Below are 56,287 nucleotides of genomic sequence, written 5' to 3'. Positions count from 1 at the left end.
TGATGGAAGGACCCAAGGCCTCCGGTTCCCTCGCGGGAGCCGGGGGCCTTCGTGCGTTCAGGCGGTCGCGACGGTGGCGGCGCGCGAGGGGGGCCCTTACTCTGGGGAACAGGAAGAAGGAGGGAGTCCCCCATGAAGCCCGTGAAAATCTATACGACGAACTATTGCGGCTTTTGCCTCCGGGCCAAGGACCTGCTCAAGCGCAAGGGCGTGGACTACGAAGAGGTGGACGTCACCGGCGACGATGACGAGCGCGCCCGGCTGGTGGAGCGCAGCGGTGGCCAGCGCACCGTGCCGCAGATCTTCATCGGCGATGACCACGTGGGTGGCTACTCGGACCTGGCCCGCCTGGACAACGAGGGCAAGCTGGACCCGATGCTCCAGGCCTGAAGGGGCCGGGCGAACAGCCGCCCCGCGCCTCCGCGTGCCCCTGTCTCGTGCATAGCTTTGCTGACAGAGGCACCCAACGCTCGGGAGGAGCACCATGGCAGGCAACGCGCGGCAGGCGGGCACCCACGACGAGACCTCCGCCCTCGTGGGGGCGGTGTACCACCTCACGAAGGGCGTGGCGGCCTGCGAGCGGGCCCTGGCGGACGCGGGCCCCTCGGGCGACCCGGCCCACCGGCAGCTCTTCCAGGACTGGCGCGAGGAGCAGCAGCACCTGCTGGAGCGCGCGAAGAACCTGCTCGCGGCCCGGCTGGGAGCGCGCCCCGAGGACGCGCGGCGGGCTCGAGGGGGCGCGGCGAAGAAGGCGGGCGCCCGGGGCGCGAGCGTGCGGACGCAGGTGAGCGAGGGCGTGAAGTCGGGCGGGAATGCCTGGGACGACATCGTGGACCTGCAGTCCAAGGAGTCCTTCCCCGCCAGCGACTCGCCCGCGACGTACTAGCGAAAACTGGCCCCGGACTGGATTCCCGAGGGGGTCTTCGTCTTCACTTCGGGGGGTGAACCCCCTCGGCCCCTCGTCCCGTTCGCGCGCCGCCGTGGCCCTCGTCGCGCTCGCGTGCCTCAGCGCCGCGTGCCAGGGCAGCCGCGGCCCCCAGGTGCGGCGCTCCGATGCCGCGCCGGCGCGCCTCGCCGCGTCCGCCATCATCGTCTACCCGTTCGGCTTCCGGTGGAGCTCGCCCGCGTGGCGCTCGGTGGAGCTGTCGCAGCGGCTGGTCTCCGTGGGCGTGGCCGAGGCCGGTGACACGGCCTTGTTCTTCGGCCCCACCGAGGTGCGGGTCTACCGCCCCGACGACGACAACGCCTGGGCCGCCAGCGACGCCGTGGCCGTGCTGGCCCCCTATGGCGTCCGCCCCGACGCCGCGCTGGTGCTGCGCCCCTGGGCTGAGAAGCGCACGCAGTCCGGCTCGCACGAGTTGGAGGACGCCAAGGGCCGCACGGTGGGCCATGCCGCCTCGGAGGACGTCACCTACGTGGGCCACGTGGAGGTGGTGCACCCGGCCTCCCAGCAGCTCGTGCTGGAGGTCTCCGCCGAGGCCGCCGTGAACCCCTTCGCCGAGCGCGCGGACGAGGGCGCCGATCCCGCCCCCGAGCTCACCGCGATGATGGAGCTGCTCACCCGCGAGGCCCTGCGCGCCTTGGGCGGCTCGCTGCAACAGCCCCGCGTGCCCGCCCCCGCCATGGGCCGGGTGGCCTGGGTGCCCTGGGAGGCCTTGGACCTGACCGAGGAGCTGTCCCAGCGCGACGCGCTGGACGCCGAGGTGCTGCGCCACCAGCGCCTGCGCTTCGCCAACCCCGGTGAGGAGGACACCCTGCTCAACGCCCTGCAGAGCGCGCCCCCGGGCCTGCTCGTGCGCGAGGGCCCCGCGAGTGGAAAGCTGGTGCCCGGGGACATCGTGCTCACGCTGGATGGGCGCCCCGCCCTGCCCCAGGCCCTGGCCCGCGCGCGGCTGGCACCTGTGCCCGTGGAGGCGCGTGTCAAGCGGGCATCCGGCGCCACGCTGCCCGTGTTGTTGCCCTGACTGACATCTGGGGCGGATCATTCCGGGGGGACTTGTTTGTCTTGCCCGTCATGTCCTCTCCCTCCTAAACAGGGCGTACCCAGGCCGGATGGGAGCCTCCGCCCCTCGCGGCCCCGAGAGGAAGGGCGAGCGCCCATGATCGAATCCAGGCCCGAGGTCACCGAGACCGTCCAGACCGAGCAGGAAGGACGCGCCACCCGCATCCCCATCCACGAGTGGACCGTGGAGGTGGTGTCCGGCCCGGACAAGGGCAAGAAGGTCGTCACCCGGGATGCGCTCGTGCGCGTGGGCTCGGACCCCGCAAGCGATTTGGTGCTGGGCGACGCCACGGTGAGCCGCCGCCACCTGGAAATCGAGCGCACCACGCACGGGCTGATGCTGCGCGACACCGGCAGCCGCAACGGCACGTTCCTGGATGGCCGGCAGGTCGTCCAGGCCTACCTGTCCAGCGGCGACAAGGTGGAGCTGGGCAAGACGAAGCTCGCCGTGCGCCTGGCCCCGCGCCCCACCGAGGTGGAGGTGGCGGGCGCCGAGTCCTTCGGGCAGCTCGTGGGCAGCTCGGAGAAGATGCGCTGGGTCTTCACGGAGCTGCGCCGCATCGCCCGCGAGGACATGAACCTGCTGCTGGAAGGCGAGACGGGCACCGGCAAGGAGCTGGCGGCCCGCGCGGTGCACCAGCACTCGGTGCGGCGCCACGGCGCCTTCAAGGTCGTCGACTGCAACCTCATCTCCGAGGAGAAGGCCGAGCGCGAGCTGTTCGGCGGCCTGCGCGCCAACGAGGGCGAGGACAAGGCCGCGCGCGGCGTCTTCGAGGCGGCACGCGGCGGCACCCTCTTCCTGGACGAAGTCGGGGAGCTGCCCCTGTCCGTGCAGGGCAAGCTCTTGCGCGTGCTGGACACGCGCGAGGTGCCCTCGCTCGACGGCCAGCCCGTGGCGGTGGACGTGCGCGTCATCGCCTCCACGCACCGCAACCTGGAGGAGGACGTGCGGCAGGGCCGCTTCCGCGCCGACCTCTACTTCCGACTGGCGGTGGCGCGCGTGCGCCTGCCGCCGTTGCGCACCCGCCGCGACGACATCCCGGCGCTGGCCCAGGCGCTCTCGCGCGGCCTCAAGAGCACGGTGGAGCTGACGCCGCAGACGCTCGCCCTCTTCGATGGCTACGACTGGCCCGGCAACGTGCGCGAGCTGCGCAACGTGCTGGAGCGCGGGGCCCTCATGCAGGAGACGGGCAACAGCAGCTGGCTGGACTTCCTGGCGCAGTCGGCCGTGCGCCCCGAGGGAGCCGCGCCCCAGACGAGCGTGTCCGCGCTGGTGTCAGGCATGCCGTACCACGAGGCCAAGGACCGCGTGCTGGCCGACTTCGAGCGCCTGTACTTCGCCGAGGTCATGCGCTCGGTGGGCTTCGACATGAAGGCCGCCGAGCAGCGCACCGGCCTGTCCATGCAGAGCCTCTATCGACTGTTGAAGAAGAACGGGCTGCGACTCAAGGACCTCAAGAACGCCGAGGGCCTGGAGAAGTGAGTGCCCCCCGCTGTCCCCAACCGAGGGAGAACCCCACGTCATGATGCGCCGTCTTGCGATCGCCTCCATCGTCCTTACCACCGCCTGTGCCGGTCAGCAGAAGACCGAGGGCGGTGAGCAGAAGAAGCTGTCCACCGAGGAGAAGCTGCGCATCACCAACCAGCCTCCGTTCGACCTCGTCTCGTGCTTCCCGCGCGAGGTGACGCTGCCCCAGCCGGTCAACGACAGCGCGCTCCTGGGCGCCATCCTCGCCACCCGTCCGGAGGTGATGGAGTGCCTGGTGGACCCGAAGCACCGCGGGCCCGCGGCCACCACCAAGCTCACGGTGAAGTCGACCGTGTCCCCGGAGAGCGCCACCAACACCGTCGAGGGTGAGAACCTCACCCCCGAGGGCAAGCAGTGCATCCAGCAGGTGGTGGACGCGCGCGTGAAGGCCGCCCCGCTGCCCGCCGGCGCCAAGCCCGTCACGGCCAGCATCCCGTTCGAGCTGACCGCCTCCGGCAACAACTCCGTCACCTACGGCATCAACGACGGCTCGGACTTCGCCGGTGCGGTGCGACTGGCCCAGAAGTCGTGGTGCGAGTGCTACGCGCCCTTCAAGACGCAGACGCCCCCCGTGCTGCAGGCGCACGTCACGCTCGCCAAGGGCCAGCCGACGGCCACGGAAATCACCTTCGACCCCGCGGGCAGCACCGAGGGTGAGCAGCTCGCCTCGTGCCTCAAGCTGAAGCTGGCCGCGGTGCCGGCGAAGCTCTCCGTGGACACGCTGAAGGTCCCGTACCGCTTCGTCACGTACAACTCCGAGGCCGCGACGGACATGGCCACCGCGCTCCCGCCCGAGCTGCGCTTCTTCCAGCTGGAGCTCGTGCGCACCCAGCGCGCCGCGGACGTGGCCGTCGCCAGCGGCACGCGTGGCTCCGCCGCCGAGGCGTACGCCGCGGTGGTGGACCGCTACAAGAAGACCAAGGACTACAAGCTCTTCGACGAGCTCGAGACCAAGTGCAACACGCTGGTGAAGGCCTCCAGCAGCACCGCGGACGCCATCCAGGCGCAGCAGGACGTGGAGCAGGCGCAGCTGACGCTCGTGCAGCAGGACCTCAAGCCGAAGGACCCGGCCTGGGCGGAGGCCGAGACGGCCACGCAGACCTCGCTCACCGAGACGCAGAAGGCGCTGACCGCCGCGAAGCAGGGCGTCGAGGCCGACAAGGCCGTGTGCCCCAAGAAGACGTACAGCCCGGCCCCGGCCAAGAAGAAGTAGTCCGCCGGAGCCTCGCTCCGACCTGACATGACGAAGGCGCGGGACCCGACCTGGGACCCGCGCCTTTTGTCTGTCCAAACGTCGCCGAGCCATCCGGAAAGGGCCCTCGCGCGGGCCCCGGACGCCGCTTCCGCGCGCTACGCGGCGGAGACCTTGTCGTCGTTGTGCGCGGAGGCCTCGCGCATCTTCACGCTGACCAGCTTGGAGATGCCGGGCTCCTCCATGGTGACGCCGTACAGCGTATCGGCGATCTCCATGGTGCGCTTGTTGTGGGTGATGAGGATGAACTGCGACTGACGGCTCATCTCCTTCACCATGTCGTTGTAGCGGCCCACGTTGCCCTCATCCAGCGGCGCGTCGACCTCGTCCAGGAGGCAGAAGGGCGTGGGCTTGATGAGGAAGATGCCGAAGATGAGCGCCACGGCCGTGAGCGCCTTCTCGCCACCGGAGAGCAGGTTGACGCTCTGGAGCTTCTTGCCCGGCGGCTGCGCGACAATCTCCACGCCCGGCTCGCCGTTGGGGCCCTCCTGCGTCAACACCAGGCTGGCCCGGCCACCGCCGAACAGGCGCGGGAAGATGGCCTGGAACTTGTCGTTCACCACGTCGAACGTCTGCTTGAAGCGCTCGCGGCTGGTGGCGTCGATGCGAACGATGGCCTCCTTGAGCTGGCTGATGGAGTCCGTCAGGTCGCGGCGCTGCGCCGAGAGGAAGTCGAAGCGCTTGGACAGCTCCGCGTGCTCGTCGATGGCCGTGAGGTTGATCTCCCCCATCTTCTCTACCTGGGCGCGCAGGTCCTTCAGCTCGCCCTCGACCTCGGGCGACAGGGGCGCCAGCAGGTGGTAGCGGTGCAGCTCGGTGGCCAACTCCACCTGGTGGCGCTCGCGGATGCCCGCGCCCAGGTGCTCCAGCTCCAAGGCAATCTCCCGCTCGCGCAGGCTGATGGTGGAGAGCCCCTGCATCAGCTCCTCCACCCGGCCGCGCAGCTCGCGGAACTGGGTGTCCTGCTCACGCACCTCCGTCGAGGCGGTGGTGTGCGCGGCGCGGCGCGTCTCCAACAGCTCGGCGGAGACCCGGTGCTCGCCGGCGCGCTTCTCCCGGGCGGCCTCCAGCTCCTCGGTGCGGCGCTCCAACTCGGAGGCCTTCGCGCGGCCATCGGCCACCACGGACTGCAACCGGCCCGTGCGCGACTCCATGTCCTTGCGCTGGGTGATGAGGCTCTCCAGCTCCTTGCGGGCCGCCTCGCCGCGCTCGCTGCCGGCGGCGACCTTGATGCGCAGCCCGGTCAGCTCCGCCGAGGCCGCGTCCGCGCGCTGGCGCAGGCTCTCCATCTCGCCGGCGAGCTGACGCACCCGCTCCTCGCGGGCCTCGCGGTCCGCCTGTCCGTGGGCCACCTCGCCGCGGCTGGTCTCCTCCTCGTTCACGAGCGCCGTGTGGCTCTGCGCGAACTGGGACTCCTCCGTCTCCAGCGAGCGCAGGCGCTCGCGCACCCGGGCCAGGTCCTCGCTCGCCTTGTGCAGGTCCTTCTCCTGGCTGGCGAGGTTGACCTCCTCGGCGTGCTGCTCCTTGCCCAGGCCCTTGAGGACCCCCTCGGTGTGCCCCATCTGCTTCTGGAGCGAGTAGTGGCGCGTGAGGATCTCGTTGTAGCGCTCCTCCACCCGGGCCACTTCGGCGGCCAGCTCGGCGATCTCCCGCTTCTTCTGGAGCGCGCCCACCGCCGCGCCCTCGCGCTCACCGCCGATGATGGTGCCGTCGGCGCGGAACACCTCGCCCTCCAGCGTCACCAGCGTGCAGGCCGGGCCGCTGGACTCCGCGTACGCGCGCGCCACCGCCACGTCCTGCACGATGACCACGTCACCCAGGAGCAGCCGCACCACCGGCTGGAGCGCCTCTTCGCACGTCACCTCGCCCAGCGCGTGCGCGAGCACGCCCGCGCGGTTGAAATCCGGCGTCACCGGCGGAGGCAGGGACTCGCTCATGGGCACCGGCAGGAAGCTGCCGCGTCCCTCCGAGTGCCCCTTGAGGTACTCCACCAACTCCACGCCCTTGTCGCGGCTCTCGACGATGACGTGCTGGAGCCGCTCGCCCAGGGCCGCCTCGATGGCGCGCTCGTACCGCGGCGCGACGTTCAGCACGTCCGCCACCAGGCCGAAGATTCCCTGCTCCCGCGCCGCCTCGGCCGCGCGCACCATGACGGCGCGCACGCCGCGGTCGAAGCCGTCGTAGTTCTTCTGGATGTCCTGAAGCGAGCCCAGGCGGCTGCGCTTGTCGCTCAGCTCCTCGCGCAGCGCGATGACCTGGATTTCGTTCTCCGCGAAGTCCGCGCGGGTCCGGTTGAGCGCCTCCTCCTCCTGGCCCTTTCGCTCCGCCAGCTCGTGCGCCAGGTGCCGCGTGTCCTCCACGCGCTTGGCCGCGTCGGTGCGCACCTGATCCAGCGACTGCTCCTGGGCGCGCAGGGCATCCAGCTCGCCCTGGAGCTTGGCCCGCCGCGACTCCAGGTCCCCGCGCTGCCGGGCCAGGTTGACGAGGTTACTCTCGTGGTTGGCCAGTCGCGCCGCCACGGCGACCAGTCCCGCGCGCTCCTGCTCCAGCCGCAGGGCCACTTCCGTCTGCAGGTGCGTGACGCGGCGCTGCTCCTCCTGCGCCACCTGCATCGCGACCTCGTCCTCCTTCCACGCCCCCGCGATGCCCGACAGCTCCGCCTCGCGGGCCGCCATGGTGTCCGCCATCTCGGCCTGACGCGCCAGGAGCCCGTCCAGCTCCGCCTGGGACTGGGCCACGCGCGCGCCCGTCTCCTCCAGGTCGCGGCGGCCGTAGGCCAGGTCCTGCGCATCGCGCTGCACGGCGCTCTCGAGCGAGTGCACTTCGCTGGCGAGCTGCTGCAGCGCCGCGCCCTCGGCCTCCAGCTCCGCGCGGCGACGCGTGATCGCCTCTTCCAGCTCCTTCACGCGGTCGAGGCTCTCGCGCTCCTCGGTGCCCAGGTTCTCCAGCCGGAACTGGAGGACCTTCTTCTCGCCCACCAGCTCCAGGTAGCGGTGGCTGGCCGCGTGCAGGTCGATGTCCCGCATGCGCGCCTTGAGCTTCTTGTACTTCTCCGCCTTCTTGGACTGGCGCGACAGCACCTCGAGCCGCTTCTCCAGTTCGTTGGTGATGTCCGCGACGCGCAGGAGGTTGGCCTCGGTGGCCTCCAGCTTGCGCTCGGCGGCCTTGCGGCGGGCCTTGTACTTGGTGACGCCCGCGGCCTCCTCCAAGAGGTGCCGGCGGTCCTCCGGCTTGCTGGAGACGATGAGGCCCACGCGGCCCTGCTCGATGATGGAGTAGGCCTTGGTGCCCACGCCCGTGCCGAGGAACAACTCGGTGATGTCGAGCAGGCGGCACAGCGTCTTGTTGATGAGGTACTCCGAGTCACCGTTGCGGAACAGGCGCCGCGTGACGGTGATCTCCGAGAACCCCTGGTACTGCGGCGACAGCGTGTCCGTGTCGTCCACCAGGAAGGTGAGCGACACCTCGGCCATGTTGAGCGGCTGCTTGGACTCGGAGCCGTTGAAGATGACGTCTTCCATCCCGCGGCCGCGCAAGTTCTTCGCGCTCTGCTCGCCCATCACCCAGCGGATGGCATCCACGACGTTCGACTTGCCGCAGCCGTTGGGACCCACGACGCCCGTGACGCCGTCGTCGAAGGTGAAGACGCTCCGCTCCATGAAGGATTTGAAGCCGGTGATGTCCAGGCGCTTGATTCGCATGCCAGCGGACTCCTGATGGAGGGACGGTGAGGCGGGTTGAAAGTGAGCGCGAGGCCGAAAAATCGGCTCCGCAGCGATCGGCAGGAGTACCAGTCGCACTCCGGACGATCAAGCGTGACCATGCCACGCATGACCCTACGTTCGGCTGCTTGCCGCGCCGCGGACACCCAACGCGCGGGGGCTTGCCTCGTCGGCGCGCCACCCTACCTTCTCGTGAACCGGTTCGGAGGCGACCTACGTTCCACCCCCTGCTTGCTCTGTCGCTTCTCGTGGGAACCTCTCCGACTCCGGACGTAGCACCCCGGTCCGACATGCCTGTAGCGGCCTGTCCCAACCCGTGGTTCCCGCTCGAGGAGGGGCTGCGGTTGACCTACCGGGCGGGGCGCTCGTCGCGGATGGTGCTCGCCACGAAGGACGTCGCGCCGGTGCCGGAAGGACTCCGCGGGACGCTCGCGGTGAGCCTCAAGGGACGCGATGGACAGACGGAGGTCACCTGCTCCGCGGAAGGCGTCAGCACGGCGCTCGGCGGGCTGGAGGGCACGCTGCTGTCCGCGTCCGGGATGAACGTGGAGGTGGTGCACGCCGAGGGCGTGGCGGTGCCCGCGCCGTCCGTCATGGTCCCGGGCGGCACGTGGAAGAACAGCCTCTCGGTCAAGCTTCAGCCGCCGCCCGGCAAGGGCGGGCCGCATGGGCTGCGCCCCATCATCGCCACCACGTTCGACAAGGAAGCCACCGTGGTGGGCGAGGAAGAGGTGACGGTGGGCGCGGGCCGCTTCAAGGCCCTCAAGGTGCGCAACCTCACCACCGCGCGCGCCAGCCGTCCGGGCGCGGAGGGCCGCACGCTGGAGAGCTTCATCTGGTTCGCGCCGGGCGTGGGCATCGTGAAGATCTCCACCGCCGGAAACACGGACCTGGAGCTGCTTCAGGTTGAGCGCCCCGAGCCCAAGGTCGAGCCCGCGAACCGCAAGGGCGCCCCCCGCAAGAAGGCGGCGACCAAGGGCTGAGTCGCGGCTACGAGGTCGACTCGCCGGAGGTCGGCGGAACCTCGGAAGCGCGCGCGGCGGGCGGCGTGGAGGCCTTGGCCTGCGGCCCCACCGTCACGCGCACCACGCGAGGCCCCTCCACCTCCTCCACCTGGATGCGCCACATGTCCAGCTTGAGGCTGTCGCCCTTCTCCGGGACGCGGCCCAGCTTGGCCATCAGGTAGCCCGCGATGGTCGTCACCTCGCCCTTCTCGTCCTCGCTCAGGTCGAAGGTGACGTCGAGCTGCTCCTCCAGATCGTCGAGCTGCGCGGTGCCTGGCAACTCGAAGCGGCCCCCTGGCAGCGCGCGCACTTCCTCCACGCGCCGGCCCAGCTCCGCCACGTCGCCCACCACCTCCGCCACCACGTCCGCGATGGTGACGAGGCCCGAGGTGCCGCCGTGCTCGTCCACCACCAGCGCCGTCTGCCGCTTGCGCCGACGGAACTCGGCGAGCAGCTGCTCCAGCGTGACGTTCTCCGGAACGAAGAGCACGGGGCGCTGCGCCTGCGACAGGCTGCGCAGCTCGCCGCGGGACAGGAGGAAGAACAGGTCCTTCACGTTCACCACGCCCTCGACCTCGTCGAGGTTGCCCCGACACACCGGAAGCCACGTGTGGCCCGCGGCGCGCGCGTCCGCGATGTTGCGCTCCAGGGGCTCCTCCACGTCGAGGAACTTCACCTGATTGCGCGGCACCATCACCTGACGCGCCGTCTTCTCCGCCATCTCCAGCGCGCGCTCCAAGAGCTCCGCGCGCGCCGTGGTGATGGCGCCCGCCTGCGCCGAGCTGTGCAGGATGACGCGCAGCTCATCCTCGTTGTGGGCGTCGTGGGACTCGCTGGCCGAGTGCAGACCGAACACCCGCAGCACCCACGCCGCCAGCCCGTTGAGCAGCGAGATGGCCGGGTAGAAGAGGAAGTAGAACGCCCGCATCGGCAGGGCCACCGCGAGCGTGGTGGACTCCGCGCGCTGGATGGCCAGGCTCTTGGGCGCAAGCTCCCCCAGCACGATGTGCAGGAACGTGATGATGCTGAAGGCGATGACCACCGCCGCCGAGTGGGCCAGCGTCTCTCGCGCGCCCTCCGGCACGAGCGGCACCAGCAAGGGCTCCAGCAACTTGGCGAAGGCGGGCTCGCCCAACCAGCCCAGGCCGAGCGACGCGAGCGTGATGCCGAACTGGGTGGCGGACAGGTACCTGTCCAGCTCCTGCACCATCCGCAGCGCCGTGGCGGCGCCGGGCGTGCCCTCATCCACCAAGGACTGAAGCCGCGTGGCGCGGACCTTCACGATGGCGAACTCGGTCGCCACGAAGAAACCATTGGCGAATACCAGGAGGATCGCCAGCCCGAGGAATACCCATTCCATAGGAATCGCCCTTTAGAAGAGGGCTTCGAAGTCGGGATCGCCCTTGAGCACATCGAACATGGGGTCCGTCGCCAGCCACCCCATGACCTTCTGCCGGTCCGCCGCGAGCGCCTTCTGCAGGTACTGCACGGCGTCCTTGGGCCGACCCCACAGCGCGTACAGCGCCGACAGGTTGTAGTTGAGCAAGAGGTCGTCCGCGTTGAGCGCGCGGGCGCGCTCGTAGGCCCGCTCGGCCTCCGCGTAGAAGCCCTTCTGCGCGTAGCAGATGCCCAGGTCCAGCTGCGCCTCGAAGTTGTCCGGCTCCAGCCGCACCACGTCCTTGAGCTGGGTGATGGCCGAGCGGTAGTCCCCCTCGTCCATCATCAGCGCCGCCAGCTCGTGCCGCGGGAAGGCGTCCTGGGGATCCAACTCGATGGCCGCCTGCAGCTCGCGCAGCGCGTCCTCCACCCGGCCCTGGTCCGCGTAGGTGAGCCCCAGGTTGAGGTGGGCGTCCGGGTACTCCGGATCCAACTCGATGGCTTCCTTGTACTCCTCCACCGCCATCTCGGCCGCATGGGTGGAGAGGAAGCAGGCCAGGTTGTAATGGGCCGTGGCGCTGTCGGGCTCGAGCTTCAGCGCGGTGAGGTACTCGGCGAGCGCCTCGCGGAACTGCTTCTTCTCCGCGTAGACGGTCGCCAGGTTGTCGTGCGCGTGAGCCGAGTTCGGATCCAGGTCGATGGCCTTGCGGAACTCCTTCACGGCCTCATCGAGCCACCCACGGTCCGCCAGCTCGATTCCGCGGGAGTTGTGCTCGTCCGACAGAGCGATGTTGTCCTTGTCCCGGGCCATGAGAGCGCCGGGCAATCTACGCGCCGCGCAATCGCCGGTGCAAGGTAGAGTTTCCCTCCGCCCATGCGCTACGCCGCCCTGCTCCTCGTGCTCGTCACGGCCTGCCACTCCCGGCCCCCACCGCCGACCGAGCTTCCGCCCGCGCCGCCCTCCTCCCTGTCGCCGGACGCCGGCGTGGACTCGGGGGGCGAGGCGCCGGGTGGGTCCAGTACCGGACAGCCCGACGCGGGGGCGGCCGTCCACCCCGTGACGTTGGTGGTGGGCGGCGACGTGACGGTGGGCCACCACTACGAAACGTACTTCGACGAACAGGTGGCCAAGGGCCGCACGCGCGAGGACATGTTCGCCTACGGCTTCCACGAGGTGAAGCCGCTCGCGGACTCGGGCGACCTGTTCGTGGTGAACCTCGAGTGCCCGTACACCACCAGCGAGGACAAGTTGGCCAAGAACTTCAACTTCCGGGCGCGCCCGGAGCTGGTCAACGTGCTCATCGCTGGCGGCGTGGACGCGGTGAGCCTGGCCAACAACCACATGATGGACTACGGCCCGCAAGGGCTGGTGGACACCCTGATGACGCTGGAGGCCGCGGGCATCCCGCACTTCGGCGCGGGGCGCACCCTGGCCGAGGCGCGCAAGCCCGCCCTCCTCACCGTCCACGGGGTGCGCTTCGCCTTCCTGGGCTACTTCTTCCTCGGGGACCGCAACATCGAGCCCGCCCAGGTCTACGCCACCGACACGAGCCCCGGCGTCGCGGGGACGTTCTCGGACGAGGCCGCCATGGAGCGCATGCTGCGCGAGGACATCCTCGCGGCGCGCGCCCAGGCCGACGTCGTCCTCCCCTTCTTCCACTGGGGCCGCGAGGGCAACTACACACCCGAGCCCTATCAGGTGCGCCTCGCCCACGCCGCCATCGACGCGGGCGCCGCGGGCGTGCTCGGCAGCCACCCCCACGTGCTCCAGGCGATGGAGTCCCACCGGGGCGCTCCGGTCATCTACTCCCTGGGCAACTTCGTCTTCGGGGGGAACTGGAACCCGCGGGACAAGCGCAGTGCCCTGTGGCGGGCGCGCTTCTCTCCTGGCGGTTATCTGTCCAGCGAGGTGCTGCCACTGCGCACGGACCGCTACCCGGAGTTCCCGGTGCAGCCGGTGCCCGTCAGCGGGGCGGACGCGGAGGAGGTGCTGCGACTCCTGGCTCGAAGCTCGACGGGGCTGGAGAAGATGCTCCCGGAGCTGGAGCCGTGGGCCCGGCCGCTTCCCTCCCCCTGAGCCGAACGCGCCCGAGGGAGGGAGGAGCCGGAGGGCTAGAACTTGTTGTTGCGCTGCCCACGCTTCGCGCGAACGCGGCGGCGCTTGAGCTGCGACTTCCGGCTCTTGGCGCGGTTGGCCAGCTTCTTCTTGGAACGATTTCCCTTCTGGGCAGGCATGTGGAAGGACTCCGTGTTGGGCGTGAATCTGGCCGCACGAGGCGGCGACGGGGCATCTTCTTTCATGCCCCTGGCCGAGCGGCCAAGAAGTTTCTTGACGGCCTCCACCCTTGCCAGCAGGCGGACAAAGGGGCAATACCCCCCCGGGACTGACGATGATTGACAAACTGGAAGAGGTCGAGAGGCGCTTCGACCGCCTCACCGCCGACCTGTCGAACCCCGACATCCTCGCTGACACCTCGAAGCTCCAGAAGGTCTCCAAGGAGCGCGCGGGGTTGGAGAAGCTCGTCGAGGCGTTCCGCGCCTACCGCAAGGTCCTCGCGGACCTCGGCGAGGTGGAGGCCTGGCTGGGCAGCTCCGACCCGGACGAGAAGGCCTATGCGCGCGAGGCCCTGCCGGGCCTGAAGCAGCAGCGCGAGGAGATGGAGGCCTCCCTCAAGATCCTCCTGCTGCCCAAGGACCCCAATGACGAGAAGAACGTCATCCTGGAGATCCGCGCCGGCGCGGGCGGCGATGAGGCCGCGCTCTTCGCCGAGGAAGTGATGCAGATGTATCTGCGTTACGCGGACCGCAAGGGCTGGAAGGCGGACATCATCGACATGAGCGCGGGCAACGCGGGCGGCGTGAAGGACGCCACGCTCACGCTGTCCGGCGACGCGGTGTTCAGCCACCTCAAATACGAGTCCGGGGTGCACCGCGTGCAGCGCGTGCCCGCCACCGAGACCCAGGGCCGCATCCACACCTCCACCATCACCGTGTCGGTGATGCCCGAGGCCGAGGAAGTGGACGTGCAGGTGAACCCGGCCGACATCGAGATGCAGGTGATGCGCTCGACGGGCTCCGGCGGCCAGAGCGTCAACACGACGGACTCGGCGGTGCGCCTCATCCACAAGCCCTCGGGCATCGTGGTGAAGTGCCAGCAGGAGAAGAGCCAGGGGAAGAACCGCGCCATGGCCATGCGCATGCTGCGGGCCAAGCTCTATGAAATCGAGCAGGAGCGCATCCGCAACGAGCGCGACTCCACGCGCCGCGCGCAGGTGGGCACCGGCGACCGCAGCGAGAAGATCCGCACCTACAACTTCCCGCAGGACCGGCTCACCGACCACCGCATCGCGCTGACGGTGCACAACCTGCCGGCCATCATGGCGGGCTCGGTCGAGGACATCATCACGGCCTGTCGGACGCACTATCAGGCCGAGGCCCTCAAGGCCCAGACCGGTGGCGGGCGGCCCGGCAGCGAAGCATGAGCGGCGGCGAGACCTGGACCATCCGCAGGGTCCTCACCTGGACGACGCAGCACTTCGAGAAGCGGCAGGTGGATGCCCCGCGCCTCACGGCGGAGATCCTCCTGGCGCACGTGCTGCAAACGGGCCGGGTGCGGCTGTACGTGGACCTGGACCGGCCGCTCTCCAAGGAAGAGCTGGCCACGTTCCGCGCGCTCATCGAGCGGCGGCTGGCGGGTGAGCCCACGCAGTACCTCACGGGCGTGAAGGAGTTCTACAACCGCCCCTTCCGGGTGGACTCGCGCGTGCTCATCCCGCGCCCGGAGACGGAGCTGCTCGTGGAGGCCATCCTCCAGGTGCTCCCCAAGGACGCGCCCTCGCGGGCCCTGGACGTGTGCACGGGCTCGGGCTGCATCGCCATCAGCCTCGCGGCCGAGCGGCCCCAGGCCACCGTCCTCGCCACGGACCTGTCCCCGGGCGCGGCCACCGTCGCGCGCGCCAACGCCGAGGCCCTCAAGGTGGCGGACCGGGTGACGGTGCTGGAGGGCGACCTGCTCGCTCCCGTCCCGGCCGAGGCCCGCTTCCACGTGGTGGTGTCCAACCCTCCCTACGTGGACGCGGGCGACATCCCAGGGCTCTCCCCCGAGGTGCGGCATGAGCCCCACATGGCGCTCGACGGCGGCCCGGACGGCCTGCGGCTCATCCGCCGCGTGGTGACGGACGCCCGGCGGTTCCTGGAGCCTGGCGGCCTCCTTGCAATGGAGATTGGCGAGACGCAAGGCCCCGCGGTCCTGGAGCTGCTGCGCGCTGCGGGCTACTCGGACGCGCGCGTGGAGAAGGACCTGGAGCGGCGCGAGCGCATGGCTTTTGGGACACAGCCCGTGGCCAGCGGGCCACAAGGCTGAGGACGGCGGACAGCATGGACATGATCATCGTGAAGGGCGGGCAGCCGCTGCATGGCGAAGTGGCGGCCTCGGGTGCGAAGAACGCCGCGCTCCCCATCCTCGCCTCCGCGCTGCTGGCGGACGGCACGCACACCTTCCGCAACGTCCCGGACCTGGCGGACGTGGCCACCATGCTCGAGGTGCTGCGCACCATGGGCTGCGAGGCCGCGCGCCTCACCGGCCGCAAGAAGGACGTGTGCGAGGTCGCCCTCTCGGGCCCCATCACCCCCGAGGCCCCGTACGAGTTGGTGAAGACGATGCGCGCGAGCGTCCTGGTGCTGGGGCCGCTGGTGGCCCGCTTCGGGCGGGCGCGGGTGTCCATGCCGGGCGGATGCGCCATTGGCGCGCGGCCCATTGATCAGCACCTCAAGGGCCTCAAGGCGCTGGGCGCGGAGATCCACCTGACGGAGGGCTACGTCGAGGCGCGGGCGAAGCAGCTGCGCGGCGGCACGGTCAACTTCGACGTCATCACCGTCACCGGCACGGAGAACGTGATGATGGCGGCGGCGCTGGCCAAGGGCCACACCGTCATGGAGAACTGCGCGCGCGAGCCCGAGGTGGAGGAGCTGGCGCGGGTGCTCAACAAGATGGGCGCGCGCATCGAGGGCGCGGGCACGTCCGTCATCACCATCGAGGGCGTGGACAGCCTCAAGCCCGTGGACCACGCCATCCTCCCGGACCGCATCGAGGCGGGCACGCTGCTGGTCGCGGCCGCCATCAGCGGCGGCAACGTGCTGGTGAAGCACGCGCAGGTCGAGCACCTGGAGGCCGTGGTGGACAAGCTGCGCGAGGCCGGCTGCACCATCACCGTCGAGGCGGGCGGCCTGCGGTGCAAGGCCCCTCGCACGCCCACCGCGGTGAACATCACCACGACCGAGCATCCAGGCTTTCCCACGGACATGCAGGCCCAGCTCATGGCGCTGATGTCCGTGAGCAACGGGACGTCGGTCATCTCGGAGAACATCTTCGAGAACCGCTTCATGCACGTGCCGGAGCTGCACCGGCTGGGCGCGGACATCACCATCCAGGGGCACACCGCGGTGGTGAAGGGCGTGAAGGGCCTGAGCGGAGCCCAGGTGATGGCCACGGACCTGCGCGCGAGCGCGTCCCTCATCCTCGCCGGCCTGAGGGCCGAGGGACCGACCGAGGTCAGCCGCGTCTACCACCTCGACCGAGGTTACGAGCGGCTGGAGCGCAAGCTGCGCAGCCTGGGCGCGGACATCCGCCGGGTGAAGGCCCGGGGCTGAAAGGGTGCAAAAGGTCTCGGACGCGACGTTGAGAACAGAACCCCTCACACGGGTTGCATCCCAATTTTCGCGCGACCTATCATTCTCCATCTACTCGGGAGCACTGCTCCCCCCTTCAGGAGAATGAGCCGCCCCATGAATTGCCCCGGTTGCAACGTCGAGATGGCCGATCTCGAGGGGGACGATCAGACGTTGCGGAAGTGTGGAGAGTGCGGCGGGCTGTGGATTGACGTCGCGGACCTGAACCGGGTCCTGCTCCACAACAACCTCCCCGGGCTGGACAGCCAGGGCGGCAAGATGGATGCCGAGGCCCTCACGGGCCAGTGCCCCGAATGCCATGTCGACCTGGTGCGCGTGGATGGAGGGGACCGGCAGCATCCCCTGCACTACGACACGTGCGAGTCCTGCGGCGGCATCTTCCTGGAGTCTGAGTTCCAAGACGCCCAGGACATCCAGGTGGCGATGCAGGAGATCGTCGAGTTCTTCCGGCACTTCAGCGCCAAGAAGAAGCTGGCGGCCCTGTAAGGCAGGAGTCGCTCAGGGCTGATTGCGGAAGGCGCGCCCCCACTCCTCGGGGAGCGCGCCGTCCAGCGCGATCCGCCCTCCCGTGTTGGCCTCGTCGCGAGGCTCCAGCCGCACCACGACCTTGCCCTTCTTGGGCACGTCGAGCGTGAGCCGTCCGCCCGAGGCGATGTAGGTCCCCGTCACCACGGTGTGCTCGCCGCCCTCCAGGGGCTCCAGCGAGAAGCGCCAGGTGCCGTCGGCGAAGATGGACAGGAAGCGCTCGGGCGCGCCCTCCATGCCCCCGAACCAGGTGCCGAGGAATGGCGTCACGGCGGGGTCGTACTTGAGGCGCGGCGCCAGGAAGGTGCCATTCAGCGGCTTGCCTCCGGAGTAGAGCACCAGGTCCGTCACGCACACGGGCGCGCCGTCCTCCGCGCCACGAAAGCGCTCCGCCACTTCCAGCGTGAAGCGCGACCCGACGAGCGGCGGGTTGAAGGGAACGGGCTGGAGCCCCCGCTTGTCCTCCACGGTGAGGCTCCGCGAGTCCTCCGTGGTGGTGAGGACGAGCTTCTTCGCGCGGGCGTGGGCCTTGAAGGCCTCGCGGCTCGTGCCGTCCCCCGTGTACACGCGGACCTCTTCCACGGAAACGGGCTCCTTGAAGCCGATGGTGATGGGGGCGGCCGTGGACCCGCCGGGCGAGCACCACGCGGTGGTGTCTCGCCCATCCAGCAGGTTGGCGGGGGCGTAGCGCTCGGGGTGCTGCTCCCGCTCCAGGTAGTCCTCTGCCCGCGCGTACCCCGGCGCGGGCGCGGCGGCGAGCGAGGGGGAGGCAAGCAGCAGGCACACCCAGGGGAGGCTTCGCATGGGCCGCATCTTGGATCGCCCCCGGCGCGGGGATCCAATCCGGGGCCCCCGCGCCCCGCAGGGAGGGATGAAAGCGCCCGGCCCCGGGTTGGGGGTGCTTGACACCCGGTCACCCCAGGGAAAAGAAGGCGAACCGTGCGGAGGAGAACCTGATGAGACGTTGGGGCTGGGTCTGCGTGTTGGCCGCAACCATGGTCGGCTGCAAGAAGGACGCGGCAACCGTACCCGATGCCGGCGTCCTGGAGACGGGTCCCGCGCAACTCACCGAGCAGGAGCCCAACGAGCGGCCGGAGCAGGCCCTCACCCTCACCCGCGACAGCCAGGTGACCGCGGGCCTCACCGCCGAGCCCAACAAGGCCGACGAGGACTGGTACCGGCTGGCGCCCTCCGCGCCACGCATCGCGGATGTGTCCGTGTCGGGTCTGCCCGGCGGAGACATCACGCTGGAGGTCTACGACCGCGACCGCAACCGGCTCGCCAGCGTCAACAGCGAGGGCGACGGCAAGGGCGAGCGCTTCCCCAACCTCTACGTGGACGGCGAGCGGTGGGTGCGCATCGCGCCCTCGCGCAAGGGCGTGGGAGGGGCCTACACGCTTCAGGTGAAGTTCCGCGCGCCCAATGACGGCGAGGAGCACGAGCCGAACGATAGGGCCGTGGACGCGGTCGCCCTCTCGTTGGGCCAGCCGGTCACGGCCTTCATCGGCCACGCGGGCGACGAGGACTGGTACCGCGTGGAGATTCCCGGGCCGCCCGGCGCCACCGAGCCGCCGCCCGCGCTCGACAGCGGCGCCGCGCCGACGACGCCCGATGTCGCGCCCACCGAGGCGGCTCCCGCCCCAACCACCGAAGGCACCTTCGCGGGAGGCGAGCCCCCTGCCCCCGCGCCCGAGGGCACGCCCGGCGAGGACGCGGGAGCCGTGGCGGAGGCCGTGGACGCGGGCCCGGCGGTGGAGCCGGAGATTCCGTCGGTCGCGCTGAAGATCGAACTGTCCGCCATCGAGGGCGTGCGCCCCGAGCTGTCGGTGCTCTCCGCGGCGGAGGCGACGCTGTTCAGCCTGCGCGGCAAGGAAGGCGAGGCGCTCGCGCTGCGCAACATCGGGGTGCGCGCCACGGACCGCGTCGTCTACGTGGTGGTGAAGAGCGGCTGGGTGGGCACGGGCAAGGAGGCGCGCCGCACGTTCAACGCGGAGCGCCCCTACACGCTCACCGTGTCCCAGGAAGAGGCGGGCGCGCACGCGGAGCTGGAGCCCAACGACGAGCTGCTCAAGGCCACGCCGCTGGGCGGCTCGGGCTACCGCGAGGGCTTCCTGTCGCCCAAGGGTGACGTGGACAACTTCGTGCTGCGCACCCGCGAGCCCGTGCTCGCCAAGGTCGAAGTCACGGGCGTGGACCGGCTGGACCTCGTGCTGTCCATGGTGGAGCCGCCCCAGGGCGACGGCAAGGCGGAGACGGTGCTGCTGCGCGCCAACGACGGCGCGGTGAAGGAGCCCGAGCGCCTCAACAACGTGGCCTGCCACGACACCTGCTACTTCCGGGTGGAAGGCGCGTCGCGCAAGGTGGACGGCAAGTGGGTGAAGGACTTCGAGAACCCGGATCAGCCCTACCGCATCACCGTCACCACCGTGCCGGACAACGGCAGCGAGGAGCGCGAGCCCAACAACACCCCGGACCGCGCGCAGGACCTCACGCCTGGCAAGGCCGTGCGCGGCACCGTGTATCCCGTGAAGGACGTGGACTACTTCCGGCTGGACCTGTCGGACCGGCCGGTGCGCACGTCGCTGAAGGCCACGCTGCTGGGCATCCTCAAGGTGGACGTGGGCCTGTACCTGCACCGCATGGGGCCGGACGGGAAGCTGTCGCTGGTGCAGACGGCGGACCGCGCCAAGGGAGATCAGCCCGAGGTCATCCGCTACAGCGCCGAGCCCGGCGTCTACATCCTGGAGGTCCGCGACGCGAAGAACCGCGAGGCCAATTTCCAGGACTCGTACCAGCTCACCGTCGAAGAGGCGGAGTAGCACGGGAGCCCCGCGCCCCGGACTTCCACCCGGGGCGCGAGGCACGGTGGCCACTCAGAGCGGCTCGGCCGTCGCGCAGCTGGGCGAAGCGCTCTCCGCCGTCACACGCGTGAGCGACTTCGGGCTCGCGTCCGTGAACGTGGAGACGCCGAGCACCAGACACGTCCGTGACGTCAGGAGCTTCGACGCCGGGAACGCGGCGATGGGGGTGCTGAAGTCGGAGCTCAAGTAGACCGTGGAGAGCGAGGAGCCGTAGAACGGGCTCGTTCCCCACGCGAACTTCTTCCCCGTGGCGGGAGACGCGGTGGTCAGGCCGCTGTACTGCGCGGATTGATACGACCACTCGCCCTCGGAGAAGCCCGCGCTGAGCAGCGCGTGACCGGACGCGGCCTTCGTCGTGCCGTTGTTGTCGCTGTACACGCCATGGACCAGCCCCGTGTCCGCGCCGAGCTTCATCTCCACGAGGCCGATTTCATAGAGCACTCCGGTGCTCGAATGGCGCGCGAGCAGCGCGTGGTACTTGCGCACGGTGCCAATGGGCTCGTTCCAGGTCCAGTTCGCCTGCGTGGTGAGTGAGCCCGCGGCGGGCGCGAGCGTGGTGAAGTGGCCGCGCGCATCGCCCCACTGCACATTGTTGAGCGGCGCGTTGACGTCCGAGTCCGCGAACTCGACGACCCCGTAGGGCCCGCGCATGTCGAAGGAGAGCTGTCCCGCGGTCGCCTCGCTCAAGTCCACCCGCGTGTCGATGCGCGGGAAGTCCATCCCCTTCTGGAAGACCCAGCGGATGCTCACCGGCACCAGGAACTTCTGGTGCGCGCTCGCGGCCGCTGGAGTCGTCGCGGTCACATCCGCCATGGCCACGCGCGTGCCCCACTTCGGATAGCGCTGGGTGAAGGTATGGCTGATGGAGGTCGAGCCCGCGCTGATGGCCGAGTGCGTCCCCTGCACCGCGAAGCCCACGCCCAGCGGCGAGTCGTCCTCGCCATGCAGCCCCGCGAGGGTCCCCGACGAGCCATTGTCGAAGCTCCGATACAGCTCATGGGCCACGAAGTAACCGTACCCACGCTCGCCCCCGGTGGTGCCATCCACCGTCACGGTGCGCCAGCTCGCGCCGGACTTCACTTGATAGGTCAGCTGAACGGCATAGCCGCCGTGGCTCGACGCCGACTCGCGCTTCAGCGAGACGGTGCGCGGACGCCCCTGCGCGTCCGTCCACGTGTACCGGTCCACCGAGACTCCGCCCACCGTGGCGGTCTCACGCGAGACGCCGTCCCCTTGTTCAAGTGCGGGGTCGACGGTCGTACCTCCGTCCGTCCCCCCATCGCTTCCGCCCGTGCTTCCAGCGTCCACGCCGCTGTCGGCTCCGCCTGTGTTTCCGGCATCGATGCCGCTGTCACCCCCTCCAGGACCGCCCGAGACGCCCGCATCCGTGCCGCCATCCGGGAGTGAGCCCGCGCCGGGCGAGGGCGCATCCGAACCACAGGCGCCCCACCCCAGCGCCATTCCCAAGAACGCCACCGCGAGCCATCGCCTGTTCATTCGCATGCGTCGCCAATATCACGCACCCCAGACAGCGAGGAACGCCGGGGTTCCTGCCATTGCAGCCTGTGAGAGTCTTTTCAAAGCCATGGCAAGACATGCGGATGAGCCATGTATCGGGACCCATGCGGTTCACACGCGCCCCGGACTCCGCTGACGACGGCGGCGAGACCGCACGAGGTTCGGTCCGCCAGCGGACACCCGCGCTGGATGACGTGCCACCCTGGGGCCAAGGCGCGGAGCAGGCCGCGGGTCCAGGGCCCGTGGATTCTGAGAGTCGCGCCTCGGGAGGGCCGCAACGTCCTTGACGGTCCAGGAGGGCTGCGGTACACCCGGCCCACTTCTGCGGTGGTAGCTCAGTTGGTAGAGCACGAGCTTCCCAAGCTCGGGGTCGAGGGTTCGAATCCCTTCCGCCGCTCACGAATGGAAGGCCGGTGGTTCCTTTCCAAAGGACCACCGGCCTTTTTTCGTTCTGGGAACTCCACTTCGCGCGGGTCCGCGGATGCCCCCACACCCATCGGCGACCCCGAGCTTCCCAAGCTTGGGATCGCGGGTTCGCGTTCCTTCCCCGCACATCGTGACAACGACGGCACGCCGAAATGTCAGGCAAACAACGTAAGGTGCGCGCCTCTCCCCGCAGTCCCGCTGAGGAACGCATGCGTCTCCTGTCGATGTGTGTTGGTGCTCTCCCCCTCGTTGTCGCCACCGCCGCCCAGGCCCAGGTCATCACCCCGGTGCAGGGCAGCCGCTCGGTCTCCGCCGGCATCTCCGCCGTGGATGCCACCACGAACGTCGTCCACTCGGACTCCCACGGCACCCATGGCTTCGCGCCGTTCAGCGACAGCATCGTGCTGAAGGCCAACACCCAGTATGAGGACTCGAAGAGCCGCGTGGACGCGGATGGCTCCGGCACGGGCCAGTCCACCATCGGCGCCTCGCGCATCACCGCGTCCGTCTCCGCCACCGCTCGCGGCGTCGCCATGGATCCGTCCGCGCGGGGCCAGGGACAGGGCAACGCGGACTTCTACCTGACCTTCAACGTGAACCGCATCTCGCGCTACGTGGTGTGGGGCAGCGCGCAGGCGGACTCGGACGCGTACATCGGCGCGTACCAGTTCGGTGGCTCCACCGCCCTGCTCTACGTCGCCGACATCACCGCGACCCACCCCATCCTCTCGCTCGACATCGGCAACCTCGACGGCGAGGACTCCTCCACGCGCACCGGCTGGATTCCCGCGGGCCAGTACACCCTCCAGGGTGACGTCTCCGCGCTGGTGGACGCCCAGGGCCAGGGCAACGGCTCGGCCTCCGCGTCGTGGTCGCTCGACCTGCAGCTCTTCTGCCCCTCCGACTACGACGTGAACGGCACCGTGAACGTCGCGGACCGCACCGCCTTCCTCAACGCGTGGCAGGCCGGCCAGCTGGCCGCGGACGTGGACGGCAACGGCACCGTGGACGCCACGGACCGCACGCTCTTCCTGTCCGCCTACAACACGGGCTGCTAAGCGCTTGACTGAACGGGCTTTCAGCCACACCGTAGGGGCGTGAAAGCCCGTCCCATCGACAACCCGCCCAACCCCTGGGCGAGCACCGCGGTGGAGTACCTCGACGAGATTCCTCCTTCACGGTTGGAGGTGTGGGAGGACCACAGTCGCTCCGTGCTGTCGCACAACGACAGCCCGGACGTCGGCTTCGATTGGAGCGCCAATCCCTATCGGGGCTGCCTCCATGCCTGCGCGTACTGCTACGCGCGCCCCACGCACCAGTACCTGGACCTGGGCGCGGGCACGGACTTCGAGACGCGCATCGTGGTGAAGCCCCGCGCGCCGGAGCTCCTGCGCGAGGCGTTCGAGCGCCCGTCCTGGAAGGGAGAGACGGTCGTCTTCAGCGGCGTCACGGACTGCTACCAGCCGCTGGAGGCGTCCCTGCGCCTCACCCGCCAATGTCTGGAGGTCTGCGCCGAGTACCGCAACCCCGTGGGCATCATCACCAAGGGCGTGCTCATCGAGCGGGACCTGGACGTGCTCCAGCGCCTGGCGCGCGAGGCGCGACTCTGGGTCAGCATCAGCCTGCCCTTCCATCAGCCGGACCTGGCGCGCGCGATGGAGCCCTACGCGGCCTCGCCCCAGCGCCGGCTGCGCACCATCGAGCGGCTCAGCCAGGCGGGCATCGACGTGGCGGTCTCCGTGGCGCCCATCATCCCGGGCCTCAATGACGAGGACATCGCCCGCGTGCTCGCCGCGGCGCGCGAGGCCGGCGTCTCGCGGGCGCACTACACGCTCCTGCGGCTGCCCGGTCCCGTGAAGGAGGTCTTCGAGGAGCGCCTGCGCGCGAAGCTGCCGCTCCGGGCCGCCCGCGTCCTGCACCGCATCCGCGAGACGCGCGGGGGCGAGCTGAATGACTCGCGCTTCCGGCACCGCATGCGCGGAGAGGGGCTCTACGCCCAGAGCATCCACCAGCTCTTCCACACGACGGCGCGCCGGCTGGGCATCCGCGGGTCCGCCATCACCGAGGCGGCCCCGGACACCTTCCTGCGTCCGGAGCGCAAGCCTCCCGCCTCTCCGCAGCTCAGCCTGTTCTGAGCCGAGCTACTTGGAGATGGCCTTCAACAACGTCAGCAGGAGGAAGGCCCCCGCCGTGGCGACGCCCAGCGAGTAGAGGTTGAACCCCGTCACGCCTCGGCCGCCGAGCAGGTTGAACACCCAGCCGCCGACCATGGCGCCCACGATGCCGGTGAAGATGTTGGCGAACAGCCCCATCCGGGCGTCAGTGCCCTTGATGATGCTGGCCAGCCATCCCGCGATACCGCCCAACACCAGCCATGACAAGATTCCCATGCCGTCCTCCCTTGGATGGTCCGGGACCTACCAGACCTCGCAGCGGTTCGCAGCGGGGGCGACCATCTTCGCGCCAGCCTGGCACGAGAAGGCCTGCTGGAACTGCTGGAGGTTCGTCACCGGCCCGTTGACGCGCAGGAACGCGGGCGAGTGCGAGTCCGTCAGCGCCCGCTGACGCGCGGCGGCGTCGCGAATCTTCGAGCACCACGACTGCGCGTAGCCCAGGAAGAACTGCTGCGCCGGGGAGAAGCGGTACGCCTGGGCCTCCGAGGCCTTCTCCGGGTGTGCCGCCAGGTACGCCTGCATGGCCGCGAAGGACAGCTTGAGGCCGCCCAGGTCCGCCACGTTCTCGCCCAGGGTGAGCTTGCCGTTCACCTTCACGTCGTCCACGGCGGTGTAGCCGTCGTACTGGCGCTGCACGCACGCCACGCGCTCACGGAACGCCTTGTCCGAGGCGTCCGTCCACCACTGCTTCAGGTTGCCATCCGCGTCGAAGAGGCGGCCCTCGTCGTCGAAGCCGTGGGTGATTTCATGCCCCACCACCATGCCCATGGCGCCGAAGTTCACCGGGGCCGAGGCCTCGCGATTGAAGAACGGCGGCTGGAGGATGCCCGCGGGAAAGACAATCTCGTTGGTGGCCGGGTTGTAGTAGGCGTTCACCGTCGGCGGTGACATCAGCCACTCGGCGCGGTCCACCGGCTTGCCCGCCTTGCGCAGCTGCCGGGCCTGCTCGAAGGCCTCGGTGGCCAGGTACGACTGGAGGAACGAGGCGCGGTCCAGCTTCAGCCCCTCGTAGCTGCGCCACACGTCCGGGTAGCCAATCTTGTTGGTGATCTTCTGGACCTTCTCCAGCGCCTTGGCCTTCGTCTCCGCGTCCATCCACGACAGCGTGTCCAGGTTGCGCTCGAAGGACTTCTCGATCTGCCCCACCATGTCGCTGGTGGTGGCCTTGCCGTCCGCGCCAAACGTGCGCGCGATGAACGGCTGCGCCAGCACGTGCGGCAGCGCCGCGTCCGTGGAGCGCACGCACTTCTTCCACCGCGCGATGTCCTCCTTGGCGCCCGTCAGCACCGAGGACTCGAAGCGGAAGAACTCCTCCTGGAGCTTCTTGGGCAGCGTGTCCCGCACGGAGTCCACGAAGTGGTACGCGAGGTAGGGACCCCAGTCGCCCGGGCGCTGCTCGCGCACCATGGCGGACACCGTCTGGAAGAACGCCGGGTGCGCGACGTTGAGCGCGTCACCCTCGGGCAGCCCCACCTGCTTGAAGTACACGTCCCAGCCGAAGGCCGGCGCCGTCGTCTGCAGGCCCTTGCGCTCCAGCCGGTGGTAGGTCTTCTCGGGGTCGCGGCGCTCCACCTTGGACAGCGAGGCGCCCGCGAGCCGGGTCTCGATGGCCAGGATGCCCTGCGCCTTGCGCGTGGCCATCTCCGGCTTGTCCCCGAGCAAGAGGAACACGTTCTTCACGTGCTCCTGGTAGGCGACGCGCGCCTCCTTCATCTTCGCGTCGTCCTTCAGGTAGTAGTCCCGGTCCGGCATGCCAAGACCGCCCTGGTCCACCACGCCGATGACGAGCGTGGCGTCCTTCAGGTCCTGATCCGAGGTGATCCGGAAGAGCGAGTCCACGCCGCGCGCGTGCAGCCACGCCACCGTCTTCGCCAGGTCATTGGCGCTCTTGAGCGAGGTCAGCTTCGCGAGCTGCGCCTTGAGCGCGGGCATGGACTGCTCCAGCGCCGCCTCGTCCATACAGGCGCCGTAGTAGTCCCCGAGCATCTCGGTGGCGCGGTCCGCGGACTTGGTGGCCGCGGCGCTGGTGAGGATGTCGCGCAGCACCTGCTCATTGCGCTCGGCCACCGTCTCGAAGCCGCGCGACCAGCGCGAGCGGTCCGCCGGGATCTCCGTCGTCTTCAGCCAGCCACCGCACGCGTAGGCATAGAAGTCGTCACAGGGGTTCACCGAGGTGTCCATCACCGCCAGGTCCAGGCCCGGCGGCACCGGCCTGGTCGCATCGGCCATCGCCACCTCGGCGGAGGGCGGAGACGCCGGCGCGGTGGCCACCGGGGTGGCGCGCGGGGGCTCGGGGGCGGGCTCCGCCGTCTTGCAGGCGGTGCCGAGGACACAGGAGGCGGCGAGCAGTGCCAGTCTCTTCAAAGCAATCTCCAGGAAGCAGGGACAGGGGCCGGGGGGGTGGTCCACGTCTGACGGGCGTCAACGACCGACCGGGTCCTTCATTCCAGAAGTCTGCCGCGGCCGGCAAGCACCCCGGCTCGCTCCTCCTCCACGAGGCACGACGCGGCGCGACACCTCCGGACAGCACGACGCCCCGCGTCTCCTCTGGGAGTCGCGGGGCGTCTTCACTTCCAGGGCTGGGCGCGAGGCTCAGTCGTCCTTGCCGAGCATCCCTTCCTTGAGGCTCGAGTCCACCGGCTCCTTGCCCAGCCACACGGAAAAGAGGGCGTCGGCGAAGTCCTTGCCCTCGACGTCGATCTCCTGGCCGGACTTGCTCGTCACGCGCGTGCCGCGGCCGGGGGTGTACGTGAGGATGAGCTCATCGCCCTTCTTCAGGTCCGGGATGGCCGAGGCGAACGTGTCCAGCCGCGCCTTGAGGGCCGGGAAGCCCGCGCCCGCGTTCTTCTTGAAGCCGTCGGTGATGGCATCGACGATGGTCTTCTTCTCCAGGTCGCGCAGCATGGTCATCCGCACGCGCTTGACCTGATCCGAGCTGATGACCTGCGCGGCGTCCTGCGACGGGGTCTCCAGGTAGAGGCCCGCCGTGTAGACCTTGAAGATCATCTTCTTGCGCAGCCCCGCGCCGTTGAACTTCAGGGCCTTGCCATCCACCTGGACGGTGTCGGGAAAGCTCACCCCCGCGACCTCCTTGGCCAGGGCGGGAACCGCGAGCGTCAGGGACAGCAACAGGGCGGACAGGGTCGCTCTCTTCATGGACTCCTCCAGGGTGGGGCTGTTTCGCGTGTTGGACGCAGCCTACCCGTGAGTCTTCACGAAATGGTCCATGAAGGACACCAGGGCGCGCACGTCCTCCACCGAAACCGCGTTGTAGAGCGACGCCCGGATGCCGCCCACGCTGCGGTGGCCCTTGAGTCCGGCCATGCCCGCCTTCAGCGCCTCGGCGGCGAAGGTCGCGTCGAGCGCCTCGGTGGGCAGGTAGAACACCGCGTTCATCGCCGAGCGGGAGTCGCGCTCCACCGGCGCGCGGTAGAACCCCGCGTGCCGGTCCAGCGCGGCGTACAGCAGGGCGGCCTTCTCGCGGTTGCGGCGCTCCACCGCGTCCAGCCCGCCCAGGTCGCGGATCCACGCGAGGACGTTGCGGGCCAGGTAGATGGCCAGGGTGGGCGGCGTGTTGTACAGCGAGTTGTTCTCCGCGTGGACCGAGTAGCGGAACACCTTGGGGATGTCCTGGCGGCCCCGCGCCATGAACTCCTTGGACGCGACCACCACCGTGACGCCCGAGGGTCCCAGGTTCTTCTGCGCGCCCGCGTAGAGCAGCGCGAAGCGGCTCACGTCGAACTTCCGCCAGAGGAAGTCCGAGCACATGTCCGCCACCAGCGGCACGTCACCGACCTCCGGGAAGGTGTGCCACTGCGTGCCGAAGAGCGTGTTGTTGGACGTGAAGTGGACGTAGGCCGCGCTGGGGTCCACCCGCAGCTCGGCCTGGGTGGGCACGCGCGTGTAGCGCTTGTCCGGGCCTTGCGTGGTGATGGCCACGCGCGGCGTCCCGTAGAACCTCGCCTCCTCGAGGGCCTTCTCACTCCACCCGCCCGTCAGGAAGTAATCCGCGGAGGGATGGGCTGGGGTGAGGAAGTTCATCGGCACCTGCGCGAACTGCTGGTGCGCGCCCCCGGTGAGGAAGACGACCTGGTGGGTCGCGGGGATGTCCAGCATCTGCGTCAGCAGGGCGATGGCCTCGTCGTGGACGGCCTCGTAGACCTTGCCCCGGTGGCTGTGCTCCATGATGGACATGCCGGAGCCCTGGAAATCGAGCAGCTCGTCTCGGGCGCGCTCGAGCGCCGGCAGGGGCATGGCGGCGGGGCCGGGGTTGAAGTTGATGACGCGCATGGCAAGGTCCTCGGGCGGGTGTCAGCGAGGCCCCCATTCTTCCCCCCGAGGCCCCCCTGGGGGCCAGCACGAAGAAGCGAGCGCTCGGACTGCTTCCCCGCAGCCCCGCCGGCGTATATCGGGGGAGCGTGGCCGGCGTTCGGTCACGAGGGTCTGGAGGTCAGGTGGGTTCCTCGGAGGGTCTGGCGGAACACGTGCGAAGGGCTGCCCGTGGGGAAGCGTCCGCCTTCAGCGAGCTGTACCGGTACACCCGGCCCATGGTGGCACGGCTGGTGGCCGGCTTCGCCACCCTGGACCCGGACGAGGTGGAGGACATCATCCAGGAGACGTATGTCCGGGCCTTCCGGGCGCTGCCCCGCCTGAAGGAGGTGGGCGCCTTCGAGGCGTGGCTGTTGAGCATCGCGCGCAATCGCGCCCGGACGCGGCTGGAGCGCAAGGCCCACGCCCGACGGGTGGAGGATGATGCCGCCGAGCCTGGACCCGAGTCCGTGCCCGCCATGCCCGAGGCGCTCCAGGTGGAACGGGACATCGCGGTGGTGCGTCAGCTCATCGACGAGCTGCCCGAGGGTGAGGAGAAGAAGACGGTGCGGCTGTTCTACATCGAGGGCGAGCTGTCCGCGCGGGAGATCGCCGAGCAGCTCGGCGTGGGCAAGAGCGCCGTGACGATGCGGCTGGAGCGCTTCCGCTCCCGCGTCAAGCGCGAGCTGCTGCGGCGCGTGCTCGCGGGCCGGAGGGAGTGACGTCATGAGACACCTGGACACCCAAGCGCTTCGCGACCTGGAGGCGGGGGAGCCGCAGGCCGTGGCGCACTTTCGCGAGCACCTGGCCGCGCCCTGTGACACCTGTGAGGACTTCCTCGCCACCCACGACGGCCCCGGCCTGCTCGACGGGCTCGCGGACGCGGCGTTGCTCGGACAGGGACCGAAGCCCCCCGCGCCCGCGCTGGACGAAGTGGGGCTGGCGCGGATCCGCCGGGCGCTGCGCGGGCCCTCCTCCGCGCTGGGCCGCTGGAGCGTGGCGCTGGGGGCGATCGCCGCCTGCGTGCTGGCGCTGGTGCTCGTTCCCCGCGCGAAGGGGCCCGGGCCGGAGACGGGCGTGAAGGGCCCCGGGGGGCGCATCGCGCTGGAATTGGCCGTGGTGGCGCGCGGCTCCGACGGACACCTGCGGCGCGTGGACCCGGGCGCGGTGGTGCCCGAAGGGGACGTGCTGCTCTTGCGCTACCACGCGACCGAGGCGGGCAGCGCCCTGCTCTTCCAGCAGCGAGCGGGCCAGCCTCCGGAGCTGATGGGCCGCTTCGCGCTGGAGTCCGGCACGCACGACCTGGAGGGCCCCGAGGGGCTCACGGGCGTGAGCCTGGAGGGCGAGGCGGGCGGGCTGACCCTGTGGCTGGTGGGCGCCCCCGGCGAGGAGCCGCTGTCCCCCGAGGAGGTGGGCACGGCGCTCAGGACCGGGGCACCGCCGCGGGAGGGGCCCCTGTCGGTGGAGCGGTTCGACGTCCGCATCCAGAACGGTCAGAATCCCCGCTGACCCGTGAAGCGCCTCGTCCCCATCCTGCTCGCGGCGCTCGCCGCGTGCGCGGGCCCGCAGGCCGCCCTGGACAAGGGCGGCCTCGTGCCCCTGCGGCTCGACGAGGCGACGCTGACCGAGGCCTACACTCCGCGCCGGCTGGCGCTGCTGGTGGGCATCTCCGAGTTCGACGACCCGCAGTGGCACAACCTGCGCTACTCCTCGAAGGACGCGCACGACCTGGGCGAGGCGCTGCGAGATCCCCGCCGAGGCCGGTTCGACCAGGTCCGGGTGCTGTCGAAGCCCGAGGAGACGACGCGAGCCTCCATCCTCGCGGCGGTGCGGCGGCTGCGCCAGGAGGCGAACCGGCCGGACGACGTGGTGGTGGTCTACTTCTCCGCACATGGCACGCTGGCCCGCGACAACCAGGGGGAGCTGCGGCGCTACCTCGTCACCCGCGACGCGTCGTACCGCAACATCCCGCAGACGGCGCTGTCCATGGACGTGCTGAAGGCGGAGTTCGATCAGCTCCCCAGCCGCAGGCGCCTGCTGGTGCTGGCCACCTGTCACAGCGGCAGCGGCAAGTCGCTCTTGCCCAAGGAGCTGGAGGCGGAGCTGGCCGGAATCAAGTCCGGCTTCTACGCGCGGCCGATGGAGGAGTCCTCGCGCGCGTCCATGGTCTTCGCCGCCTGCGACTGGGGCGAGACGGCCCGCGAGGACGAGGGCCTGCGCAACGACATCTACACGCACTTCCTCATCGAGGGCCTCACGGGAGGCGCGGACCGCAACGCCGACGGCGCCGTCACCGCCTCGGAGGCCCATGACTACGCGCGTCGCCGCACGTTCGCCTTCACCGAGGGGCGCCAGCGGCCCTCCGCCGAAATCCTGGAAGTGGGCGCGGATCCGGTGGTGCTGTCGGGAAGCATCGCCCGGACGGGCAGGCCGGAGCTGTTCTCGTACAACCCCCGACTGGATGGCTTCACCCTGAAGGTGGACGGCGAGGCGCGCACCGACCTGCCGGGGGGCACGGCAGTGGTGCCGGGCCGCCGCACCGTGGAGTTGACCAAGGGCGACGAGCTGCTGGTGCGCCGCGAGGTGGACCTGCGCGAGGGGGAGCGGCTGCCCCTGGAGCGGCTGCTCGCGGAGACGTTCCCCCACCGCTCGCTGGCGCTGCTCGGCGGAATGTTCAGCTTCGTGGATGGCCGCAGCCGCCGGGACCTGCTCCCCGCCGCGCCGGAGGCCATGGTGTCGCTGCGGCTGGAGGACCGTCCGCTCGACAACTTCGGGCTGCTCGCGGACGTGGCCTTCAGTCGGGGGCGGCGGCGGCTCCTGCTGGAGCCGGGCGGCGAGGTGCCCTTTGGCTACACCACGTTCACCCTGGGCCTGGCGGTGCCCTATCTCTGGCGATGGGAGCGACTCACCCTCTTCGCCGGCCCGCGTGTGGCCGCCTTGTACTTGAGCCGGTCCTTCGAGGTGGAGTCCTTCGCCGGAGGCCAGCATTACTTCACCGTCAGTCCCGGGCTCGTCGGTGGCGTGGCGTGGCGCCTGGGTGAGCGCTTGGAGCTGATGCTCCAGACGCAGCTCATGCTCACCTACGTCGTCGTGGACGGCCAGGGGCAGGCGGTGGGGTTCACCAGCGGCCATGCGGGAGTGGGGTATCGGTTCTGATGCGCGCGCCCGTTCACATCGCCGCGGTCTTCGCGTTCGTGGTGGCCGCGCTGGCATGCGGCAACCTGGAGAACGCGCCATTCCGCACGGGCACCATTCGGGGCCAGTTGACGGAGTGGGACTCGCAGCTCGCCTGGGTCTCGCTGGTGGGCGACCCTTCCGTGCGCGGTGAGGTGGACGCGGAGGGCGCGTTCGTCCTGGAGCGCGTCCCGGCCGGCCCCGCGGAGCTGTTCGTCGTGGCCACCTCGGAGAAGGCGACGCGCGTGAAGGTGAACGTGCCGGGCGGCCAGTCCGTGACGGTGGAGAAGCTGACGCCTCGGCTCGCGGGCTTCTTCGACCTGCGGGTGAAGGCGACTCGCGGAGGCTCGGTGGACGCGGCGCGCGTCACCGTGGAGGGCACGCCCTTCCAGTTGCTCAGCCTGGACAGCCAGGGACGGCTGCGGCTGGGCCCCCTGCCCGACGGCTGCTACACCCTCAGCGTCCTGGCGCCAGACCTGCCCGCGGCGACCACCGAGGCGTGCGTGGGCATGGGCGAGAAGAAGGAAGTGAAGGTCGACCTCAAGCTGGGTGACCCCGCGCCCGGTCCGGACTGCCGCGCGACGGGCTGCGCGTCCGGCCTCGTGTGCGACGCTTCCGGCGAGTGCGTGGAGTGCCACGAAGATGCCCAGTGCGGCAACGGGCTCACGTGCCATGACGCGCGCTGCGAAGCCCCCAGCGCGACGTGCGCGCCGTGCAAGGGCGACTGGCAATGCCGCGACGACGCGCGCTGCCTGCCGCAGCCCGAGGGCGGCACGGCGTGCGTGGCCGCCTGCGACAACGAGAACACCTGCGCGCAGGGCTTCGCGTGCCAGGAGGGCCAGTGCCGCCCGGACACGTCGCAGTTCGCGAGCTGCCACGCCTTCCTCCTCCTGGGCTCGGGCTGCGACGGGGACGCGCGCTGCCGAGAGCAGGGCCTCCTCAACGGGCTCTGCGTCGAGGGCTCCTGCACCGTGCCTTGCACCGCGAATCGCGACTGCCCCGCTCCCCTCAAGTGCGGACGCTCCGCCGCCGGACGCGTCTGCCGGCCCGCTGACTGAGGCCCCGTGAAGGCTCTCCCCCCTGCCCACCGTCCTCCCCCCCTGCTCCTGCTCGCCCTCCTGGGCCTCGGGGCTTGTGAGTCGCATCCCCCACCGGGTCCGCCCACCAACCACGCGCCCACGGTGCACATCGTCCAGCCCCAGGTGGACACGCTCGTGCGCGCGGGAAGGCCGGTGGAGCTGACGGCCACGGTCTCGGACGCGGAGGACGGCGACACGGTGGAGGCGCGCGTGTTGTGGGTGTCCTCCGTGTCAGGCCAGCTCGCGAGCGGCGCGCACGCCTCCGCGACCTTGATGGCGCCCGGCGAGCACACCCTGACCGCCACCGTGGTGGACTCCGGTGGGCTGTCCTCCAGCGACGCCATCACCGTCCGCGTGCTGGAGCACGAGGCGCCCAGCGTGACGGTCCACGCCCCGGCCGCAGGGAGCGCGTTCAACCTGGGCGAGTCCTTCGCGCTGGAGTGCGAGGCCCGCTCCGCGAGTGGCGAGCGACTGGGCCCGAGCGAGGTGCGCTGGACGTCCGAGCTGTCGGGCCCGCTGGCCTCGGCGGATGTGGCGCGCGCGGCGCTGACCGTGCCCGGAGAGGACACGCTCACCTGCGTGGCCACGGATCCGGCCACGGGAGAGAGCGCCTCGGCCACCGTGTCGGTCACGGTGCGCTCGAACAAAGCGCCCGCGGTGCTCATCACCCGCCCGGAGCGCACCGAGGTCTTCGTGAAGAGCGGCGCGCCGCCCCCGCTCGATGCGACGGTCTCCTTCCGCGCCACCGCGCAGGACTTCGACACCCCGGGGGGCCCGGGCAACCTGGACGCCGCCATCACCTGGACGCTGGAGCCGGGAGACGTGACGCTGGGCAAGGGCCCCACGCTGGTGCACCTCTTCTCGACGCCCGGCGAGTTCACCGTCGTCGCACGGGTGGTGGACGGAAGCGGGCATGCGGCCACGGACAGCGTGCGCGTGCGGCTCGTCACCAACCTGCCGCCTCAGTGCGACATCGCCCTGCCTCGCGAGGACGGCGCTCGGCTGTCGCCGGGAAGCAAGCTGGAGTTGATGGGGCGCTGTGTGGATCCGGAGACCGGCGCCGCGCTGGCGCCCACGTGGACGACCAGCGCCTCCCTGGCGCCGCTGGGCACGGACTTCGAGCTGAACGCCGTGCTGGACGTGACGGGCGCGCAGGTGCTTACCGCCTGCGCGGTGGATCCCGAAGACGCCACGCTCCGAGGCTGCGCGGAGCGGCCCGTGCGCGTCGTGCCCAACACCGCGCCCAGCGCGTGCGCCATCGAAGCGCCCGTGTCCGGGGCGGTGTTGAACGCGGGCGTGCCTGTCCCGCTGGAAGGGACCGCCCTGGACGCGGAGGACCCCCGGGGCGAGCTGCGCTTCGTGTGGAGTTCCACGCGCGACGGGATGCTTGCCGGTGGGTCCAGCGCCCTGACGCGCCGGCTCGTCTCTCCGGGGCCCCATACCCTCACGCTCACGGTGACGGATCCGCGCGGGCTCTCGTGCTCCGCCACCGTGGCCGTCACGGTGAACGGCGCGCCCGAGGTGAACATCAGCATGGTCCGTCAGGGTGGGCTCAACTGCCTGGACACGCCATGCCGGGTGGGCAGCGACATCACCGCCGTGGGCGGCGCGAAGGACGTCGACGAGCCCGGCGTCCTCGCCGAGCTGGCATGGTTGGACAACCTGGGCGATGCGCTGGTGTTCAAGGGCGCGACCGCGACGCTGCCCCAGCCCTCGCCGGGCAAACACACCGTGGTGCTCCGCGCGACGGATCAGGCCGGCGCGGTGGGCCGGGGCGCGGCCTCGTTCACGGTGCTAGGGGCCTCGGGCGCGAAGCTGGTGGAGACGGTGGTGACCACGGACAAGCCCGTGGCCGCGCTCACCCAAAGTCCCGAGGGACTCCGCTACGTGGACGGCGCCGCGGCCACGGTCTTCCGCGTGAGCGCGCCCGCCACGGCCACGCCCCTGGATGCGCCCGCTCGCGCGCTGACGGTGCTGCCCACGGACTCGGGCGAGGTGCTCTTCGTGGGCACGGAGGCAGGCGTGGCGCGGTGCGCGGGGAACACCTGCACGCGCCACAGCGAGGGCCCCCTGCTCTTCTCCGGAAAGAAGGTCCTCGCGGTGGCCGCGCTGGCCACGCCGGACCTGCTGCTGTTGGGCACCGAGGCCGGACTCATTCTCACGCGAGCAAGCAACCCATCCATGGGCGGCGCGCCGGGTCTGCTCGTGGGACGCCGCGCGCTCCAGGGCTTCTCGGTGCGTCAGCTCGCGCTGTCGCCCGCCACGTCCGCTCCGTTCGTGAAGGCCTGGGCCGCCACCCCCGAGGGGCTGGCCGAGGTGACGGTGCACGTGGAGCAGCCGTTCGAGCCCGCGCTGGCCTCCGTCTCGGTGGTGATGCACGTGCCCCCGGAGGTGCCGGATGTTGACGTCCTGTCCGTCGCGGTGGGCCCGGAGGGACAGGTCTACGTGGGTACACGGCGCGGCTTCGGGGCCCTGGGCCAGGAAGGTCCCGCGCTGCGCGCCTCGCCGTGGAACCTCCCCGACGAACAGGTGCAGGCGCTCCTCTTCGAGCGCCATCCCGTCACCGGAGCCTCTCCGGTCGACGTGCTGTGGGCAGGCACGCGCAATGGACTCGTGCGCTACGACCTCGCCCGAGACATCGTCACGCCGTTGGGCACGCAGGATGGGCTGCTCGACGCGGACGTGCGCGCGCTCGCGCCGCGGCCCGAAGGTGGGCGGTACATCGGCACCGCGCGCGGCATCTCCCGTTACGAAGGCAACTGAGGCTTCGCCCGGCAGGGCCAGGCTCGCGCGGAGCGGGGATGACTGGCGGACGCTGCGTGTCGGCAGGCAGGCTGCCGAGGCCCCATGCGTTTCGCGCTGGCGCGCGCGTCTGCCAGACTGAGCGGGCCTTGGTCTTCTGGAGCCCTCTCTCACCATGATGTCCGGCGGCGCGCTGCTGGCCCTTCTCGCCGCACTGCTCCTCGCCACCGCCGCGCTCGCGACGGAGGCGCCGCCCTACAACGAGGTGCGGCAGAAGTCCTCGCACAACGCCTATCAGCGAGACGAGGCGCTGCTCGAGCAGCTCGTGTTCCACGGCATCCGCTCCATCGAACTGGACGTGCACAACGGCAAGGGCGGGCGGCCTCGGACCCCGGGCGACTGGTTCGTCTATCACGACAGCTCCGCGCCGGGGACGTCGTGCGATCGACTGTCGGACTGCCTCGACGTCCTGCGGGCCTTCCACCTCGCCCATCCTCGCCATGAGGTCGTCACGGTGTGGCTGGACCTCAAGGACAACTTCGAGCGCACGCGGCGGCCCGAGGACCTGGACGCGCGCATCCTCCAGCACCTCGATCCCGCCTGGGTCGTCACACCCGCCCATTTGATGGCGGCCTGTCCGGGCGCGACCGCGCTCCAGCGTGCGGTGACGGGCGCATGCCACTGGCCCTCGCTGGATGCGATGCGCGGGCGATTCCTCATCGTCCTCACCGGAGGCTCGCTCTCCTCGGCGGGGGGGCGCCTCGACACCTACGTGGCCGGCGGCTCCGAGGCCGTGGAGCGGCTGGCGTTCATCGCGCCGGACCTCGCTGACGCGACGCGCTTGGGCGCGCGCGCGGACGTGGTGTTCTTCAACCTGAAGCTCTCCCGCGTGAAGCTGGCGGAGCGCGTCCACGCCGAGGGCTTCGTCAGTCGCGTCTGGGGGGTGAACTCGGCCGAAGCCTGGTTCGCCGCGCTGCGGGCGCAGGCCCATCACCTCGCCACGGACAAGGTGAACGCGGGGCCCTCGCCCTGGGCCTCCCTGCGGCACCATCCCGCGTGGCCCTTCGACTGCCTCGGCGACCTTCCATGCGCGGGCAATCGCGAGCCGCTGGACCTGCTCGGCGCGGAGACCACCTCGGGAGATCTCTGGAGCACGCGCGACAGCTTCGCGTTCGCCTGGGAGCCACGCGGCGATGCGGACACTCACACGTGGACCGCGCAGGTACATGCCGCGGACAGCCATGTGAACGCCTGGGCCAAGGGCTGCCTGATGGCCCGCGACGGCACCGAGCCGGAAGCGCGTTACTTCGCGGTGTGCCGCCCCGCGAACAAGCACCCGCTGCGCGTCCAGTACCGCGACGCGACGGGAGGCCCGACGCGCTCCGTTGAGCCCGCGCGCGGGCCTCGGACGGCGGCCACGATGCGGGGGCTCGCCTTCCTCCGGATGACGGTCACCCACGACGGTGAGCGCACCTGCGCCACAGGGGCTGGCTCGTCGGATGGCGCGACCTGGAACGACATCGCGCGCCACTGCTTCCATGGGCGCTTGGACGCGCAGGGGCTCGCGCTGAGCGCGCATGGGACAGACCCGGTGAAGATGCTGTTCGGCAACGTTCGCCGCGACGGCGTGCTCTATCGCCGGGAGTCATTCCCGAACATGAACCCCATCGGAGCGGGGGTCCGGCAAGGGACGTTCTTCGATGGACCGGCCCCAGAGGAGGCACCGGTGCTGAGCGCCTCGCGAACCCACGAGGCCCCCGCGTCACACTGAGCGCTCAAGCCCCTGGGCCGACGTGCGAACACCGGCGCTGCGCGCGGGCGACCTACTTGGACTCGGGCGGCAGCAGCACCAGGCCGTCGCGCGCGAAGCGGACCACGTCCGCGCGCACTTGGGCCTCACTCATTCCCGTGGCCGCCGCCACATGCTCGGCCGTGAGTCCCTCCACCGCCATCTTCAACACCAGGAGCGCGGACGGAGTCGCCTCCATGTAGAACGTCGCGAGTTGCCCGGGGTGACGCCAGAGGAGCGCGAGTTCCTCGCCGGCGTCGGGCACCTTGCGCGCGTCGCCGGCTCGCACGTGCGCGCAGATCCGGAACGCGTGCTCCAACACCGTCAGGGTCGGGTTCGCCGTCAGCCGCTCCACGACCTCCGGCGCGACCTCCTCCGAGGCGAACACGGCGAAGTCCGCCCACTCGAACCGCGCGAGCGCGGGCACATGCGGCGCAAGCCCCAGTGCCTCCACGCGGTCCGCGACGTGGGCGGGAAACGCCTCACCCAGCCGATTGATTTCGTAGTGCCGAGCCGGGCGCGTGCGCGTGTACTCCTCCACCAGCGCGTCCCACGCCGCCTCACCCACGGCGTGGCGGCTCAGCGGAAAGAGCTTCTCCAGCGCGCCTCGGACGTGCCCTCGCACGAAGCCGCCATAGAGGGCCGTGCGCGTGCGCGGCGTCTGCCAACCTGGGTGCGCGGCATAGAGGCGCTCCAGGCCCACGCCCTCGGGCACACCCTCGAAGTAAGCCCCCATCGAGTCGAAGAAGTGCTTCAGCTCCGGCGTCATCGGCGCAGCTCCTCGCGCAGCACCCCGCGGGCCCGGTCCGCCTCGTCCAACACCGCGTCGAGCGAGGGAATGTCCTGGTCCCACTCAATCAAGGTGGACACCGCACCCGTGCGCGCAATCGTGTAGCGATACAGCGCCCACACCTCATCGCAGACCGACGCGCCATGCGTGTCGATGAGCACGTCCGGCCGCACCTCGTGCCCCGCGAGGTGGATCTGCACCACGCGCTCCAGCGGCAGCGCGTCCACGAAGGCGCGCGCGTCATAGCCGTGGTTCATCGCGTTGACGTACACGTTGTTCACGTCGAGCAGCAGTCCACAGTCCGCCTGCTCCACCACGTGGCGCAGGAAGTCGGCCTCGGCCAGCGTGCCGCCCGGCATCTTCGCGTAGTAGCTGGGGTTCTCCAGGAGGAAGGGCCGCCCCACCCGCGCCATGACCTCGCGCACGCGCGGCACCACGTGCTCCACCGCGGCCTCCGTGAACGGCAACGGCAACAAGTCGTGCAGGTGCACGCCGCCCAACCGCGAATAACAAAGGTGATCCGAGAAGAACGGCGCGTCCACGCGCCGCACCAGCGCGGACAAGCGGGACACATAGTCCTCGTCCAGCGCGTCCGGCCCACCGATGTTGAGGCCCACGCCATGCGGCAGCACCGACCAGCGTTCGCGGCACGCATCCAGGGCGCGCTGCGTCCGTCCGCCGAGCGTGAGGAAGTTCTCGGGGATGATCTCCACCCAGTCGAGCGCGCGCTCCGTGCGCGGCAGCGCTTCATAGAAGTCGCGGCGCAGCCCGATGCCCGCGCCGAGTGCTCTCAGCCCATGTCTGTGCGCATAGCTCGCGGGCACGTGACACTCTCCATCCCAGGTGGCGTGGAACAACACGGGCGGCGGGAAGCTTCCTTCCCACCGCCCGGAGTGCAGCGCGCGGGCCCGTGAAGGCCCAGCGCCTTACTTCTTCTGGCCGCAGGAGCCGTTGCCGCAGCTGCCCTGCGCGCCCTTCTCCGGGGTGGCCGCCGGAGTGGCCTCGTGCTTGGCGTTGCAGCTCGCCTCGGAGCCCTTCGCCTCGGTGGCCTTCGCGCCGCAGCTGCCCTCGGCGCCCTTCTCGGAGGAGGCCGCCTGCGGGCCTTCCGCGGACTTCGTGGACGCACAGCCGGAGGCCAGCGCGCCGAGGGACAGGGTGCCGACGATTGCCGCAAGAGCCTTGACGTTCATGGAGCTTCGCTTCCTTTCGTACTGCGTTGGGGGGAACTACAGCTTGAATTGCGTGGAGCCCCAGGCATCGATGGAGACCTCCGCGGTCTCCCCGACCTTGAGCACCAACGCTTCGGTCCGCTTGACGCCATAGGCCTCCAGCGGAATCTGGAATTTTGCGCGGACTCGTAACAATTCACCTGCCGCGCGATTCCGGGTCTCAGCCGTTTCTTGAAAAAACGTCGCGGTGACCTCGACAGGTTCCTCGCGCGTCACGCCGTGGACCGTGAATTGTCCCTTCGCCTTCACCTTCAAGGGCTTGCCCACCTCGGGGGCCGCGGGGAGAACCACGTCCTTGAACTCGAACACGATGTCTGGATACTTCTGCGCGTCCAGCCAGCGGTCATTTTGCAAGTGCCCGTCGCGGGTGTCATTGCCCGTCTTCAGGGAACGAACCGGCACCTGGAACTTTCCACTCACCTTGGTGCCCTGGACGTCCACCCGTCCGTGGATGTCATTGGACAGGCCGTTGATCACCTCGAGCGGTGCATCAAGGACGAACATCACCGTGTCGCGGTGATTCGGGTCATTGAAGATGAAGGAGCGCGCGGCGGGGGTGGGCTCGGCCGCGTTCGCGGTCAGGGCCCAAACGGCGGCGAGCGCCAGGATGGTTCGCGTCATGGTGGACCTCCACTACGGATGCCGTGTTTCCACGGATGCATCCGTTACGCAGGTCCGACATGGCGGGTTACAAATCCGGGCGCTCCCCATCGAGCGCCTGTCGCATGGCGCCCGCGGGTCCCGGCGCGAGCGTGACGCCCTGGGGGCCCTGTCGAACCCCCAAGGATTCCAACAGCCCTTCCAGTTCGGCGAAGGCAGGCCGCGGGAGGTGCCGCGCCAGCAGGGAGTCGAACAGGGGCTGTCCCGCCACGGCATCCACCGCGACGCCGAACGCGCCCAACGTGGAGGTCTGCCCCTGCCGCCCGAGGGACTCGAGCACGTCCTCCAAGCGCCGAGTGCCATGGCTGACGCGCCGCAGCTCTACATCCAGATGCAGCGCGAACAGCGCGCCAAGCCAGTACGTGGACATGTAGTCGCCATGCGCTACCACCTCCGCCATGGTCCGCGTGCCGGCGGATTCACGGCCTCGCTCGAAGCCCGCCACCAGTTCCTCCCAGGCCCGCTGCGCCGTCTGCCGTCCCGAGCGCGCCCGCGCCAGCTCCGTGTAGTAGGTGGCCAATCCCTCGGTGAGCCAGGGGACGTGAGGAAGCATCGCGGGATGCGCGAGGTGGAGCATCTCGTGCACGGCCACCCAGTCGCCGCCGAGCGCCTCACGTGAAGCATCCTGCCCCACGAGGATGGAGATGCTGGGCGGCGAGCTCCACAGCACCATGCCAAAGAGCCCCGCGTCGGAATCGCCGGGCACCGGCACCACGCGCACCGTGACCCGAGGATACGGAAAGGCGTGGCGCACGGTGGCCACTTCCACCGCGGCCTGACGGATCCACCCGCACACGTCCGCATCGCGCAGGTGCGTCAGTTGCCCGAGGATGGCCACCTCCACGGTCGCGGCCTCCAGCCGCACGAGGCAGCGCCGCCCGCCGAACCCGTGGAACCCCGAGTCCACCAGGTCCTCACCCCGCACGTGATAGAGCCCGCCGTCACTCGGAGCCCAAGGCAGCAGCGCTTCCGCGCCCTCGACGAACAGCTCCACGCGCAACCCCGGAGTCACCACGCGAGGCCGAAGCAGGTACGCACGGCCCGCGACGTGGAACGCGCCCTCGTCCCCCATGCCGGTGAACAAGCCCGGCCCCTGACCCCGGTGGCGCGGCTCCGGCGCATAGCGATAGCGCAGGAAGCGGGCCGCGGAGGGCACGTGCACGCCCCCCGCGGTGACGCGCAGCGCGCGGACATCGCCGTGCTCGAACGTGGCCCACACCGTGTCGACGCCGCCGGGCTGGCTGAAGAGGAAGTCCCGAGGTCCCCCTGGCAACAGCACCACCTCCACCTCCAACGCGGGCGCTGCCCCGAGCGAACAGGAGATGTTGTAGCGCAGCGCCGCGGGGTCACCCGGCGGACGGGGCGCGCGCGCGGTGGCGCACGCACCCGCCATCCAGCTCAGGGCCACGAGGAGGATGAAAGCGCGCATCCTCATCGCGTCCCCCGCGCGGGCACGAGACTCAGCTGAACACGTGCGTCACCAGCCCACTGCGCAGTCGCGGTTCCAGCCATACGGAGTTCGCCGGCATGGCCTCTCCCGCATCCGCCACGGACAGCACCTGCTCGATGCTGGCGGGGAACAGCGCGAAGGCGACGCGGAACTGACCGGAGTCCACCCGCGCCTCCAACTCGCTGGTCCCCAGGCTCCCCGGCACCGCCTCGACGCGGCCCTCCGCGTGGGCCCCGCCCACCCACAAGAGGGACGCGAGCACGTTCTGCTGGAGCAGGGTGACGTCCAGGAGGCCGAGCGGCGTCCGCTCGAACGTGCCCGGCTTCGCGGTGAGCTGGTACCACGTTCCCTCCAGATACATGCCGAAGCGGTGCTCCTGATCCGGCCGAGGCCGGGCGCCGCGCTTCACCTCGAAGCGCTCCGAGAGCCGTTCGAGGAACACGCCCGGACTCATGCCGTGCAGGTCCTTCACCACGCGGTTGTATTCCAGGACGCGAACCTGGTCGTGGGGGAACACCATCGCCATGAAGCGGCAGTGCCCGCGGCCCTCGCGGCGCGCCTCCCGCAGCGCATTCACCCGCGAGGCCGCCGCCGCGCGGTGGTGCCCCTCCACCAGATACAGCGAGGGCACGGCGCGGAACGCATCCGTGAGCGGCACCCCCAGCTCCGGGCGCGCGCACCAGAAGGAGTGGCGGATGCCGTCCTCGGTGGTGAAGTCGTATTCGGAAGGCCCCCGCATCGCCTCGGAGACGAGCGCGTCCAGCGCGTCTCGGGCCCGGTACACCAGCACCACGGGCTCGTCATTGCCGCCGAGCGCGTCCACGTGGCGCGTGCGCACCGCCTCGGTGTCCGGACGCGTGGGGCCGTGCGGCTTGATGAGGCCCGCGTCGTACTCGGCCACGCTCACCGAGGCGAGCAGCCCCACCTGCACGTGGTCTCCCATGCGCTGCCGGTACACGTAGAAGTGGGCGGCCTCGTCCTGGCGCAGCCAGCCCTCGGCCAGGAAGGACTCCAGGTTGTGGCGCCCGAGCGTCGCCAGCTTCGCCACGGTGCGAGGCGCCTCGGGAGCCAGGTCCGCCTCGGGTCGGCAGATGCGAAAGAAGCTGCGTGGGTTCCCTCGCACGTCCGCGCGCGCTTCCTCCAGCGAGATGCTGTCGGACGAGGGCACCACCAGCTGCTGCACCACGGCCTTCGGAGGGCGGACACCACGGAAGGGACGGAGATCGGCCACGGGACTTTCTCCTGTGCAGGAAGGGAGCAACAGGTTGACCGGACCGACGTGCTTCGCAAACAGCCCCCGCGCCCGTCTTGGATCGTGGCCAACACTTCCCGCCCGCGAGCTGATCCGTGGGCGACACCCCCCGGAGCCCCCCGAGGTCAGCGCGCCCTGTTCTTGACGGCGCGCGCGGCCCGCTCTGCCGGGTCCTTGTCTTCCGCCACCAGAAAGGCCCGCGCCGCCTGGAGCACCTCGTCCGACAGCGCCTGCGAGGACGTGGCCCGCGCCAGCGTCATCGCCCCGAAGCACAGCGCCAGGGTGGCCAGGGCGCGCTGCCGCGCCGTCACGCCCTCCCCTCCCGGCACGTGACGGGTCGCCTCCGCCACGAGCGACTCCAACCCCTGCGCGAACGCGGCCTGCGCCTCGGGCGGCCCCCGCGTCAGGTCCGACAGGAGCGACGGCACGATGCAGCCCGTCTCCAAGTTGTCCCGGTTCTGCCGAGACAGGTAGCGGCGCGCGAAGTGCGCCACCCACTCGGTGCCCCGCAGGTCCTCCAGGCCCCCCACCCACCGGGGCTCCGTCTTGCGCATGAACTCGCCAATGGCCTCGGCGAGCAGCGCTTCCTTGGAGGCGAAGTGCGCGTAGAAGCCGCCCACCGTCATGCCCGCGGCCCGCATCACCCGCTCGACGCTGGCGCCGGTGAAGCCCGCGGTGCGGAAGAGCGACTCCGCCGCGGCCAGGATGCGCGCGTGGGTGGCCTGCTTGTGCTCGGGTCCGTACCGCATCCGTCCTCCTACTCGCGTCCTCCGGGACTGGGAGGGCGCAACAGCATGCATGTGGTGGTGCCGTGGGCATACAACTTCCCCGAGGCATCCGTCAGTCGCCCCTGCGCCGTGGCCACTCGCCCGCCCAGGTGGAGCACCTCGCCCGTGCAGAGGAGCGGGCCCGAGTCCCACAAGATGGGGCGCACGTAGTTCACGTGCAGCTCCAGCGTCGTGTAGGCCGTGCCCACGGGAAGCAAGGTGTGCACCGAGCACCCCATCGCCGAGTCCAGCACCGTGGCCGCCAGTCCACCGTGCACGGTCCCGATGGGGTTGTACTGATGCTCTCCGGGCGCCACCTCGAACACCACCCGCCCCTCCGCCACCTCCTTCAGCTCGAAGCCCAACACCACCGCGATGGGCGCGGGCGGCAGCTCCCCGCGCGCGATGGCCCGCAGGTACTCCAGGCCCGACAGCGTCTTCGCCGCGCGCACCCCCTCGCGGGTGTCCCGCCACGTCACGGTCCTCGTACGAGCCGCTCCCACGTCGTCGCTCATCGGTGCCCCTCCACGAATGGAATGATGAATATCATCCCATTTTGCATTCGCCGACGCGGCTGTCCAGCCCAGGCCCTCCTCCGAGCCCCTCCTTTCCGAGCAAGCGACGGATCGTTCGTAGAAACCTGCTTCCCTCATTGAATGATGATCATCATAGTATCTGGCCGCGACATGCCGAGCTGAGAGGCAGCGAGCCGGGCCGGTGGCTGGCGCGGACATGCCGCGAGGGAGTGAGCAATGCGACGACGGGTCGTGGTGACGGGGCTGGGACTCATCAGTCCCTGTGGCACGGGGGTGGAGAAGAGCTGGGACGCGCTGGTGAACGGGCGCAGCGGGGTGGGCCCCATCACCCTGTTCGACGCGAGCCGGCTCGACTGCCGCTTCGCGGGAGAGGTCCGAGACTTCCGCCCCGAGGACTTCATCGACAAGCGCGAGCTGCGCCGCATGGACCGCTTCAGCCAATTCGCGGTGGTGGCGGCGGACATGGCGCTGGCGGACTCGGGGCTGACCATCACCCCGGCCAACGCGGAGCGCGTGGCGGTCATCATCGGCTCGGGCATTGGCGGCATCTCCAGCCTGGAGGAGACGTACCGCCGCGCGATGGAGAAGGGACCGGACCGCATCAGCCCGTTCTTCATCCTCCAGATGATCATCAACATGGCGCCCGGCTACGTGACGATGCGCCACGGCATCAAGGGCCCCTCCTGGTCGCCGAACTCCGCGTGCTCCACCAGCGCCCACGCGTTGGGCGAGGCCGCGCGAGGCATCGAGCGCGGTGACTTCGATGCGGCGGTGGCCGGCGGCGCCGAGGCCCCTATCTCCCTGCTCGGGGTGGGTGGCTTCGCGGCGATGAAGGCGCTGTCCACGCGCAACGACGCGCCGCAAGCGGCCAGCCGCCCCTTCGACGTAGACCGCGACGGCTTCGTCCTCGCCGAAGGCGCGGGCATCGTGGTGCTGGAGGAGTACGAGCACGCGCGCTCACGAGGCGCGCGCATCCTCGCGGAGCTGGCGGGCTACGGCGCCAGCTCGGACGCGCACCACGTGACGGCCCCCGCGCCGGAACATGAGGGCGCCCAGCGGGCCATGCGCGCGGCCCTGGCCGATGCGAGCCTGAAGCCCGCGGACATCGGGTACCTCAACGCGCACGGCACCTCGACGGACATCGGCGACCTGCTGGAGATGCAGGGCGTGGAGCGCGTCTTCGGAGACGCCGCGCGCACCCTGGCGGTGTCATCCACCAAGTCCATGACGGGCCACATGAACGGCGCGGCGGGCGCGGCCGAGGCCGTCATCAGCATCCTCGCCCTCACCCGCGGCGTCCTCCCGCCCACCATCAACCTGGAGCGGAAGGACCCGCGCATCACCCTGGACTGCGTGCCCCACGTGGCGCGCGCTCAGCAGGTGGATGCGGTGATGAGCAACTCGTTCGGCTTCGGCGGGACGAACGTATCGCTCATCTTCCGCCGCGCGACGTAGCCTCGGCCGTCTTCGCGGCCTCCGCCGCCAGCCGCTCGAACACACCGCGCAGGTGTTCGAGTTCGTCCATCCCCAAGTGGGACAGCTCGGCGGGGGGCGCATGCATCCCCTCTTCGAGCTGCCGGCGCACGCGCGCACCTCGCGCGGTCAGCACCACCGAGCGAGCCCGCCTGTCCTCGGGGTCCGTCTGGCGCCGCGCCAGCCCGCGCTTCTCCAGACGCCCCACCATCCACGTCACGTTGGAGGCGTCGCAGTCCCAGCCCTCCGCCAGCTGCCGCATCGAGCGACCTCGCGCCACGTCCAGGCCGCTGAGCGCGCGCGCGTCGTTCGGCGTGAGCCCCAGGTCGCGCAGCACCGCGTCGCGCCGCGGACGCGTGTGCATGAAGAAGTCGAAGACGTGGCGCCAGACCTCGGACGCCAGCGCGGCCCTCCCCGTCGTCGTGTTGCCTGCCATCGCTCCAGCCTGCCAGAGCCCAGGCCCGTCCGTCCCCGCGTCTTCACATTACTTCATCAGCCAATTGCTTGAATGGCTTCAAGCATCTGCCCATCCTGAGGCCATGGCGCGCGGGCTCCACCGCGCGCCCCTCCAGGAGCCATTCATGACGACGACGAATCCCTCTGCGCTCGCGCTGTCCGGCAAGGTCGCGGTGCTCATTGGCGCCAGCCGCGGCATCGGCGCGGCCACCGCGAAGGCCCTGGCCGCCCAGGGTGCCTCGGTGGTGGTGGCCGCCCGCGACGAGGCCGCCTTGAGCCGACTGGCCGAGGACATCACCCGCGCGGGCGGGACTGCCCTGGCCGTGCGCACGGACTTGAGTGACCCGGCTTCGGTGGAGGAGTTGGTGACGCGGACGCTGACTCGGTTCGGCCGGCTGGACCTCGCGTTCAACAACGCCGCGGATGGACACATGCCGGCCCCGCTGGCGGACCTGTCCGTGGACGACCTGGATCGCTCCTATCAGGTGAACGTGCGCGGCTTCTTCCTGGCCATGAAGCACGAGGTGAACGCCATGCTGAAGACGGGCGGCGGCGCCATCGTGAACATGGCCTCCACCGCGGGGCTCACGGGCGTGCGCGGCATGGCGGGCTACAGCGCGACGAAGCACGCCATCATCGGCCTGTCCAAGTCCGCCGCGCTCGACTACGCGGAGCGCGGCGTGCGCATCAACGTCGTGGCCCCCGGCCCCATCCTCACGGACCGCATCCAGGCCCTCCCCGAGGAGCGCCGCGCCCCCATCGCGAGGGCCGTCCCCATGGGTCGCATCGGCAAGGCCGATGAGGTCGCCCACACCGTCGCGTGGCTGCTGTCGGACGCCGCCGCGTTCGTCACCGGCACCACGGTCACCATCGATGGAGGCCGCCTGGCCGGCGGCGCCTGAGCAGGTTGTAAAAAGCGCGCGACGGCATTTACCAGCCCGTGACGGCCCTCCGCCGCGCCGCGTCAGTCAATGTTTGACAAGGTGTGACAAGGCTCGCGCGCCCCACACCCACCCCACCTGAAAGCCGAGTGATGACATGGGCTTACGGCCTCATTTGCGCACCCCGGACCGGTGGGCACCCGCTCCGTCCGCCGTCCGACAGGGGTCCGTGCGTCATGAAACGCTGATTGCAAATCGGTAAATCGATTTGCAGAGTGGGTGCAGAGCCCCGCCCGCCGCCGTCTCATCCGGCCGGCGGTGGGGAATGCACCATGCACAACGACAACGCACTCAACGCCAATGTGGGCCTGAAGCTCCGGGGCCTGCGGCTCGCGCGCAGCATCAAACAGGCCGACGCGGCCAAGGACCTGGGCGTCTCCCCCGCGTACCTGAACCTCATCGAGAAGGGGAAGCGCGTGATGCCCTTCCCGCTGCTCTGGAAGGCGCTGCGCTACTTCGACCAAGACCCCGAGCAGTTCATGTCCACGCTGGGCGAAGGCCGCGTGGACGAGGCGCTCGCGAAGCTGCTGGACGAGCCGCTGCTCAAGAGCCTGGACATCGACTCGGAGTCGCTCCAGTCGCTGTCGGCCGAGCCCAAGCTCGCCGGCACGGTGGCCGCCCTCTTCAACCTCTACAAGAACACACGCACGCAGCTGGAGAACGTGCTGTCGCAGCTCAACGTCGAGGAGCGCACGCGCACCCAGGGCACGCCGGGCGCGAACGGCTCGGGCACCAACGGCACCCCGGGCGTGCGCTTCGACTACTCGCCCTTCGACGAGGTGAGCGACTTCCTGGAGAAGCACCGCAACTACTTCCCGGAGCTGGAGGAGCAGGCCGAGTCCCTGCGCCGCGACTTCGGGCTGGAGCGGCAGCTCACCAGCAGCCAGCTGGTGCGCATGTTGGAGGAGCGCTTCGGCTTCCGCGTGCAGATTGAGCGCGCGACGAGCGGCTCGTCGGTGGTGCGCAGGCTGGACCTGGACGAGCGCACGCTCACCCTGTCCCCCGACCTGACCGAGCAGCCCTTGAAGTTCCAGATTGGAACGTCGCTGGGCCTCTTGGTGATGGACCGCGAGAAGCTGGTGGAGCGCATCCTCGGCGCGGGGCGCACGCGGCACGCGGAGACGCAGCGGCTCATCAAGGTGAACCTGGCCAACTACTTCGCCGGCGCGCTGATGCTGCCCTACGGCGAGTTCTTCAAGGAAGTGCAGCGCACGCGCTACGACGTGGAGCTGCTCTCCAACATCTTCGGCACCACCTACGAGACGGTCGCCCACCGCATCTGCAACCTGTCGGATCCAAAGCGCCAGGGCCTGCCCTTCCACTTCCTGCGCGCGGACATCGCCGGCAACATCTCCAAGCGCTACAGCGGCACGGGCATCCGCTTCGCGTCGGGCGGTGGAAGCTGCGCCAAGTGGGCCGTGCACCTGGCCTTCCTCAACCCGTCCCAGCTCACGCGGCAGTATTCGATGATGCCGGACGGCACCACGTACTTCTGCTTCGCCAAGGTGCAGTTGCAGCCGATTGAAGGCTCCATCGTGAAGGGCACCGCGTACTCCATCGGCCTGGGCACCCACGCGGAGAACGCCAAGTACCTGGCCTATGGCCTGCCCACCACGGACCTGCGCAAGGACGCCATCCCCAGCGGCATCTCCTGCCGGTTCTGCGAGCGCACGGACTGCAACCAGCGCGCGGCGGCCAGCTACCGCTTCGCCTTCGCGTTCGACGAGTACACGAAGAAGGACTGCTTCTTCTCCCCGCTGCTCGTCCACGAGAAGGAGAAGGTCCCCCACCACGAGCCGGCCCACAGCAACGGCGCTGACGGCACCGAGAAGCACGATTCGCTGGACAAGCCGCCCCGGCGCCGCAAGGGTGGCGAGGCCTAGCCATGCACCCCTCCGACACCGAACGCGCCCACATCCGCGACGCCATCCAGCAGCAGAAGAACTCGCTGGCCACCCTGCGCTTCACGGGCACCCCCGTCCAGGTGGGCCAGGGCCTGGTGAGCCTGGCCGAGTTGCACGGTCTGCTCGAGGAGCATGCCCAGAGCCGCCAGTTCTACGACGAGGCGCTCGAGCTGTTCCGCTCCGCGGGCAACAAGCCCGGACAAGCGCAGGCCCTCTTCGGCCTGGGCGTGGCCCGAGCCCAGGAAGAGGACCACCGCGGCGCCATCGAGCGGATCGCCCAGGCCGCCCTCCTCTTCAACGAAGCGAAGGACCGCGAGGGCGAGGCCACGGCCCGCGCCTGCATCGGCGAGTCGCTGCGCGCCCTGGGTCAGCCCGAGGCCGCCGAGGAGAAGTACCAGGAGGCCCTCATCCTCTTCCGCCAGTCGCGCAACACCGAGCGCATGGCCCGGCTGCTGCTCGACATCGGCGACATCCGCATGGAGAAGGCCGAGTACGAGCCGGCTCGCAAGCGCTTCCTGGAGGCCATTCCGCTCCTGGAGCAGGGGGATGATCCGGACGCGCTCGCGATGGGCCATCTGCTGCTGGGCGAGTCCGAGGGACTCCTGGGCAACCACGACGGCGCCCGTCCCCACCTCCTGCGCGCCACGGAGCTGTACGCGCAAGCACACGACCACACCTACGAGGCGCGAGCCCGTTGGGACCTGGCGCTGTCCTGCTACTACCTGCAGGACTTCCCGGCCGCCCGCGCGCAGTTCGAGGCGGTGCTGCCCCTCTACGAGGAGCAGGGACGCCACGACGAGGCGGCCAAGGTGCGCAACGTGCTGGCGCACTTCACGGCGAAGGGCGTGTAGCGCTCACGGCTTGGGCGAGGGCCGCGACGGGGGCTGCTGCGAGGCCCCCGAGCGCGCCCCCTGGGCCACCACCGCGTCGCCGAAGCGCTCCGCGTTCGCGAGCCACGCCGCCGCGTTCTTCACGTAGCGCGCCGTCCCCGCCGTATCCCACTTCACGAACAGGCGCGTGTAGCCGCCGTCGAAGAGGGCTCGCTTCCCCCGCTTGTCATAGAAGGCCGCCACGAGGATGCCCGCCGAGCCGTACAGCAGCGGCTTCAAGTGCCGGCCCGCCACGAGGCCGGAGATGGTGATGCCCTCGTAGAGGAACTCCAGCCCCGTGGTGAGCAGGTGGCGGCGCAAGAGTCCGGGGCCATCGGGCTCGACCTGAAGCCCCACGGTCTGGTCGCCATGGACGTTGCCGCTCAGGTAGGCCCCGAACAGCGCGTTGCCCACCGCGTTGGCGTCCTCGTAGTAGGGCGCGTTGTCGCCCCAGAGGTAGATGCCGTGGCCCGCGTCGAAGAACTTGCGGATGACCTTCAGGTGCGCGTCCGACAGGTGTCGTCTGGAGTCCGAGAGGATCCACAACTGGCAGGCCTTCTGGAGTGCCTTGTTCAGCTCCTCCGGGCTCGGCGGTTCATTGACCCAGCGAGAGACCGAGAAGCCCTTCTCCTTGAGCGCGGCCTCGGGGAGCGAGAAGTCGAAGCCCTCCCCCGTGTAGAGCTGGAGCACCGCCACCGTCTGGCCATCGAACGCGCCGTCGATGGCGAGGTCGTTCTGATTGCCGCGCGCGTTGCCGAAGTCATCGCGTGCGACCGGGCGCACGACCTCCTGGGTCTCGACGACGCCATCGGCGCGGCGGACCTGCTCGCGCACACGCTCGACGGGGATGTTGTCGCCCGCGACCGAGGTGTACTGCGCGGCAGCAGGGAACGACGACAACACGACCGCCACACACGCCAGGAAAGGGCGAAGCGCGCGCACAAGACACCTCGAGGTGGGGAAGAGAAGCGGAAGAAATCCGCGCGCCCTTCCACGCACGAGGCCGCGCGAAGTTCTTCGCCCTCAGGCCTGGAAGCCCGCGCCCACCGCCACGGCCAAGAGCCCCAGCACCCCGGCCGCGATGGCCGCGTAGCGCCACTCCCCTCGCACGCCCAGGAGCGTCCCCGCCACGGCCAACCGCGCCACGGGCGTCACGAGCAACATGGACGCGGCCCCCTTGCGCAACAGGTCGATGGCCACGTGCACGGCCTGGGAGCGAGGCAGCGCCTCCAGCACCAGCGATAAGAGAAACATCCCGCCGCTCATGATCGCGCCCGCGCGCAGGACACGCGCCACCCAGCGCTCGCCCGCCACGGCGCGCCCTACCGGCAGCGGCGCCTCGTGGGCCGGCACGCCCGGGGCGGTGTCGGGCTCCGGCACCAGCTCAGCGGGCATCACCACCGTGGACGCGAGCACCACCTCGCGCGTTCCCCTTCCCGGAGCCGTCACCACCGCCGCCGTCACGGACGCAGGCGGGGCGGCGGGTTCGGGCTCTCCCCCACTCACCTCAACACGCTCGGCCACAATCCCGCCCCTCCCTTCCACAGCATCTGTCCCGCCACGCCGAGCAGCACCCCGGCGAAGAGCTTCTTGAGCACCGCGGTGGGAACCTTCGGCATGAGCCGGCTGCCCACCACCGCGCCGCCGAGCACCCCCACCACCAGCGGAGACACCAACGTCAGGTCCAGGTGCCCGCGCCACGCGTAGGCCGCCACGCTCGCCGCGCCCGTCACGCCAATCATCAAATTGCTGGTGGCGCTCGCCACCTTGAATGGCACGCGCATGCCATACGCCATCAGCGGCACCTTGAGCGGCCCGCCGCCCACGCCCAGCAGCGCGGACAGCCCGCCCGCCACGAACGAGCCGGAGATGCCCAGCGGATAGTTCGAGGGCACGTAGTTCGCGGCCGTCATCGGCTCCTGCCGAGGCGCGCGAACGAGCAACATCTGGAGCGCGACGTAGAGGGTGAAGAGGCCGAAGACGATGGCGACGGTGGCCTCGGCGACATAGGCCGCGACGAGCCCGCCCACGATGGCGCCCAGCACGGTGGCCAGCTCCAACGTGAGGCCCAGGCGGATGTCGCTCAGCTTGTTCTCCACGTAGCTGGCGGCGGCGGCGCACGAGTTGGCCACCACGCACATCAGGCTCGCGGGGACCGCCTGCTCCATGGGGATGCCGAACCCCAGCACCAACACCGGCACCAGGACGATGCCGCCCCCAATCCCGAGCAATGCGCCCAAGCCACCCGCCAGACCACCCGCCGCCATGAGCAGAAGCACCGTCATTCCTCACCGAGGATAGGAGCGGATCCCCCGTGCGAATAGCGGCATTCCCGTCGCGGAACGGGGCCCGCCCGGCCGGCTGCTCGCGCCGCGTGCCCCGCGTCGTACTCCAGGGCGAATGCGGCGCTGACTAGGCGGCGTTCGCGCCGATGGTGCCCTCGGGAAACTCCTCGAGGAAGCGTGCGCGCGTGCGCGGCGTGAAGGTCCCGCGCGTCATGTAGCCGTGGAGCCGGCGAAGGAGCGTGCGCGTGAGCTCCAGCGCACCCTCTACCTCCTGCACGAAGTCGAAGTTGTCGTTGCGGTACAGCTCCTGGAACGACAGGTGCGTGTACGCCGGCAGCGTCCGCGCGCGGCCCACCGGGCTGGAGAGCACGACGCCGGACAGGTAGAGCCCGCGCACCCAGCCGTCCACTTCCGCCTTGGTCGGCGCCTGCCCCACGCGCTCCTGAGAGGCCAGTCGCACCAGTTCGTAGATGCCGCGCCCGATGCCGCGGTACGGGAAGCCGGGGCTCTTCACCACCTGGAACTTCTCGCGCAGCCGCGACGTGCCGAGCAGCTCCATGCCGTGCAGCTCGCGCAGGTAGAAGAGCGTCTGGGCCCACTCGACCTGGCGATGCGCATCGAGCGCGCTGTCCGGCCGACGCCGGTGACGCGCCACCAGCCGATCCACTTCCGGATGGAGGCGGCGATCCAGGCACAGGTGCGTGAAGTAGCCCGCGAGCAGCGCCATGCCGGGCTCGGTGCCCACGAGCGCGCCGGTCGCCACGAGCTCCGCCATCTTCAGGCCGAGGCCCACGGGCGCGCGCTCGTGATACAGCCGCGCGAACAGTGGCAGGTGGTGCTCGGGCCACAGCGCCGCGAGTCCACCGCGCACGCCCGCGCACAGCGGGAGATCCGGCAGCGCCGCGCCGAAGCGCGCATAGGGAAGGTCTTCCGCCAGGGCGCGAACCCAGTCCGGAGGAAGGCTGCCTGGATTGGCGGCCAACCGTTCGATGGCGGTCAGATGAAGCAACAGGGTGGGCATCCCGACCTCACAGCTAGCCAGCGCGACGCGTCAATGCAATGCCTCAGTGAAATCCATCGCTTTGCGCGTAACAACCTGGGCGTTACAGTCGCCGGCTCCGAAATCCCCTTTCCATCCGTTCAGGAGTTCAAGCGCCCATGCAATTCAGTCTCCACACTGGCGACGCCACGCGCGCGAGCGGAGATCTGCTCGTCATCCCCTTGTTCGAGGGAGACCTGGGGCCGAGCGCGCCCGAGCCCCTGGCCGCGGCGGACGCGGCCTTCGAGGGCAAGCTGCGCGCCGCCGCCGCGCAAGAGGGCTTCAAGGCCAAGGCCGAGCAGTCCTTCGTCATCCACACCCTGGGCCGCCTCGGCGCCGAGCGCGTGCTGCTGCTGGGCCTGGGTGCCCGCGCGCGCTACCGCCCCGAGGTCCTCCGCCTCGCCGCGGGCCGCGCGGCCAAGACGGCGCAGCGCCTGAAGGTCACGAGCCTCGCCATCGCGGTGCCCACCACCAGCCACGCCGACGAGGCCCTCCGCGCCACGGTCGAGGGCCTGGAGCTGGGGGCCTACCGCTTCGACAAGTACAAGGCCTCCGCGAAGGAGGACAAGGGCGGGCCCAAGCTGGGGCGCGTCGCGCTGCTGCTGCCCGAGGGCGTGCAGAAGGACAAGGCGCTGGATGGCGCCGTCACCCTGGCCCGCAACGTGGCCGAGGCCGTCAACTGGGCGCGTGACCTGGTCAACGAGCCGCCCAACGTGGTGACGCCCACGCGGCTCGCGCAGGCCGCGCAGGAGGCCGCCAAGGACGCGGGCCTCAAGGCCACCATCGGCGGCCGCAAGGAGATCGAGCGGCTGAAGATGGGCATGTTCCTGGGCGTCACGGCCGGGAGCGTGGAGGAGCCCAAGCTCATCCACGTGGCCTACATCCCCAAGAACGCCAAGGACGCCAAGCGTCCGCCGCTGGCGCTGGTGGGCAAGGCCATCACCTTCGACTCGGGTGGCCTGTCGCTCAAGCCCGCCGATGCCATGGTGGACATGAAGACGGACATGGCGGGCTCGGCCGCGGTGCTGGGCGCCATGAAGGTCATCGGCGCGCTCAAGCCCCCCTTCCCCGTGCATGCCTTCATCGGCGCGTGCGAGAACATGCCCTCCGGCACGGCGTACCGCCCCGGGGACATCCTCACCGCGCGCTCGGGCAAGACGGTGGAGATCACCAACACGGACGCCGAGGGCCGGCTCGTGCTGGGCGACATCCTCACCTGGGCCTGCGAGCACAAGCCCGCCACCATCGTGGACCTGGCCACCCTCACGGGCGCCTGCATCGTCGCGCTGGGCAACTACATCGTCGGCGCGTTCGGCGAGGACGACGAGGCCATGTGGTCCGTGCTGGAGGCCGCGAGCAACGCCGGCGAGGAGTTCTGGCGCCTGCCCATCTCGGACCTGCAGAAGGACGCGCTGCGCTCCGAGGTCGCGGACATGAAGAACGCGGGCGAGCGCTGGGGCGGCGCCATCAACGCGGCGCTCTTCCTCAAGGAGTTCGTCGGCGACACGCCGTGGGTGCACCTGGATATCGCGGGCCCGTCCACCAGCCCCAAGGAGCGCGGCTACTTCGGCAAGGGCGCCACGGGCGTGGGCCTGCGAACCCTGGTCGAGCTGGTCCGCCAGCGCGCGGCCGACACGCACGACGAGGTCCCCGCGCCGAAGCCCGCGAAGGCCCCCCGCAAGGCCGCCGCGCGCTGAGCTGAAGCACCCCGGCCACGGCGCTCAGCCGTGGTCGGGCTCGGGCAGCGGATGGACGCCCTCCAACAGGGCGTCCACGCTGCGCAGCACCTCCGCCGACGCCTCCGTGGGCCACGTGGCCAGCAGCATGAGGACGCGGCCCGAGTTGCCCTCGCGCACGGCCACGCGACCGCGCACGCCATCCCCCACCTGGAAGTTGAAGCCCACCGCGTTGTCCGACAGCGAGATGGGCTGTGGGTCCGTGGTGGTGAAGCCCGGCTGCTGGCGCAGCCCCTCCGTCAGCCGCTCGGCGAACTGGGTGGGCGTCGCGACGCCGGGCGCCACCTGCAGCACCACCTGCGCGCCCGAGGAGCGGTGGCGCAGGATGACGGGGATGGAGAGGCCCTCCGGGGTGCGCTCGTTCATCTCGTCGAGCTGCCACTCGGCGGTGGGGCGGATGATCTCGAAGCCGAGGTCCTCATCCACATAGCGACGAGGCGCGGCGGACTGGCTTGCGCTGCCCGAGCCGCCCACGCCCTCGTCGGCCCGCACCACGGGCTGGCGCGTCGCGCCACACGCCGTGCACAGCACCAACAGTCCCCACCGCAACACCCACTTCGCGCCCATGTCGCCGCTCCCCGCCCGCAGGCCGTTGGGAGGGCAAGCTGCGCACACCGAGAGGGGGCAACCAGGGCCCGCCGGGTGGGAAGGCGTGGGGATGTCCGGCGCAGGAAGCTCGCGCGCACGGCCCCGTGCGCGACGCTACGTGGGGCTTCCCTGCAGGGTGCGGTAGGTGTTCGCCAGCCGCTCGGCCACCTCGGCGGGCAAGACGTTGCGCGCGGAGAACAGGGCGTAGGCCACCAGCGCGTCCAGGGCCTCCAACGCGAGCGCGCGGCCCACCGCCTCCCCACCGCTGGAGACATTCGCGCGAAGCCGCGCCACGTCCACCCGCCCATCCGGACCGAGCGCCACGCCCGCGTAGGCGCTCTCCAGCCCCGGAGGTGGTGCATCCAGGAAGCCGCGCAGCAGATCCACCGGGTTGCCCGCGTCGCGCAGCGCGCGGTGCACCAGCGACAGCAGGAGGTTGTAGCGCTCCTCGGCGGAGAGCAGCTCCCACGCCATGCCCTCGACCTCGGGCCCCGCCGAGGTGACGGGCTCGGGCGCGCGGGTGAGCAGGTTGCGCCCGCGCAGGCCCTCCTGGAACCACGTGTAGAACGAGTACTGACTGCCCGGGTACGCGGCGCGCATCGCGCCCAGCGAGGCGCCCGCGCCCAGCTTCGCGAAGAGGGCCTCGTCCCCGGGCAGCGGCCCCTCGGAGCCCGGCACCACCCACAGCTCATCCGGGAGGTTCCGGCGCAAACGGACCGTCTCCTCCGCGCGCTTGATGCCGGCGAGGACCAGGTCGCGCGTGCGCTCGGGCAGCTTCACCGCGTCCGCCACCGGCACGCGCGTCTCCACGAAGAGGAAGCTGCCCTCCATCATCTCGAAGAGGTTGAGCACCACCTCGCGCACCACGTACGTCATCGCGCTGTAGAGGTTCGCCTCCGTCACCCAGCCCGAGGACGTCAGCACCTGCCCCAGCCGGCGCGACGACGTCACCCGCGTGAGCGCCTCGCGGAGCCGCGCCTCGGACACCAGCCCCAGGCGCGTGAGCACCGTGCCCAGGCGCTCCCAGGGCTCCGTGGAGGTGGCGAACACCACCTGCCCGTCCCGGAACGACACCGAGCGACGCACCGCCCCGTGCTGCACCACGAGCTGCCCCGTGCGGATGCCAGACAGGACGTGGGCGAA

At 70.4% G+C, this 56,287-nt stretch carries 50 protein-coding genes and 1 tRNA gene (1 of these 51 cut by a window edge); 26 read left to right on the top strand and 25 right to left on the bottom strand.

Annotation, left to right across the window (positions count from 1 at the left end):
• The first annotated feature begins 132 nt into the window (after positions 1 to 132).
• The 5 genes from grxC (at position 133) to KRR26_RS18575 (ending at position 4,743) form a co-directional block, all read left to right on the top strand.
• Entirely contained in the window at positions 133 to 390 is a 258-nt protein-coding gene (gene grxC, locus KRR26_RS18595; protein WP_120208576.1) for a glutaredoxin 3, read from the top strand.
• Positions 391 to 484: 94 nt separating this feature from the next.
• The gene (locus tag KRR26_RS18590) at positions 485 to 886 is read left to right on the top strand and encodes a hypothetical protein (RefSeq protein WP_120208575.1); all 402 of its coding nucleotides are present in this window, start codon (positions 485 to 487) and stop codon (positions 884 to 886) included.
• Between the two features lie 94 nt (positions 887 to 980).
• A complete protein-coding gene (locus tag KRR26_RS18585; RefSeq protein WP_328707168.1) occupies positions 981 to 1,964 on the top strand; it encodes a hypothetical protein in 984 nt (327 codons plus the stop codon).
• 135 nt (positions 1,965 to 2,099) lie between these two features.
• Positions 2,100 to 3,485, top strand: a complete 1,386-nt coding sequence (locus KRR26_RS18580) for a sigma 54-interacting transcriptional regulator (protein WP_199723859.1) — start codon at positions 2,100 to 2,102, stop codon at positions 3,483 to 3,485.
• A 40-nt stretch (positions 3,486 to 3,525) separates the two neighbouring features.
• A complete protein-coding gene (locus KRR26_RS18575; protein ID WP_217080437.1) occupies positions 3,526 to 4,743 on the top strand; it encodes a hypothetical protein in 1,218 nt (405 codons plus the stop codon).
• A gap of 137 nt (positions 4,744 to 4,880) precedes the next feature.
• Here the strand turns inward: KRR26_RS18575 and smc are convergent, their stop codons facing one another.
• Positions 4,881 to 8,483 (bottom strand): chromosome segregation protein SMC, encoded by a 3,603-nt coding sequence (smc, locus tag KRR26_RS18570; RefSeq protein WP_217080436.1) that lies wholly within the window; start codon positions 8,481 to 8,483, stop codon positions 4,881 to 4,883.
• Between the two features lie 311 nt (positions 8,484 to 8,794).
• Between smc and KRR26_RS18565 the strand changes: the two genes are divergently transcribed.
• Positions 8,795 to 9,487, top strand: coding sequence for a hypothetical protein (locus KRR26_RS18565; RefSeq protein WP_120208569.1), 693 nt, complete (start codon positions 8,795 to 8,797; stop codon positions 9,485 to 9,487).
• Between the two features lie 7 nt (positions 9,488 to 9,494).
• On the opposite strand, the gene KRR26_RS18560 is transcribed toward KRR26_RS18565, so the two are convergent.
• Positions 9,495 to 10,868: a hemolysin family protein gene (locus KRR26_RS18560; protein ID WP_120208567.1), complete on the bottom strand. Its 1,374-nt coding sequence runs from the start codon at positions 10,866 to 10,868 to the stop codon at positions 9,495 to 9,497.
• A 12-nt stretch (positions 10,869 to 10,880) separates the two neighbouring features.
• Positions 10,881 to 11,696 (bottom strand): tetratricopeptide repeat protein, encoded by an 816-nt coding sequence (locus KRR26_RS18555; protein WP_120208566.1) that lies wholly within the window; start codon positions 11,694 to 11,696, stop codon positions 10,881 to 10,883.
• 63 nt (positions 11,697 to 11,759) lie between these two features.
• Between KRR26_RS18555 and KRR26_RS18550 the strand changes: the two genes are divergently transcribed.
• Entirely contained in the window at positions 11,760 to 12,962 is a 1,203-nt protein-coding gene (locus KRR26_RS18550) for a CapA family protein (RefSeq protein ID WP_120208564.1), read from the top strand.
• A gap of 35 nt (positions 12,963 to 12,997) precedes the next feature.
• Here the strand turns inward: KRR26_RS18550 and KRR26_RS37460 are convergent, their stop codons facing one another.
• The gene (locus KRR26_RS37460; protein WP_268905855.1) at positions 12,998 to 13,120 is read right to left on the bottom strand and encodes a hypothetical protein; all 123 of its coding nucleotides are present in this window, start codon (positions 13,118 to 13,120) and stop codon (positions 12,998 to 13,000) included.
• Positions 13,121 to 13,275: 155 nt separating this feature from the next.
• Here KRR26_RS37460 and prfA point away from each other — a divergent pair, with 155 nt between their 5' ends.
• The 4 genes from prfA (at position 13,276) to KRR26_RS18530 (ending at position 17,059) form a co-directional block, all read left to right on the top strand.
• The gene (prfA, locus tag KRR26_RS18545) at positions 13,276 to 14,367 is read left to right on the top strand and encodes a peptide chain release factor 1 (protein ID WP_120208560.1); all 1,092 of its coding nucleotides are present in this window, start codon (positions 13,276 to 13,278) and stop codon (positions 14,365 to 14,367) included.
• A complete protein-coding gene (prmC, locus tag KRR26_RS18540; RefSeq protein ID WP_120208559.1) occupies positions 14,364 to 15,248 on the top strand; it encodes a peptide chain release factor N(5)-glutamine methyltransferase in 885 nt (294 codons plus the stop codon). The genes prfA and prmC overlap by 4 nt, the downstream gene beginning before the upstream one ends.
• Before the next feature lie 14 nt (positions 15,249 to 15,262).
• Positions 15,263 to 16,534, top strand: a complete 1,272-nt coding sequence (gene murA, locus KRR26_RS18535; protein ID WP_120208557.1) for a UDP-N-acetylglucosamine 1-carboxyvinyltransferase — start codon at positions 15,263 to 15,265, stop codon at positions 16,532 to 16,534.
• A gap of 135 nt (positions 16,535 to 16,669) precedes the next feature.
• Positions 16,670 to 17,059, top strand: a complete 390-nt coding sequence (locus tag KRR26_RS18530; RefSeq protein ID WP_120208555.1) for a zf-TFIIB domain-containing protein — start codon at positions 16,670 to 16,672, stop codon at positions 17,057 to 17,059.
• 12 nt (positions 17,060 to 17,071) lie between these two features.
• Here KRR26_RS18530 and KRR26_RS18525 read toward each other — a convergent pair whose 3' ends face one another.
• Positions 17,072 to 17,902 carry a discoidin domain-containing protein gene (locus KRR26_RS18525; RefSeq protein ID WP_217080435.1) on the bottom strand — a complete coding sequence of 277 codons (831 nt, stop codon included), beginning with the start codon at positions 17,900 to 17,902 and terminating at the stop codon, positions 17,072 to 17,074.
• A 152-nt stretch (positions 17,903 to 18,054) separates the two neighbouring features.
• Here KRR26_RS18525 and KRR26_RS18520 point away from each other — a divergent pair, with 152 nt between their 5' ends.
• A complete protein-coding gene (locus KRR26_RS18520) occupies positions 18,055 to 19,917 on the top strand; it encodes an ABC transporter substrate-binding protein (protein ID WP_217080434.1) in 1,863 nt (620 codons plus the stop codon).
• Between the two features lie 54 nt (positions 19,918 to 19,971).
• On the opposite strand, the gene KRR26_RS18515 is transcribed toward KRR26_RS18520, so the two are convergent.
• A complete protein-coding gene (locus tag KRR26_RS18515; protein WP_217080433.1) occupies positions 19,972 to 21,456 on the bottom strand; it encodes a hypothetical protein in 1,485 nt (494 codons plus the stop codon).
• A gap of 345 nt (positions 21,457 to 21,801) precedes the next feature.
• Here KRR26_RS18515 and KRR26_RS18510 point away from each other — a divergent pair.
• The 3 genes from KRR26_RS18510 (at position 21,802) to KRR26_RS18500 (ending at position 24,038) form a co-directional block, all read left to right on the top strand.
• A tRNA-Gly gene (locus tag KRR26_RS18510) sits at positions 21,802 to 21,874 on the top strand.
• Positions 21,875 to 22,112: 238 nt separating this feature from the next.
• Positions 22,113 to 22,961, top strand: coding sequence for a GC-type dockerin domain-anchored protein (locus KRR26_RS18505; RefSeq protein WP_120208550.1), 849 nt, complete (start codon positions 22,113 to 22,115; stop codon positions 22,959 to 22,961).
• A 39-nt stretch (positions 22,962 to 23,000) separates the two neighbouring features.
• On the top strand, positions 23,001 to 24,038 hold the full coding sequence (locus KRR26_RS18500) for a PA0069 family radical SAM protein (protein WP_217080432.1): 1,038 nt from the start codon (positions 23,001 to 23,003) through the stop codon (positions 24,036 to 24,038).
• Positions 24,039 to 24,044: 6 nt separating this feature from the next.
• On the opposite strand, the gene KRR26_RS18495 is transcribed toward KRR26_RS18500, so the two are convergent.
• The 4 genes from KRR26_RS18495 to serC all read right to left on the bottom strand — a co-directional run bounded on the left by KRR26_RS18495 (position 24,045) and on the right by serC (position 28,367).
• A complete protein-coding gene (locus KRR26_RS18495; RefSeq protein ID WP_120208547.1) occupies positions 24,045 to 24,293 on the bottom strand; it encodes a GlsB/YeaQ/YmgE family stress response membrane protein in 249 nt (82 codons plus the stop codon).
• Between the two features lie 27 nt (positions 24,294 to 24,320).
• A complete protein-coding gene (locus KRR26_RS18490; RefSeq protein ID WP_233577322.1) occupies positions 24,321 to 26,441 on the bottom strand; it encodes a M13 family metallopeptidase in 2,121 nt (706 codons plus the stop codon).
• A 228-nt stretch (positions 26,442 to 26,669) separates the two neighbouring features.
• Entirely contained in the window at positions 26,670 to 27,233 is a 564-nt protein-coding gene (locus KRR26_RS18485) for a chalcone isomerase family protein (protein ID WP_120208545.1), read from the bottom strand.
• 42 nt (positions 27,234 to 27,275) lie between these two features.
• The gene (gene serC, locus KRR26_RS18480) at positions 27,276 to 28,367 is read right to left on the bottom strand and encodes a 3-phosphoserine/phosphohydroxythreonine transaminase (RefSeq protein WP_120208543.1); all 1,092 of its coding nucleotides are present in this window, start codon (positions 28,365 to 28,367) and stop codon (positions 27,276 to 27,278) included.
• Between the two features lie 164 nt (positions 28,368 to 28,531).
• Between serC and KRR26_RS18475 the strand changes: the two genes are divergently transcribed.
• The 6 genes from KRR26_RS18475 to KRR26_RS18450 all read left to right on the top strand — a co-directional run bounded on the left by KRR26_RS18475 (position 28,532) and on the right by KRR26_RS18450 (position 37,151).
• Entirely contained in the window at positions 28,532 to 29,107 is a 576-nt protein-coding gene (locus KRR26_RS18475) for an RNA polymerase sigma factor (RefSeq protein ID WP_120208541.1), read from the top strand.
• Positions 29,108 to 29,111: 4 nt separating this feature from the next.
• Complete coding sequence (locus KRR26_RS18470; protein ID WP_217080431.1) at positions 29,112 to 29,894, top strand: hypothetical protein; 783 nt, start codon at positions 29,112 to 29,114, stop codon at positions 29,892 to 29,894.
• Between the two features lie 3 nt (positions 29,895 to 29,897).
• Positions 29,898 to 31,541 (top strand): caspase family protein, encoded by a 1,644-nt coding sequence (locus KRR26_RS18465; protein WP_217080430.1) that lies wholly within the window; start codon positions 29,898 to 29,900, stop codon positions 31,539 to 31,541.
• Positions 31,541 to 32,617, top strand: a complete 1,077-nt coding sequence (locus KRR26_RS18460) for a carboxypeptidase regulatory-like domain-containing protein (protein WP_120208535.1) — start codon at positions 31,541 to 31,543, stop codon at positions 32,615 to 32,617. Before KRR26_RS18465 ends, KRR26_RS18460 begins: the two co-directional genes overlap by 1 nt.
• 6 nt (positions 32,618 to 32,623) lie before the next feature.
• Entirely contained in the window at positions 32,624 to 35,401 is a 2,778-nt protein-coding gene (locus KRR26_RS18455; RefSeq protein WP_217080429.1) for a PKD domain-containing protein, read from the top strand.
• Between the two features lie 154 nt (positions 35,402 to 35,555).
• Positions 35,556 to 37,151 carry a Ca2+-dependent phosphoinositide-specific phospholipase C gene (locus tag KRR26_RS18450; protein ID WP_217080428.1) on the top strand — a complete coding sequence of 532 codons (1,596 nt, stop codon included), beginning with the start codon at positions 35,556 to 35,558 and terminating at the stop codon, positions 37,149 to 37,151.
• Positions 37,152 to 37,203: 52 nt separating this feature from the next.
• On the opposite strand, the gene KRR26_RS18445 is transcribed toward KRR26_RS18450, so the two are convergent.
• The 8 genes from KRR26_RS18445 to KRR26_RS18410 all read right to left on the bottom strand — a co-directional run bounded on the left by KRR26_RS18445 (position 37,204) and on the right by KRR26_RS18410 (position 43,832).
• Complete coding sequence (locus KRR26_RS18445) at positions 37,204 to 37,938, bottom strand: HvfC/BufC family peptide modification chaperone (protein WP_120208530.1); 735 nt, start codon at positions 37,936 to 37,938, stop codon at positions 37,204 to 37,206.
• Complete coding sequence (gene bufB, locus KRR26_RS18440; protein WP_217080427.1) at positions 37,935 to 38,783, bottom strand: MNIO family bufferin maturase; 849 nt, start codon at positions 38,781 to 38,783, stop codon at positions 37,935 to 37,937. The genes KRR26_RS18445 and bufB overlap by 4 nt, the downstream gene beginning before the upstream one ends.
• Before the next feature lie 102 nt (positions 38,784 to 38,885).
• Positions 38,886 to 39,149 carry a hypothetical protein gene (locus KRR26_RS18435; protein ID WP_120208528.1) on the bottom strand — a complete coding sequence of 88 codons (264 nt, stop codon included), beginning with the start codon at positions 39,147 to 39,149 and terminating at the stop codon, positions 38,886 to 38,888.
• A 36-nt stretch (positions 39,150 to 39,185) separates the two neighbouring features.
• Positions 39,186 to 39,809, bottom strand: a complete 624-nt coding sequence (locus tag KRR26_RS18430) for a YceI family protein (RefSeq protein WP_217080426.1) — start codon at positions 39,807 to 39,809, stop codon at positions 39,186 to 39,188.
• A gap of 67 nt (positions 39,810 to 39,876) precedes the next feature.
• A complete protein-coding gene (locus KRR26_RS18425) occupies positions 39,877 to 41,277 on the bottom strand; it encodes a M61 metallopeptidase family protein (protein ID WP_236068750.1) in 1,401 nt (466 codons plus the stop codon).
• A gap of 31 nt (positions 41,278 to 41,308) precedes the next feature.
• Entirely contained in the window at positions 41,309 to 42,529 is a 1,221-nt protein-coding gene (locus tag KRR26_RS18420) for a DUF1015 domain-containing protein (protein ID WP_158611535.1), read from the bottom strand.
• Positions 42,530 to 42,675: 146 nt separating this feature from the next.
• Entirely contained in the window at positions 42,676 to 43,299 is a 624-nt protein-coding gene (locus KRR26_RS18415) for a TetR/AcrR family transcriptional regulator (RefSeq protein ID WP_120208522.1), read from the bottom strand.
• An 8-nt stretch (positions 43,300 to 43,307) separates the two neighbouring features.
• Positions 43,308 to 43,832: a PaaI family thioesterase gene (locus tag KRR26_RS18410; protein WP_120208520.1), complete on the bottom strand. Its 525-nt coding sequence runs from the start codon at positions 43,830 to 43,832 to the stop codon at positions 43,308 to 43,310.
• A 237-nt stretch (positions 43,833 to 44,069) separates the two neighbouring features.
• Between KRR26_RS18410 and fabF the strand changes: the two genes are divergently transcribed.
• Positions 44,070 to 45,308, top strand: coding sequence for a beta-ketoacyl-ACP synthase II (gene fabF, locus KRR26_RS18405; protein WP_217080424.1), 1,239 nt, complete (start codon positions 44,070 to 44,072; stop codon positions 45,306 to 45,308).
• On the opposite strand, the gene KRR26_RS18400 is transcribed toward fabF, so the two are convergent.
• Positions 45,286 to 45,762, bottom strand: a complete 477-nt coding sequence (locus tag KRR26_RS18400) for a MarR family winged helix-turn-helix transcriptional regulator (RefSeq protein ID WP_217080423.1) — start codon at positions 45,760 to 45,762, stop codon at positions 45,286 to 45,288. The two genes, fabF and KRR26_RS18400, sit on opposite strands and share 23 nt — an antisense overlap.
• A gap of 145 nt (positions 45,763 to 45,907) precedes the next feature.
• On the opposite strand from KRR26_RS18400, the gene KRR26_RS18395 reads away from it, so the two are divergent.
• The 3 genes from KRR26_RS18395 to KRR26_RS18385 all read left to right on the top strand — a co-directional run bounded on the left by KRR26_RS18395 (position 45,908) and on the right by KRR26_RS18385 (position 49,478).
• A complete protein-coding gene (locus KRR26_RS18395) occupies positions 45,908 to 46,684 on the top strand; it encodes an SDR family NAD(P)-dependent oxidoreductase (protein ID WP_217080422.1) in 777 nt (258 codons plus the stop codon).
• Between the two features lie 311 nt (positions 46,685 to 46,995).
• Positions 46,996 to 48,606 (top strand): helix-turn-helix domain-containing protein, encoded by a 1,611-nt coding sequence (locus KRR26_RS18390; protein ID WP_120208515.1) that lies wholly within the window; start codon positions 46,996 to 46,998, stop codon positions 48,604 to 48,606.
• Positions 48,607 to 48,608: 2 nt separating this feature from the next.
• Positions 48,609 to 49,478: a tetratricopeptide repeat protein gene (locus KRR26_RS18385; RefSeq protein WP_120208513.1), complete on the top strand. Its 870-nt coding sequence runs from the start codon at positions 48,609 to 48,611 to the stop codon at positions 49,476 to 49,478.
• 3 nt (positions 49,479 to 49,481) lie between these two features.
• On the opposite strand, the gene KRR26_RS18380 is transcribed toward KRR26_RS18385, so the two are convergent.
• The 4 genes from KRR26_RS18380 to KRR26_RS18365 form a co-directional block, all read right to left on the bottom strand.
• Complete coding sequence (locus KRR26_RS18380; RefSeq protein ID WP_199723857.1) at positions 49,482 to 50,438, bottom strand: hypothetical protein; 957 nt, start codon at positions 50,436 to 50,438, stop codon at positions 49,482 to 49,484.
• 81 nt (positions 50,439 to 50,519) lie between these two features.
• Positions 50,520 to 50,891 carry a hypothetical protein gene (locus tag KRR26_RS18375; RefSeq protein ID WP_120208650.1) on the bottom strand — a complete coding sequence of 124 codons (372 nt, stop codon included), beginning with the start codon at positions 50,889 to 50,891 and terminating at the stop codon, positions 50,520 to 50,522.
• 107 nt (positions 50,892 to 50,998) lie between these two features.
• Positions 50,999 to 51,781, bottom strand: coding sequence for a sulfite exporter TauE/SafE family protein (locus KRR26_RS18370; protein ID WP_120208511.1), 783 nt, complete (start codon positions 51,779 to 51,781; stop codon positions 50,999 to 51,001).
• 127 nt (positions 51,782 to 51,908) lie between these two features.
• Positions 51,909 to 52,802, bottom strand: a complete 894-nt coding sequence (locus KRR26_RS18365) for a zinc dependent phospholipase C family protein (RefSeq protein WP_120208509.1) — start codon at positions 52,800 to 52,802, stop codon at positions 51,909 to 51,911.
• Positions 52,803 to 52,939: 137 nt separating this feature from the next.
• Between KRR26_RS18365 and KRR26_RS18360 the strand changes: the two genes are divergently transcribed.
• Complete coding sequence (locus KRR26_RS18360; RefSeq protein WP_217080421.1) at positions 52,940 to 54,517, top strand: leucyl aminopeptidase; 1,578 nt, start codon at positions 52,940 to 52,942, stop codon at positions 54,515 to 54,517.
• Between the two features lie 24 nt (positions 54,518 to 54,541).
• On the opposite strand, the gene KRR26_RS18355 is transcribed toward KRR26_RS18360, so the two are convergent.
• Both KRR26_RS18355 and KRR26_RS18350 read right to left on the bottom strand, forming a co-directional pair.
• Positions 54,542 to 55,123, bottom strand: coding sequence for a hypothetical protein (locus KRR26_RS18355; RefSeq protein WP_120208505.1), 582 nt, complete (start codon positions 55,121 to 55,123; stop codon positions 54,542 to 54,544).
• Between the two features lie 135 nt (positions 55,124 to 55,258).
• On the bottom strand, positions 55,259 to 56,287 hold the 3' portion of the coding sequence (locus tag KRR26_RS18350; protein WP_217080420.1) for a DUF4388 domain-containing protein. It continues 207 nt past the right edge of the window; only the last 1,029 of its 1,236 coding nucleotides appear in the window; its start codon lies beyond the right edge, outside the window; its stop codon occupies positions 55,259 to 55,261.

The organism is Citreicoccus inhibens, from assembly GCF_019039035.1.
In the GTDB taxonomy this organism is placed as follows: domain Bacteria; phylum Myxococcota; class Myxococcia; order Myxococcales; family Myxococcaceae; genus Citreicoccus; species Citreicoccus inhibens.
This window is presented reverse-complemented; position numbering and strand designations above follow the sequence as displayed.

Bases quoted from the DNA above. Each gene is read 5' to 3' on its own strand.
- grxC (WP_120208576.1), top strand. From the start codon at position 133: ATGAAGCCCGTGAAAATCTATACGACGAACTATTGCGGCTTTTGCCTC.
- KRR26_RS18590 (WP_120208575.1), top strand. From the start codon at position 485: ATGGCAGGCAACGCGCGGCAGGCGGGCACCCACGACGAGACCTCCGCC.
- KRR26_RS18580 (WP_199723859.1), top strand. From the start codon at position 2,100: ATGATCGAATCCAGGCCCGAGGTCACCGAGACCGTCCAGACCGAGCAG.
- KRR26_RS18575 (WP_217080437.1), top strand. From the start codon at position 3,526: ATGATGCGCCGTCTTGCGATCGCCTCCATCGTCCTTACCACCGCCTGT.
- smc (WP_217080436.1), bottom strand. From the start codon at position 8,483: ATGCGAATCAAGCGCCTGGACATCACCGGCTTCAAATCCTTCATGGAG.
- KRR26_RS18565 (WP_120208569.1), top strand. From the start codon at position 8,795: ATGCCTGTAGCGGCCTGTCCCAACCCGTGGTTCCCGCTCGAGGAGGGG.
- KRR26_RS18560 (WP_120208567.1), bottom strand. From the start codon at position 10,868: ATGGAATGGGTATTCCTCGGGCTGGCGATCCTCCTGGTATTCGCCAAT.
- KRR26_RS18555 (WP_120208566.1), bottom strand. From the start codon at position 11,696: ATGGCCCGGGACAAGGACAACATCGCTCTGTCGGACGAGCACAACTCC.
- KRR26_RS18550 (WP_120208564.1), top strand. From the start codon at position 11,760: ATGCGCTACGCCGCCCTGCTCCTCGTGCTCGTCACGGCCTGCCACTCC.
- KRR26_RS37460 (WP_268905855.1), bottom strand. From the start codon at position 13,120: ATGCCTGCCCAGAAGGGAAATCGTTCCAAGAAGAAGCTGGCCAACCGC.
- prfA (WP_120208560.1), top strand. From the start codon at position 13,276: ATGATTGACAAACTGGAAGAGGTCGAGAGGCGCTTCGACCGCCTCACC.
- prmC (WP_120208559.1), top strand. From the start codon at position 14,364: ATGAGCGGCGGCGAGACCTGGACCATCCGCAGGGTCCTCACCTGGACG.
- murA (WP_120208557.1), top strand. From the start codon at position 15,263: ATGGACATGATCATCGTGAAGGGCGGGCAGCCGCTGCATGGCGAAGTG.
- KRR26_RS18530 (WP_120208555.1), top strand. From the start codon at position 16,670: ATGAATTGCCCCGGTTGCAACGTCGAGATGGCCGATCTCGAGGGGGAC.
- KRR26_RS18525 (WP_217080435.1), bottom strand. From the start codon at position 17,902: ATGCGAAGCCTCCCCTGGGTGTGCCTGCTGCTTGCCTCCCCCTCGCTC.
- KRR26_RS18520 (WP_217080434.1), top strand. From the start codon at position 18,055: ATGAGACGTTGGGGCTGGGTCTGCGTGTTGGCCGCAACCATGGTCGGC.
- KRR26_RS18515 (WP_217080433.1), bottom strand. From the start codon at position 21,456: ATGAACAGGCGATGGCTCGCGGTGGCGTTCTTGGGAATGGCGCTGGGG.
- KRR26_RS18505 (WP_120208550.1), top strand. From the start codon at position 22,113: ATGCGTCTCCTGTCGATGTGTGTTGGTGCTCTCCCCCTCGTTGTCGCC.
- KRR26_RS18495 (WP_120208547.1), bottom strand. From the start codon at position 24,293: ATGGGAATCTTGTCATGGCTGGTGTTGGGCGGTATCGCGGGATGGCTG.
- KRR26_RS18485 (WP_120208545.1), bottom strand. From the start codon at position 27,233: ATGAAGAGAGCGACCCTGTCCGCCCTGTTGCTGTCCCTGACGCTCGCG.
- serC (WP_120208543.1), bottom strand. From the start codon at position 28,367: ATGCGCGTCATCAACTTCAACCCCGGCCCCGCCGCCATGCCCCTGCCG.
- KRR26_RS18470 (WP_217080431.1), top strand. From the start codon at position 29,112: ATGAGACACCTGGACACCCAAGCGCTTCGCGACCTGGAGGCGGGGGAG.
- KRR26_RS18460 (WP_120208535.1), top strand. From the start codon at position 31,541: ATGCGCGCGCCCGTTCACATCGCCGCGGTCTTCGCGTTCGTGGTGGCC.
- KRR26_RS18450 (WP_217080428.1), top strand. From the start codon at position 35,556: ATGATGTCCGGCGGCGCGCTGCTGGCCCTTCTCGCCGCACTGCTCCTC.
- KRR26_RS18445 (WP_120208530.1), bottom strand. From the start codon at position 37,938: ATGACGCCGGAGCTGAAGCACTTCTTCGACTCGATGGGGGCTTACTTC.
- KRR26_RS18435 (WP_120208528.1), bottom strand. From the start codon at position 39,149: ATGAACGTCAAGGCTCTTGCGGCAATCGTCGGCACCCTGTCCCTCGGC.
- KRR26_RS18430 (WP_217080426.1), bottom strand. From the start codon at position 39,809: ATGACGCGAACCATCCTGGCGCTCGCCGCCGTTTGGGCCCTGACCGCG.
- KRR26_RS18425 (WP_236068750.1), bottom strand. From the start codon at position 41,277: ATGCGCGCTTTCATCCTCCTCGTGGCCCTGAGCTGGATGGCGGGTGCG.
- KRR26_RS18415 (WP_120208522.1), bottom strand. From the start codon at position 43,299: ATGCGGTACGGACCCGAGCACAAGCAGGCCACCCACGCGCGCATCCTG.
- KRR26_RS18410 (WP_120208520.1), bottom strand. From the start codon at position 43,832: ATGAGCGACGACGTGGGAGCGGCTCGTACGAGGACCGTGACGTGGCGG.
- fabF (WP_217080424.1), top strand. From the start codon at position 44,070: ATGCGACGACGGGTCGTGGTGACGGGGCTGGGACTCATCAGTCCCTGT.
- KRR26_RS18400 (WP_217080423.1), bottom strand. From the start codon at position 45,762: ATGGCAGGCAACACGACGACGGGGAGGGCCGCGCTGGCGTCCGAGGTC.
- KRR26_RS18395 (WP_217080422.1), top strand. From the start codon at position 45,908: ATGACGACGACGAATCCCTCTGCGCTCGCGCTGTCCGGCAAGGTCGCG.
- KRR26_RS18390 (WP_120208515.1), top strand. From the start codon at position 46,996: ATGCACAACGACAACGCACTCAACGCCAATGTGGGCCTGAAGCTCCGG.
- KRR26_RS18385 (WP_120208513.1), top strand. From the start codon at position 48,609: ATGCACCCCTCCGACACCGAACGCGCCCACATCCGCGACGCCATCCAG.
- KRR26_RS18375 (WP_120208650.1), bottom strand. From the start codon at position 50,891: ATGCCCGCTGAGCTGGTGCCGGAGCCCGACACCGCCCCGGGCGTGCCG.
- KRR26_RS18370 (WP_120208511.1), bottom strand. From the start codon at position 51,781: ATGACGGTGCTTCTGCTCATGGCGGCGGGTGGTCTGGCGGGTGGCTTG.
- KRR26_RS18365 (WP_120208509.1), bottom strand. From the start codon at position 52,802: ATGCCCACCCTGTTGCTTCATCTGACCGCCATCGAACGGTTGGCCGCC.
- KRR26_RS18360 (WP_217080421.1), top strand. From the start codon at position 52,940: ATGCAATTCAGTCTCCACACTGGCGACGCCACGCGCGCGAGCGGAGAT.
- KRR26_RS18355 (WP_120208505.1), bottom strand. From the start codon at position 55,123: ATGGGCGCGAAGTGGGTGTTGCGGTGGGGACTGTTGGTGCTGTGCACG.